General features: G+C 58.5%; 41 protein-coding genes, 4 tRNA genes, 2 pseudogenes and 1 riboswitch (1 of these 48 only partly in view). Of the genes and pseudogenes, 30 read left to right on the forward strand and 17 right to left on the reverse strand.

Annotation, left to right across the window (positions count from 1 at the left end):
• The 8 genes from gcvP to arcD (PSUM_RS27030) all read right to left on the reverse strand — a co-directional run.
• A protein-coding gene (gcvP, locus tag PSUM_RS26995; protein WP_083349677.1) for an aminomethyl-transferring glycine dehydrogenase crosses the window boundary here: on the reverse strand, nt 1-1,153 show its 5' end (the start). It extends 1,697 nt beyond the left edge of the window; 1,153 of the gene's 2,850 nt are visible here — the first part of the coding sequence; it begins with the start codon at nt 1,151-1,153; its stop codon lies beyond the left edge, outside the window.
• 10 nt (nt 1,154-1,163) lie between these two features.
• Nucleotides 1,164-1,547, reverse strand: coding sequence for a glycine cleavage system protein GcvH (gene gcvH / locus PSUM_RS27000; RefSeq protein WP_083349676.1), 384 nt, complete (start codon nt 1,545-1,547; stop codon nt 1,164-1,166).
• 335 nt (nt 1,548-1,882) lie between these two features.
• On the reverse strand, nt 1,883-3,391 hold the full coding sequence (locus PSUM_RS27005; RefSeq protein WP_020800261.1) for a sigma-54-dependent transcriptional regulator: 1,509 nt from the start codon (nt 3,389-3,391) through the stop codon (nt 1,883-1,885).
• A gap of 225 nt (nt 3,392-3,616) precedes the next feature.
• Entirely contained in the window at nt 3,617-3,979 is a 363-nt protein-coding gene (locus PSUM_RS27010) for a DUF5064 family protein (RefSeq protein WP_020800262.1), read from the reverse strand.
• A 12-nt stretch (nt 3,980-3,991) separates the two neighbouring features.
• Nucleotides 3,992-4,921: a carbamate kinase gene (arcC, locus tag PSUM_RS27015; RefSeq protein WP_020800263.1), complete on the reverse strand. Its 930-nt coding sequence runs from the start codon at nt 4,919-4,921 to the stop codon at nt 3,992-3,994.
• Nucleotides 4,922-5,066: 145 nt separating this feature from the next.
• Nucleotides 5,067-6,077: an ornithine carbamoyltransferase gene (locus PSUM_RS27020; protein ID WP_020800264.1), complete on the reverse strand. Its 1,011-nt coding sequence runs from the start codon at nt 6,075-6,077 to the stop codon at nt 5,067-5,069.
• Between the two features lie 69 nt (nt 6,078-6,146).
• Nucleotides 6,147-7,403 (reverse strand): arginine deiminase, encoded by a 1,257-nt coding sequence (arcA, locus tag PSUM_RS27025; protein WP_020800265.1) that lies wholly within the window; start codon nt 7,401-7,403, stop codon nt 6,147-6,149.
• Between the two features lie 33 nt (nt 7,404-7,436).
• Entirely contained in the window at nt 7,437-8,864 is a 1,428-nt protein-coding gene (gene arcD, locus PSUM_RS27030) for an arginine-ornithine antiporter (RefSeq protein WP_020800266.1), read from the reverse strand.
• Between the two features lie 442 nt (nt 8,865-9,306).
• Between arcD (PSUM_RS27030) and arcD (PSUM_RS27035) the strand changes: the two genes are divergently transcribed.
• The 4 genes from arcD (PSUM_RS27035) (at nt 9,307) to PSUM_RS27050 (ending at nt 13,829) form a co-directional block, all read left to right on the forward strand.
• Complete coding sequence (gene arcD, locus PSUM_RS27035) at nt 9,307-10,734, forward strand: arginine-ornithine antiporter (protein WP_020800267.1); 1,428 nt, start codon at nt 9,307-9,309, stop codon at nt 10,732-10,734.
• A complete protein-coding gene (locus tag PSUM_RS27040; protein ID WP_083349675.1) occupies nt 10,731-11,594 on the forward strand; it encodes a DNA-3-methyladenine glycosylase family protein in 864 nt (287 codons plus the stop codon). Before arcD (PSUM_RS27035) ends, PSUM_RS27040 begins: the two co-directional genes overlap by 4 nt.
• Nucleotides 11,595-12,036: 442 nt before the next feature.
• Entirely contained in the window at nt 12,037-13,449 is a 1,413-nt protein-coding gene (locus tag PSUM_RS27045; protein WP_083349674.1) for a PAAR domain-containing protein, read from the forward strand.
• Entirely contained in the window at nt 13,446-13,829 is a 384-nt protein-coding gene (locus PSUM_RS27050; protein ID WP_083349673.1) for a hypothetical protein, read from the forward strand. The genes PSUM_RS27045 and PSUM_RS27050 overlap by 4 nt, the downstream gene beginning before the upstream one ends.
• Nucleotides 13,830-14,918: 1,089 nt before the next feature.
• Here PSUM_RS27050 and PSUM_RS27060 read toward each other — a convergent pair.
• Entirely contained in the window at nt 14,919-15,713 is a 795-nt protein-coding gene (locus PSUM_RS27060; protein ID WP_231989889.1) for a hypothetical protein, read from the reverse strand.
• Nucleotides 15,714-15,883: 170 nt separating this feature from the next.
• Between PSUM_RS27060 and PSUM_RS31895 the strand changes: the two genes are divergently transcribed.
• Nucleotides 15,884-16,081: a hypothetical protein gene (locus PSUM_RS31895; RefSeq protein ID WP_162276360.1), complete on the forward strand. Its 198-nt coding sequence runs from the start codon at nt 15,884-15,886 to the stop codon at nt 16,079-16,081.
• Here PSUM_RS31895 and PSUM_RS31595 read toward each other — a convergent pair.
• Nucleotides 16,057-16,143 (reverse strand): annotated as a pseudogene (locus PSUM_RS31595) (XRE family transcriptional regulator); the annotation flags it as partial. The gene PSUM_RS31895 and the pseudogene PSUM_RS31595 sit on opposite strands and share 25 nt — an antisense overlap.
• 99 nt (nt 16,144-16,242) lie before the next feature.
• Here PSUM_RS31595 and PSUM_RS27065 point away from each other — a divergent pair.
• Nucleotides 16,243-16,605 carry a hypothetical protein gene (locus tag PSUM_RS27065; RefSeq protein WP_083350187.1) on the forward strand — a complete coding sequence of 121 codons (363 nt, stop codon included), beginning with the start codon at nt 16,243-16,245 and terminating at the stop codon, nt 16,603-16,605.
• 36 nt (nt 16,606-16,641) lie between these two features.
• Nucleotides 16,642-17,346, forward strand: coding sequence for a DUF6933 domain-containing protein (locus tag PSUM_RS27070; RefSeq protein ID WP_083349672.1), 705 nt, complete (start codon nt 16,642-16,644; stop codon nt 17,344-17,346).
• A gap of 60 nt (nt 17,347-17,406) precedes the next feature.
• Here PSUM_RS27070 and PSUM_RS27075 read toward each other — a convergent pair whose 3' ends face one another.
• The 3 genes from PSUM_RS27075 to PSUM_RS27085 all read right to left on the reverse strand — a co-directional run bounded on the left by PSUM_RS27075 (nt 17,407) and on the right by PSUM_RS27085 (nt 20,404).
• Complete coding sequence (locus PSUM_RS27075; protein WP_083349671.1) at nt 17,407-18,120, reverse strand: HNH endonuclease; 714 nt, start codon at nt 18,118-18,120, stop codon at nt 17,407-17,409.
• 229 nt (nt 18,121-18,349) lie between these two features.
• The gene (locus PSUM_RS27080) at nt 18,350-19,597 is read right to left on the reverse strand and encodes a ribonucleotide-diphosphate reductase subunit beta (RefSeq protein WP_020800276.1); all 1,248 of its coding nucleotides are present in this window, start codon (nt 19,595-19,597) and stop codon (nt 18,350-18,352) included.
• A gap of 543 nt (nt 19,598-20,140) precedes the next feature.
• The gene (locus tag PSUM_RS27085) at nt 20,141-20,404 is read right to left on the reverse strand and encodes a DUF2790 domain-containing protein (protein WP_008058016.1); all 264 of its coding nucleotides are present in this window, start codon (nt 20,402-20,404) and stop codon (nt 20,141-20,143) included.
• Nucleotides 20,405-21,334: 930 nt separating this feature from the next.
• Between PSUM_RS27085 and acs the strand changes: the two genes are divergently transcribed.
• The 14 genes from acs to astE all read left to right on the forward strand — a co-directional run bounded on the left by acs (nt 21,335) and on the right by astE (nt 37,484).
• A complete protein-coding gene (gene acs / locus PSUM_RS27095; protein WP_033040724.1) occupies nt 21,335-23,290 on the forward strand; it encodes an acetate--CoA ligase in 1,956 nt (651 codons plus the stop codon).
• Nucleotides 23,291-23,959: 669 nt separating this feature from the next.
• Nucleotides 23,960-24,736 (forward strand): ABC transporter substrate-binding protein, encoded by a 777-nt coding sequence (locus PSUM_RS27105; RefSeq protein ID WP_020800770.1) that lies wholly within the window; start codon nt 23,960-23,962, stop codon nt 24,734-24,736.
• Nucleotides 24,737-24,828: 92 nt separating this feature from the next.
• Nucleotides 24,829-25,518, forward strand: coding sequence for an ABC transporter permease (locus PSUM_RS27110; protein ID WP_008058010.1), 690 nt, complete (start codon nt 24,829-24,831; stop codon nt 25,516-25,518).
• Nucleotides 25,515-26,213: an ABC transporter permease gene (locus tag PSUM_RS27115; protein WP_020800771.1), complete on the forward strand. Its 699-nt coding sequence runs from the start codon at nt 25,515-25,517 to the stop codon at nt 26,211-26,213. The genes PSUM_RS27110 and PSUM_RS27115 overlap by 4 nt, the downstream gene beginning before the upstream one ends.
• A gap of 1 nt (nt 26,214) precedes the next feature.
• Nucleotides 26,215-27,327, forward strand: coding sequence for a M14 family metallopeptidase (locus PSUM_RS27120; RefSeq protein ID WP_020800772.1), 1,113 nt, complete (start codon nt 26,215-26,217; stop codon nt 27,325-27,327).
• 27 nt (nt 27,328-27,354) lie between these two features.
• Complete coding sequence (locus PSUM_RS27125) at nt 27,355-28,119, forward strand: ABC transporter ATP-binding protein (protein WP_007971015.1); 765 nt, start codon at nt 27,355-27,357, stop codon at nt 28,117-28,119.
• Between the two features lie 203 nt (nt 28,120-28,322).
• Nucleotides 28,323-29,303: a transcriptional regulator ArgR gene (gene argR / locus PSUM_RS27130; protein ID WP_033043292.1), complete on the forward strand. Its 981-nt coding sequence runs from the start codon at nt 28,323-28,325 to the stop codon at nt 29,301-29,303.
• Between the two features lie 320 nt (nt 29,304-29,623).
• Nucleotides 29,624-30,844 (forward strand): aspartate aminotransferase family protein, encoded by a 1,221-nt coding sequence (locus PSUM_RS27135; RefSeq protein ID WP_020800774.1) that lies wholly within the window; start codon nt 29,624-29,626, stop codon nt 30,842-30,844.
• A 192-nt stretch (nt 30,845-31,036) separates the two neighbouring features.
• The gene (gene aruF, locus PSUM_RS27140; protein ID WP_020800776.1) at nt 31,037-32,056 is read left to right on the forward strand and encodes an arginine/ornithine succinyltransferase subunit alpha; all 1,020 of its coding nucleotides are present in this window, start codon (nt 31,037-31,039) and stop codon (nt 32,054-32,056) included.
• Between the two features lie 74 nt (nt 32,057-32,130).
• On the forward strand, nt 32,131-33,156 hold the full coding sequence (gene astA, locus PSUM_RS27145) for an arginine N-succinyltransferase (RefSeq protein ID WP_020800777.1): 1,026 nt from the start codon (nt 32,131-32,133) through the stop codon (nt 33,154-33,156).
• The gene (gene astD, locus PSUM_RS27150; RefSeq protein ID WP_169840449.1) at nt 33,153-34,622 is read left to right on the forward strand and encodes a succinylglutamate-semialdehyde dehydrogenase; all 1,470 of its coding nucleotides are present in this window, start codon (nt 33,153-33,155) and stop codon (nt 34,620-34,622) included. Before astA ends, astD begins: the two co-directional genes overlap by 4 nt.
• Before the next feature lie 139 nt (nt 34,623-34,761).
• The gene (gene astB / locus PSUM_RS27155) at nt 34,762-36,108 is read left to right on the forward strand and encodes an N-succinylarginine dihydrolase (RefSeq protein ID WP_020800779.1); all 1,347 of its coding nucleotides are present in this window, start codon (nt 34,762-34,764) and stop codon (nt 36,106-36,108) included.
• 62 nt (nt 36,109-36,170) lie between these two features.
• Nucleotides 36,171-36,461, forward strand: a complete 291-nt coding sequence (locus tag PSUM_RS27160; protein ID WP_008057983.1) for a hypothetical protein — start codon at nt 36,171-36,173, stop codon at nt 36,459-36,461.
• Nucleotides 36,462-36,473: 12 nt separating this feature from the next.
• On the forward strand, nt 36,474-37,484 hold the full coding sequence (gene astE / locus PSUM_RS27165; RefSeq protein WP_020800780.1) for a succinylglutamate desuccinylase: 1,011 nt from the start codon (nt 36,474-36,476) through the stop codon (nt 37,482-37,484).
• Between the two features lie 127 nt (nt 37,485-37,611).
• Here astE and PSUM_RS27170 read toward each other — a convergent pair whose 3' ends face one another.
• A complete protein-coding gene (locus PSUM_RS27170) occupies nt 37,612-38,124 on the reverse strand; it encodes a 6,7-dimethyl-8-ribityllumazine synthase (protein WP_020800781.1) in 513 nt (170 codons plus the stop codon).
• A gap of 98 nt (nt 38,125-38,222) precedes the next feature.
• Nucleotides 38,223-38,394, reverse strand: a riboswitch (FMN riboswitch).
• A gap of 196 nt (nt 38,395-38,590) precedes the next feature.
• On the opposite strand from PSUM_RS27170, the gene ltaE reads away from it, so the two are divergent.
• From ltaE to PSUM_RS27205, 7 genes are all read left to right on the forward strand, one after another.
• Complete coding sequence (ltaE, locus tag PSUM_RS27175; protein ID WP_020800782.1) at nt 38,591-39,595, forward strand: low-specificity L-threonine aldolase; 1,005 nt, start codon at nt 38,591-38,593, stop codon at nt 39,593-39,595.
• A 146-nt stretch (nt 39,596-39,741) separates the two neighbouring features.
• Nucleotides 39,742-42,363 carry an alanine--tRNA ligase gene (alaS, locus tag PSUM_RS27180; protein WP_020800783.1) on the forward strand — a complete coding sequence of 874 codons (2,622 nt, stop codon included), beginning with the start codon at nt 39,742-39,744 and terminating at the stop codon, nt 42,361-42,363.
• Nucleotides 42,364-42,454: 91 nt separating this feature from the next.
• Nucleotides 42,455-43,696, forward strand: a complete 1,242-nt coding sequence (locus tag PSUM_RS27185; protein ID WP_008057978.1) for an aspartate kinase — start codon at nt 42,455-42,457, stop codon at nt 43,694-43,696.
• A gap of 188 nt (nt 43,697-43,884) precedes the next feature.
• Nucleotides 43,885-44,073: a carbon storage regulator CsrA gene (gene csrA / locus PSUM_RS27190; protein WP_002554426.1), complete on the forward strand. Its 189-nt coding sequence runs from the start codon at nt 43,885-43,887 to the stop codon at nt 44,071-44,073.
• Between the two features lie 62 nt (nt 44,074-44,135).
• Nucleotides 44,136-44,226 (forward strand) — tRNA-Ser (locus tag PSUM_RS27195).
• 107 nt (nt 44,227-44,333) lie between these two features.
• Nucleotides 44,334-44,410, forward strand: a tRNA-Arg gene (locus tag PSUM_RS27200).
• Between the two features lie 71 nt (nt 44,411-44,481).
• Nucleotides 44,482-44,558 (forward strand) — tRNA-Arg (locus PSUM_RS27205).
• A 20-nt stretch (nt 44,559-44,578) separates the two neighbouring features.
• Here the strand turns inward: PSUM_RS27205 and PSUM_RS27210 are convergent.
• Nucleotides 44,579-45,094 (reverse strand): cell envelope protein SmpA, encoded by a 516-nt coding sequence (locus tag PSUM_RS27210; RefSeq protein ID WP_083349668.1) that lies wholly within the window; start codon nt 45,092-45,094, stop codon nt 44,579-44,581.
• A gap of 321 nt (nt 45,095-45,415) precedes the next feature.
• Here PSUM_RS27210 and mgtE point away from each other — a divergent pair, with 321 nt between their 5' ends.
• Nucleotides 45,416-46,858 (forward strand): magnesium transporter, encoded by a 1,443-nt coding sequence (gene mgtE, locus PSUM_RS27215; protein ID WP_020800785.1) that lies wholly within the window; start codon nt 45,416-45,418, stop codon nt 46,856-46,858.
• A gap of 100 nt (nt 46,859-46,958) precedes the next feature.
• Here the strand turns inward: mgtE and PSUM_RS27220 are convergent, their stop codons facing one another.
• Nucleotides 46,959-47,285, reverse strand: a complete 327-nt coding sequence (locus PSUM_RS27220; RefSeq protein ID WP_008066583.1) for an Arc family DNA-binding protein — start codon at nt 47,283-47,285, stop codon at nt 46,959-46,961.
• A gap of 581 nt (nt 47,286-47,866) precedes the next feature.
• Between PSUM_RS27220 and PSUM_RS27225 the strand changes: the two genes are divergently transcribed.
• A tRNA-Arg gene (locus PSUM_RS27225) sits at nt 47,867-47,943 on the forward strand.
• A gap of 343 nt (nt 47,944-48,286) precedes the next feature.
• Here the strand turns inward: PSUM_RS27225 and PSUM_RS31950 are convergent.
• Nucleotides 48,287-48,507: pseudogene (locus PSUM_RS31950) on the reverse strand (hypothetical protein); the annotation flags it as partial.

The raw sequence follows: 48,507 nt of genomic DNA on the forward strand, positions 1-48,507 counted from the left end.
AGAAGTGTTCTTGCTCGACGTTCAGACCGATCGCTTTCAGGCCTTGGGCCAGGATCGCGGTCAACTGGTGCACACGCTGGGCGATCTGCGTCAGGCCCTGCGGACCGTGGTACACGGCGTACATGCTGGCGATGTTGGCCAGCAGCACTTGCGCGGTGCAGATGTTGGAGGTGGCCTTCTCGCGGCGGATGTGCTGCTCGCGGGTCTGCATCGCCAGGCGCAGGGCCGGCTTGCCGAAACGGTCCACCGAGACGCCGACCAGACGGCCGGGCATGTCGCGCTTGAACGCATCCTTGGTGGAGAAGTACGCCGCGTGCGGGCCACCGAAGCCCAGCGGCACGCCGAAGCGTTGCGCGCTGCCAATGGCCACGTCGGCACCGAATTCGCCCGGCGGGGTCAGCAGGGTCAGGGCCAGCAGGTCGGCGGCCACCGCCACCAGGGCGTTGGCGGCGTGCAGGCGCTCGGTCAGTTCGCGGTAGTCGAACACGTCACCGTTGCTCGCCGGGTACTGCAGCAGGGCGCCGAAGAACGGCGACACGTCGCTCAGTTCGCGCTCGTCACCGACCACCACCTCGATGCCCAGCGGTTCGGCACGGGTGCGCAGCACGTCGAGGGTCTGCGGGTGGCAATGCACGGAGGCGAAGAACTGGTGGCTGCCCTTGTTCTTGCTCAGGCGCTTGCAGAAGGTCATGGCTTCGGCGGCCGCGGTGGCTTCGTCGAGCAGGGAGGCGTTGGCGATCGGCAGGCCGGTGAGGTCGCTGATCAGGGTCTGGAAGTTCAGCAGGGCTTCGAGGCGGCCCTGGGAAATTTCTGGCTGGTACGGGGTGTAGGCGGTGTACCAGGCCGGGTTTTCCAGGAGGTTGCGCAGGATCGGCGACGGCGTGTGGGTGCCGTAGTAGCCCTGGCCGATGAAGGTCTTGAACAGTTGGTTCTTGCCGGCGATGCCTTTGATCATCGCCAGGGCGTCGGCTTCGCTCAGGCCGTCTTCCAGGCCGAGCACGCTGGTGCCCTTGATGCTGTCGGGAATGACGCTGGCGCTCAGGGCTTCGAGGGAGTCGAAGCCGAGGGTGTTGAGCATGGCTTGCTCGTCACCGGCGCGGGGGCCGATGTGGCGGGCGATGAATTCATTGGCGGTGCTGAGATTGATAGTCATGGCAGGCTCCTCAGGCTTCGGCTTGGGCTTTGATCAGGCGGTCGTAAGCGTCCTGATCCAGCAGTTGGCCGACAGCGGTAGCGTCAGCGGGCTGGAAACGGAAGAACCAGCCTTCGCCCAGCGGATCTTCGTTGACCAGCTCAGGGCTGGCGTCCAGCGCCGGGTTCACTTCCAGCACTTCTCCGTCCAGTGGCATGTACACGCCGCTGGCGGCTTTTACCGATTCCACGGTGGCTGCTTCAGCGCCTTTGTCGTAGGACTGCAACTCTGGCAGTTGTACGAAAACCACGTCGCCCAGAGCGTTCTGCGCGAAAGCGGTGATGCCGACTGTGACAGTGCCGTCAGCTTCGGTGCGCAGCCATTCGTGATCTTCAGTAAAACGCAACTCGCTCATGGAAACTCCTAAGGGGGCCAGACTCGTCTGGTGGACGCGATTGAATGCTTGGGCAATGCCCTGGTTTATGGGGGCTTACTAAGCAAAAAGGCGGCCAATGTTGTTTTATTGTTATAAATCAACAAGTTAAGATTATATTGGGTCAAGCTGAGTTCGCAGGCTGTAGCGAAATCGCTACGGCCGCAGCAGGAGAAAAAAGCTGAAGTGGATCAAAGCCTTGCGCAGGGCTGGTTGCAGAGGGGTGTAGCGAAATCGTTCCGCTGTAGCGCTTTCAGTACAGGTGAAGGTCGCTTTTGAATCGATCGTTCCCACGCTCCGCGTGGGAACGATCAATTTCAAGGCTGTTTGGGGATGCCGTACTTGCGCAATCGATGAGCGATGGCGGTATGAGACGTTTGCAGGCGGCTGGCCAGTTGGCGGGTCGAGGGGTAGCTGACGTAGAGCTTTTCCAGCAGGGTTTTCTCGAACTCATCCATGGCCTGCTCCAGGCTGTCGATATCCTGATCGCTCTGGCGTGCCACCGAGGTGCCAGCGATGTCGAGGTCGCCAATGTCCACCAGGCTGCTTTCACAAATGGCCGCTGCACGGAAAATCACGTTTTGCAGTTGCCGCACGTTGCCCGGCCAGCGGTTGCCGAGCAGCGCCGGGTAAGTGCCCGGCGCCAGGCGACAGACCGGGCGCTGGATCTGTGCGCAAGCCTGCTGCATGAAATAGCGGGCCAGGAGCAGGATGTCCTGGCCGCGTTCGCGCAGGGGCGGGACTTCGACATTGAGTACGTTGAGGCGGTAAAACAGGTCTTCGCGGAACAAGCCTTCGCTGACCATTTTCTCCAGGTCGCGGTGGGTCGCGCTGAGGATTCGCACGTTGACCTTGACCTCGCGATCGCCACCCACCCGACGGAAGCTGCCATCGTTGAGGAATCGCAGCAGCTTGGCCTGCAAGTACGGTGACATTTCGCCGATTTCGTCGAGAAACACCGTGCCCTGGTTGGCCAGTTCCATCAGCCCCGGCTTGCCGCCCCGTTGTGCCCCGGTAAAGGCGCCGGGGGCGTAGCCGAACAGTTCGCTTTCGGCGAGGTTCTCCGGCAGTGCCGCGCAATTCAATGCCAGGAACGGTGCGTTGTGGCGGGCGCTGATGGCATGGCAAGCCCGCGCCACCAGTTCTTTGCCGGTGCCGGTTTCGCCCTGGATCAACAGCGGCGCATCGAGTGCCGCCACCCGCTGCGCGCGAACCTTGAGCGTGCGAATGACCGGCGATTCGCCCAGCAACGCATCGAAGCCTTCAGCGTGATCATGGTGCAATGCCGACAGGCGCTCACCGATGCGATTGGGTTGATACAGGGTCAACAGGGCGCCAGCGTCGGTGATCGGCGTGGCGTCGAGCAACAAGGTCTGGCCGTTGACGGTGATCTCTCGCAACGGCAGGCGAAAACCGTGTTCGAGCAACGCATCGAGCAGCGCCGGATCGGCAAACAGGTCGGCGACACTTTCTCCGGCCGGCTCGCGACCGTACAGGGCAATCAACGCCGGGTTGGCCAGCAGCACCTTGCCAGCGCTGTCCAGCGCCAGCACCGGGTCGGTCATCGCCGCGAGCAGCGCATCGAGCTGCAGGTGCCGACGTTGCCCGGGAAGAATGTCGACCACGGTCATGGCTTGTACGCCCCGCACGCTCAACAGCGCATCACGCAACTCTTCCAGCACTTCGGGGCTCAGGGTCGGCGCGTCGATGTAGACGTTGGGCGGAACCATTTCCACCGCATCCAGGTTGAGGTTTCGTCCACCGAGCAAGGCCAGGACTTCCTGGGTAATGCCGACGCGATCGATGAAGCTGACGTGGATACGCATGGTGCAGTTTTGGGTTCTGGCGTGCGGAGGGTGGCAAGTATGCCTTGGGGCGGGCTAATGGTGAAATCCTGCGTGGACTTCAATGCCGGGGGTTAGACCCTTGTGGGAGCGAGCCTGCTCGCGAAGGCGTCGTGTCAGTCAACGAGGATGGCGACTGATACAGCGCTTTCGCGAGCAAGCCCACTCCCACAGTGGTTTGGGTTGAGCACAGAACGTGTGTTCGGGTTACTCGAAGTGTTCGGGGTTTACCGGATCACCGGATTTCATATTCAACTGCTGCCGGATGTCTTCGAACATCAAGTCGTAGTGCTTGTGGATCGAGCCGATCTGGCTGTGTGCCTTCGGAATCCCGTACTTCTCGGCAATTCTCGTCACATCCCTGGCGAAGTTGTAGGCCTCCTCCTTGGGCAGGAAGAAGGGCTCTGACATGTCCTTGCCTTGAATGTTGCCATGCATGGTGAACAGGATGCCTTTTTCACCTTTGTCATTGGTGCTGACTTCATAGTCGAGGTGCACGTTGTAACTGACATCGTCCGGTGTCAGCGCATGACGCTCGATGTGCAAGTGACCTGGCTCAAACTGTGCCATGGACTTCTCTCCTTACAAGTAAGTAATGCCAGGTGTCGCTGTGCTGATGCGTGTGCCAGCCTTGCCCTGGACGATCGCCTCGATGTCCGCCAGAGAGCCGATCACCGCGACTTTTCCAGTATGGCGTGCGAACTCGCAGGCTGCCTGCACCTTCGGTCCCATGGAGCCAGCGGCGAAGCCGAGCTTTTCCATTTCGTCGGGGTGCGCCTGGGCGATGGCTTTCTGCGTCGGTTTACCGAAATCGATAAAGGCGGCGTTGACGTCGGTGGCGATCACCAACAGATCGGCTTCCAGCTGTTCGGCCAACAGCGCCGAGCACAGGTCTTTGTCGATCACAGCTTCCACGCCCTCAAGTTTGCCGGGTGCGGTGTACATGGTGGGGATGCCGCCACCGCCGGCACAGATCACGATGCTGCCTTTTTCCAGCAGCCATTTGATCGGGCGGATTTCGAAGATGCGCTTGGGTTTGGGGCTGGCGACCACGCGGCGGAATTTGTCGCCGTCGGGGGCGATGGCCCAGCCTTTTTCGGCAGCCAGTTTTTCTGCCTCGGCCTTGCCGTACACCGGGCCAATGGGTTTGCTGGGTTTCTGGAAGGCCGGGTCGTTGGCATCGACTTCGACCTGGGTCAGCAAGGTGGCGAAGGGCACCTCGAAGTCCAGCAGGTTGCCCAGCTCCTGTTCGATGATGTAGCCGATCATGCCCTCGGTTTCGGCGCCGAGGACGTCCAGCGGGTAAGGTGACACCGAGGTGTAGGCGGCCGCTTGCAGCGATAGCAGGCCGACTTGCGGGCCATTGCCGTGGGCGATGACCAGTTGGTTGCCGGGATGGATCTTGGCGATCTGCTCGGTGGCGATCCGGATATTGGCGCGCTGGTTGTCCGCGGTCATGGGTTCACCCCGGCGGAGCAGGGCGTTACCGCCCAGAGCAACGACGATACGCATGGTGCATGTCCTTTCAGTTTGATCGTTCCCACGGTCCCCGTGGGAATGCATCCCGTGACGCTCCGCGTCACATCGGACGCGGAGCGTCCGTGGCGGCATTCCCACGCAGAGCGTGGGAACGATCGGATGGAGGGGGCTTCAGTCCTTACAGATCCGCCAGTGTCGACACCAGAATCGCCTTGATCGTGTGCATGCGGTTCTCCGCTTGCTCGAAAGCGATGCAGGCCGGCGACTCGAACACGTCATCGGTCACTTCGATGCCGTTCTTCAGGTGCGGGTACTGCTCGGCAATCTGCTTGCCGACCTTGGTATCGCTGTTGTGGAAGGCCGGCAGGCAGTGCATGAACTTGGTGCGCGGGTTGCCGGTGGCTTTCATCAGCTCGGCATTCACCTGATACGGCAGCAATTGCTGGATGCGTTCGGCCCAGGCTTCAACCGGCTCGCCCATAGAGACCCAGACGTCGGTGTGGATGAAGTCCACGCCCTTGACCGCCGCTTTCGGGTCTTCGGTGAGAGTGATGCGCGCGCCGCTTTCCTCTCCGTATTTTTTGCAGCGAGCCACCAGGTCGTCCGCCGGCCACAGGGCTTTCGGCGCGCAGATGCGCACGTCCATGCCCAGCTTGGCGCCGATCAGCAGCAGCGAGTTGCCCATGTTGTTACGCGCATCCCCAAGGTAGGCATAGCTGATTTCGTGGATCGGCTTGTCGGCGTGTTCACGCATGGTCAGCACGTCGGCGATCATTTGTGTCGGGTGATATTCATCGGTCAGGCCGTTGAATACAGGCACGCCGGCAAACTTGGCCAGCTCCTCGACGATTTCCTGTTTGAAGCCACGGTACTCGATGGCGTCATACATGCGCCCGAGCACGCGGGCGGTGTCCTTCATGCTTTCCTTGTGGCCGATCTGCGAGGAGTTCGGGTCGATGTAGGTGACATTGGCACCCTGGTCATAGGCGGCGACTTCGAACGCACAGCGGGTGCGGGTCGAGGTTTTCTCGAAGATCAGCGCGATGTTGTTGCCCTTGAGGTGTTGCTGTTCGGTGCCGGTGTATTTGGCCCGCTTGAGATCGCGGGACAGGTCGAGCAGGTAGCGCAATTCGCGAGGGGTGTGGTGTTCCAGGCTCAGCAGATTGCGGTTATGGATATTGAACGCCATTTTGGATCTCCTAAGGTGTCGGTTATCCCGTTGGCCCGCGCTCGGTCGGTGCGGGCCAAGGCTGATAGGTTAGTAGTCGATCGGATCGCGGATGATCGGGCAGGTCATGCAATGGCCGCCGCCGCGACCGCGTCCCAGTTCGCCTGCGCTGATGGTGATGACTTCCACACCGGCCTTGCGCAGCAGGGTGTTGGTGTAGGTGTTGCGGTCGTAGCCGATGACCACACCGGGCTCCACGGCGACCACGTTGTTGCCGTCGTCCCATTGCTCGCGTTCGGCGGCGAAACTGTTGCCGCCGGTTTCGACGACGCGCAGGGCCTTGAGGTTGAGGGCCTTGGCCACGGTGTCGAGGAAGTTGGTTTCTTCGCGGCGGATATCGATGCCGCCCGGCTTGCTTTCATCGGGGCGCAGGGTGAAGGCGACAATCTGGTTCACCACTTCCGGGAAAATGGTCACCACATCGCGGTCACAGAAGCTGAACACGGTGTCCAGGTGCATCGCCGCGCGGGATTTAGGCAGGCCGGCGACGATGACTTTTTCCACGGCCTTGTGCTTGAACAGACTGACAGCCAGTTGGCCGATGGCTTGGCGGGACGAGCGTTCGCCCATGCCGATCAGGACCACGCCGTTGCCGATCGGCATCACATCGCCGCCTTCCAGCGTGGAACTGCCATGGTCCTTGTCCGGGTCGCCGTACCAGATCTGGAATTCAGCGTTGGTGAATTGCGGATGGAATTTGTAGATGGCGGTGGTCAACAGCGTTTCCTGGCGACGTGCCGGCCAGTACATCGGGTTGAGCGTGACGCCACCGTAGATCCAGCACGTGGTATCGCGGGTGAACTGGGTGTTGGGTAGCGGCGGCAGGATGAAGCTTGAGTGGCCGAGGAATTCGCGGAACATCTGGATGGTCTTGCCGCCGAAACTGTCCGGCAGGTCATCGGCCGAGACACCACCGATCAGGAATTCGGCGATCTTGCGCGGTTCCAGGCTGCGCAGCCACGAGCCGGTTTCATTGATCAGGCCCAGGCCCACCGAATCGGCGGTGATCTTGCGCTCGAGAATCCAGTCCAGCGCTTCGGGGATGGCGACGATGTCGGTCAGCAGGTTGTGCATCTCCAGTACATCGACATTTCGTTCACGCATTTTGGTGACGAAATCGAAATGGTCGCGCTTGGCCTGTGCCACCCACAGCACATCATCGAACAGCAGTTCGTCGCAGTTGTTCGGGGTCAGGCGCTGATGGGCGAGCCCTGGGGAGCAAACCATGACTTTGCGCAGTTTGCCGGCTTCGGAATGGACGCCGTACTTAACTTTTTCCGTGGTCATTTCAGTGAACCTCCAGATGGCAAATCAGTCGTGTTACAGGGTCAGGAAGCCGTCGTAGAGACCGTAGGCCGCCACCAGGGCGCCGACGACCACCGCGGCGAAAATCAGCTTCTCGACGTTGGTGAAAACCGGTTTCTTGAGTTCCAGCTTGGCCTTGGCGAACAGGATCACGCCGGGCGCATAGAGCAGGGCCGAGAGCAGCAGGTATTTCATGCCGCCGGCGTACAGCAGCCAGACCGCATAGATCAGGGCCACGGCACCAATGAACAGGTCCTTCTGACGCTCGCTCGCCGCGCCTTCGTAAGTTTCGCCGCGCACGGCCAACAACAGGGCGTACGCCGCCGACCACAGGTAAGGCACCAGGATCATCGAAGTGGCGAGGTAGATCAGCGACAGGTAGGTGCTGGCCGAAAACAACGTGATGACCAGGAATATCTGGACCATGGCATTGGTCAGCCACAGGGCGTTGACCGGTACCTGGTTGGCGTTTTCCTTGCGCAGGAACGCCGGCATGGTGTGATCCTTGGCTGCGGCGAACATGATCTCCGCACACAGCAGCACCCACGACAGCAGGGCTCCGAGCAACGAGATGATCAGGCCGACGCTGATCAACACCGCCCCCCAAGGACCCACCACGTGTTCCAGCACGGCGGCCATCGACGGGTTCTGCAGCTTGGCCAGTTCCGGTTGGGTCAGGATGCCCAGCGACAGCACGTTCACCAGTACCAAAATCAGCAGCACGGTGATAAACCCGATCACCGTGGCCTTACCCACATCACTGCGTTTTTCCGCCCGGGCCGAGAAAATGCTCGCGCCCTCGATGCCGATGAACACCCACACGGTGACCAGCATCATGTTGCGCACCTGGTTCATGACGCTGCCAAGGTCCGGATTCTTCAGGCCCCAGATGTCGGCGGTGAAGATCTCCAGTTTGAAGGCGAAAATCGTAATCAGCACAAACAGTATCAGCGGTACGATCTTGGCGATCGTGGTCACCAGGTTGATGAATGCCGCTTCCTTGATTCCCCGCAGTACCAGCCAATGCACGGCCCACAGCAACACGGACGCACCGACCACGGCGGCGACGGTATTGCCCTCGCCGAACACCGGGAAGAAGTAACCCAGGGTGCTGAATAACAGGACGAAGTAACCAACGTTGCCCAGCCAGGCACTGATCCAGTAACCCCAGGCCGAAGAGAAACCCATGTAGTCGCCGAAACCGGCCTTGGCGTAGGCGTAGACCCCGCCATCCAGGTCGGGCTTGCGATTGGCCAAGGTCTGGAAGACAAAGGCCAGGGTGAGCATGCCGACGGCGGTGATCGCCCAGCCAATCAGAATGGCGCCGACATCGGCACTGGCCGCCATGTTTTGCGGCAGGGAAAAGATGCCGCCACCGATCATCGAACCGACGACCAGGGCAATCAGCGCGCCGAGTTTCAGTTTTCCGGGAGTTTCAGACATTGCATGACTCCATTGCAGGAGAAGAGAGGCAACAGACTAGGTCCGCCCGCCATTGAGCGGACTGACTCAGATCAGTGCAGGTCGACATTCCATTGTGAATAACCAAAAGATCGCTCATACAAAGCTAATGCCTGTAATGCTTGTCCCAGAGGCTTCGTTGAATTTTTGTTGAAACTTTTTCGCATTCCTTGCGCCTTATGAAGCTAGCCCTTTTTTACCAATCCGCAAATTTTCGCGGAGGGTTCTCAGAACGGAATTGGCTTATCAAAAAAGTTGTATAAAGCAAAAAAATATATCGATGCCTATTGGGTTTTATCTGGCACTTGGATGGGCGTTTGTTGGCGTTATCCAATAAACGTCATTACGCTTCATCCATTTAGTTAACGCAGGTTATGTGACGATCTTGCGGCAATGGCCGCCCCTGGCAACTGGAGACGCCGCCATGTCGCAATCGACGCAAAAGCTTCGCCTGAGCGCACTGATCGCCCTGGTCGTCGGATCGATGATTGGCGGCGGGATCTTTTCCCTGCCGCAGAACATGGCGGCCAAGGCCGATGCGGGGGCGATCCTGATCGGCTGGGCCATTACGGCCGTCGGCATGCTGACCCTGGCCTTCGTCTTCCAGACCCTGGCCAATCGCAAGCCGGAACTGGACTCGGGGGTGTACGCCTACGCCAAGGCCGGTTTCGGCGACTATATGGGCTTCTCTTCGGCCTGGGGTTATTGGATCAGCGCCTGGCTGGGCAACGTCGGCTACTTCGTGCTGCTGTTCAGCACCCTGGGGTTTTTCTTTCCGGTGTTCGGCGAAGGCAACACCCCGACCGCCATCGCCTGTGCGTCTTTGCTGCTGTGGACGGTGCATTTCATAGTGATGCGCGGGATCAAGGAAGCCGCTTTCATCAACCTGTTGACGACCGTGGCCAAGATCGTGCCGCTGATCATGTTCATCGTGATCGCCGCCGTGGCGTTCAAGGCGGACATCTTCACCCGGGACATCTGGGGCCGCAGCAACCCGAGTTTCGGTAGCGTGATGGACCAGGTGCGCAACATGATGCTGGTCACCGTGTTCGTGTTCATCGGCATCGAGGGCGCCAGTGTCTACTCGGCGCGGGCGGAGAAGCGCGCGGATGTGGGCCGGGCCACGGTCATCGGTTTTCTCGGGGTGCTGGCGCTGCTGGTATTGGTCAACGTGCTTTCGCTGGGGATCCTCAGTCAGCCGGAACTGGCCACCTTGCAGAACCCGTCGCTGGCCTCGGTGCTTGAGCATATTGTCGGCCCGTGGGGCGCGTTGCTGATCAGTATCGGCCTGGGGATCTCACTGCTGGGCGCGTTGCTGTCCTGGGCATTGCTGTGTGCGGAGATCCTGTTCGCCACCGCGAAGGACAAGACCATGCCGGCATTCCTGACCAAGGAAAACGCCAACCATGTGCCGGTCAATGCGCTGTGGCTGACCAACATGATGATTCAGCTGTTTCTGCTGATCACCCTGTTTTCCGCCGGCACCTACACCAGCCTGATCTACCTCGCTTCATCGATGATCCTGGTGCCCTATCTGTGGTCGGCGGCTTATGCGGTGCTGCTGAGCGGTCGCGGTGAAACCTATGAACACGCCTCCGCCGAACGCACCAAGGACCTGCTGATCGGCGGCATCGCCCTGAGTTATGCGGTGTGGTTGCTATATGCCGGCGGCGTGAAGTACCTGCTGCTCTCGGCCTTGCTCTACGCGCCCGGCGTGATCCTGTTCGCCAAGGCCAGGCATGAACAGGGCAAACCGCTGTTCACCACCCTCGAGAAGGGCATATTTACCTGTGTCATCAGCGCTGCCGGACTGGCGGCGTATGCGCTGTACAGCGGAGTGCTCAGCCTGTGAAGTTACTGCTGGCGTTCCAGCCGCCCTACGATTGGCCGGCGATGTTGGGTTTTCTGTCGGCGCGGGCGATCACTGGAATGGAAGAAGTGATCGGCGACGTCTACTCACGCAGCATCGGCTTGAACGGGGTCCACGGCACGCTCGCTATCGGGCCTGCGACGGCGGACTCACTGGAACTGACGCTGGACTTTCCCGACGCCAGCGCAGTGCCCGAGATTGTCGCCAGGCTGCGGCGGATGTTTGATCTGGATGCCGACCTGATCAGCATGCAACAGCATCTGTCGGCTGACCCACTGCTGGCACGACTAATTACAGACCGCCCAGGGCTGCGCGTACCGGGGACGTGGGACGGACTGGAACTGGCGATCCGCGCGGTGTTGGGGCAGCAGATTACCGTGGGCGCGGCTATCAAACTGGCCGGGAAGCTGGTGGCGCAATACGGCACACCCTTGAGCTCGCCGCGCGGTGGCCTGACCCATGTGTTTCCCGAAGCGGCGGTGCTGGCGGCGGCGGACCTTGCGACATTGGGGATGCCGAAAAGCCGAGGCCGTACGCTGTCTGGCGTGGCCCAGGCGGTGATCGATGATCCCCTGTTGTTTGAACCCGGTCGGCACGGCGGGGTGGCGCGGTTGCTGGCGTTGTATGGCATCGGCGACTGGACGGCGCAGTACATTGCGTTGCGGCAGTTGCGGGAAATGGATGGGTTGCCGAATGGGGATGTGGGGTTGATCAATGCGTTGGCGGCATTGGAGGGTGGGGCGGTGACGGCTCGGCAGTTGTTGGAGAGGGCTGAGGGATGGCGGCCGTATCGGGGGTATGCGGCGCAGTTGTTGTGGACCTCTCTGAGTCGCGCGGATTGAGCGAGCTGTCGGCCCAAATCCCAATCACCCTAAATGCCGAAGATGCACCAAAACCTCACTCACACACTGGGGCCGAACAATGCCCGACAGCCCACCGCAACCCCTGTGGGAGCGGGCTTGCCCGCGAAAGCGCCAGCCCATCCAACACACATGCTGAATCAGCCAGGATGGTTTGCAACCGAGGAGATGATGGGACAAAGGATGTTCTGTTTTGAATGTCCATTTTTTGAATTTTTACGAACCCGGCACGAATGGGTATTTTCTCATCTCCATTTTTGTCGCCTTTTTCTGCATGGCTTGTGGGATCTTTCCTGATTTTCTAGACCGTCTTGAGTTTCCCCTCTGTCCACGTACTTTCCGTTAAGCCACTCACCCCGAGTCGGCTTATCGATCGTTAACAGTGGTGCGCTATCTGGGGCGCCAGCAGAGAGGGAAATCAACAATGGGACAAGGACATTTCATTCGCCTGGGTGACAAGACCACTTGCGGTGGCCAGGTTTTGGAGGCCGACACACGGGTCATGATGTTTGGCATCGCCCATGCCCGTGAAGGCGACCAGGTTTCCTGCGGCAAGAACGACGAAACCTACACCATCGTGGGAGGCGTCTCCTACATCAACAGTCATGGCAGGATCGTGGCGGGCTCGCTGGACAGCTTCAGCACTTGCCCGTGCAGAGCCAGGTTGATCCCCTCGGTGTTTACCGCCACTTATGAGTCGCGTAGCAGTGCTGCGCCCCAGACCACAAGGGCCGCGCCCCAACCGACCACACCTCTCGCCGGCAATCCGGCAGCGCCACGCTCAGCCGGTTTCGCGTCTGCGTCGAGCACTCCCAAGCCAGTGCCCCTGGGCGGTGCGGCAGCCCAGGAACCAGGCTTCTACATCGTGCCCAAGAGCACCACCCGCGAACAGCTCGAAGCCTCCTTGTTCACCCTGCGTGACCCGGCGGTGATGGGCAAATTCAAGCTGCTCAACCCTAACCTGCGCGACGTCAAAGCCGGCGAGATGATCGTGCTGAGCGACCCCAGCAACTACCAGTGCACCCGTGAAGAAGCCCTGCTCATGGATGTGGCAGCCAAGACCAACCAGATCATTGAAACGCTTAGCCCTGAAGAAGCGGATTTCATGGTGCAACACCGTGATGTCATCCAGGCTTTCCTGACCTATGGCTCGAACGCTATTGGTATTGGCGCGAGCGTTTTCAAGAACAACCTGGACAATGTAGGCAATGCCTTGAGGGATATTGAAGCGTTGCAAACGAATACGCTGCAAAGAGATGGGCATCTGCGCTCGCCAACGTTCTTTGCAGAGCGCCAGCGTCTGCTCGCACAACTGAACAGCCATATGACGGCACTGACCCGCAAGGGCATTGGATTCCCTGACCATATCAACTTGAAAAAAATGTTGGGTATTTCCAGCCAAAGCTTGGTCCACCACTGGACCAATGCCAGTCCCGGGGGGCAAATACCGGGTCATGCCACCCATCTTGAAGGTGTGGCGAAGGCTTCTAAATACGTCAAATACGGTGGTTGGTTGGGTACTGCCGTCGGCGGTGGAGCATCGGCCATGAAGGTGCAGGATGTGTGTGCGGCTGGAAATACCGAGGCTTGCGAACGAGTCAGGTTTACTGAAACAGGGGCCTTTGCCGGGGGTATCGGCGGTGGTGTAGCTGCAGGCGCGATATTGTCGGCCCCCGTTGTCGGTGCACTCTGCATTGGGTTGGGGGTGCCTACAGGCGGGCTAGGTACATTGGCATGCAGTATCGTCGTGGTTGGCGTCGGTTCTTATGCAGGCGGCGTATATGGCGGAAAGGGCGGTGAGATAATCGGGGAGGTTATATACGAGTATGCGAGATGACGACGGCCGAATTAATTGTAGGTGGTTTCTGTGGGGTGGTGCTCCTTGGTATCTATATTTGGATTGGGATTGCACTATACCTTGGGTACACAAAGGGTGAAGAGTTATCGGCGTACTTCAAAAACAGCTCGTCGCTGATTACTGTCGATACGCACAAGCATACAGGACCTTTTGGGAAACTTCAGTTGATCGGCGGTATTGCCAGTGTTGTCACGTTCCCTCGATTTTTTGTGAAGCGTGGTCTGGTCAGTGCTGAAGATATAGAAAGATTTCCACATCCATGCAGGCGAAAATTAATTGTTTTGCAATGGAGTGTAATAGGGTTGCTCGCCACTTTGGTATTTTTAGTATCATTATGGGAGTCAGGAGTGCTCAAGTGATGTGGCTGTGGATTTATGTTGTGTGTGCTCGGTAGCTGGCTGTTTTAAGGCTAGCCAGTTCCCGAGAACCAAACTGCAAGCTCTGAAACTTAGGTGTTTTGATGTGTAGTGGTTAGATGATGCTTAAGACGGGAAAAAGCTGGCGAAATAATTTACGAGGCCCTGAAATGAGCGTGAGTGTCGCGCACAAGATATTTCTGTGTATCAACATTATTGGTTTTCGACATGTAGTGGGGGCGTTGTTTGCTATGCCGCGTTGGTAGGGGGTGGTGCATGGAGGGGGCAGAAAGTGGTGGAATAGCGAACGAATACGTAGGTGAGAAAATATTTGGAATAAAACAGCAATGACCAGCATCGACACTTGGTCTCCGTGGATTGCAATAATTGTTGCCGGCGGCCCAATTCTGCTGGGTGCTGTGAACACCGCTTACTGCTTGTACCTTAGCCACCGTCATCTGGATGCCATGATGGAATCCTTGAAAAATAGTCGCTTCATTTACATTTGGGGGCCAGGATGGCGGAGCTAGGGCTGGTTTGGCGGGTTTGTGCTGGTCTCTACAATTGCCGGCATGGTGGTGTGGCCGAAAGATTACATCCGCTATGGCAAAGTGGCCTCTGAGGATATCGAGAACTTTCCACCTCACCTGAAACGTCTTCTGGTCATTTATGTAGTGGGTGTGATCGTCACTCTAACTGGGATGACGATTACCTACCTTTTGGTGACGTTCAAGTAATTGACGGGCAAATACTCCAATCTAAAGACAGCCGTTGACTATTCCAGCCACAACCTGCCCATTGCTGGAGCAAGGCCGGTGCGCCGGGGCACAGACAGTAGTACGTCCCCTTGTGAGTACGTTGGTTTACTTCTACGGATCTCGCAGGAGCGACGCCGGGCTTCTGGCTTTGGCGTATTGTTATGAGCAAACTTTCACGGCGGACACCTGCTTTCAAGCAGTAGTAATCGAGTGATCGTGATAGTGGAGGATGCGAAGGTGATCGTACATAGGAGCGAGCTTGCTCGCGATGCACTCAAGGACACCGCGTTTTGCCAGTAACAGACCATCTTCTACAGCTCGCCGCATCCGTATTCTAAGCAATTATTCCAAGGAGATTTCCGCAGAGCAAGAACACGCCAAAACCAACGATCGAATAGGCTAGCATCCGATTGGGAATAGTGAGTAATCGTCGTAGGGAGAGGGGAAAGCGAGCGAGTTCATCCATTGCAAATGGATCACACTTCGATAAAAAATCAACGTCTAACAAAAGCATGGTCGATAGGTGTGACAAGCGACAATAGCGGCCATACAGGCTGTTACCCATCACTCGTCGGTTGCGATCGACGAAGTAGGAGTTCTCGAGGAGCGACTCAAGCTCATCCAGTTTGAAAAAACTGATGCAGACCCGTGCGAGGCAAGCCAGCAGCGCCAGGATAAAACACGTTATCAATATGGCGACGCAGAGCATTTTTGGGTCGGTCATCGGTTTCGAAGCGGTAGCGCGCAGCCACTCGAATCCGTACCAAAGTAGGAGTAGGACTGCTCCAGTCAGCGCGATCCGCATGATGTATCCCGGTACTTTCAACCATTTCTTCAAGTGTTCCGGTAAAATTTCAGCCTCCATGAATACATACGGGTCCAGCATCGTGAAAAGTGCGTAATGGCCAGTTAATTCTCCTATCAGCTTTACCCTTTTCATCCTTCCCCGTGGAGTATTTCCCACTGTTTTTCGATTGATACCTACAAGATGCGAAACAATGAAGTGATTCTCCATCTGATCAAGCCGAAAATAGGCAACAAATAAAAACACTGCCTCACTGAGTAATGCGAGGATAAATACAACTGTCCATGATATGTAGTAAATGAACTCAAGATGGGATGCGATCAAAGGTAACCCTCAAGTTTGTCTAAGCCAGAATGCTATGACTCCCTAAGCGGCCAGGCATCTGGTCTTGCATAAATAAGCCTGTTGCCAAAGGTGTGGTAGCAGCCCCTAAATTTCACCCGCCCGCAGTGTGGGCAGGCGAGTGAGGACGTCTTTCAGGGGGAGTAGGAATCATGGCGATGACTCTGCCCGATCTGCTGATCGATGTATGTCATCCATTTCTCTATATGCATACGGATCGCTCTGTCAGACCAAAGGCACTGCCAGGGAAGCCCGATCGCCAGCGTCTGAAGCTGCTCAGGGTTCATCTCTATCTGAGTGCCATGTTGGATGCCACTTTCTGCCCCAATCGCTCGGCTTGGGCGCAGTGAGCCGGGGAGAATTGGAAAAGGGCGATACGCTTCAAGGTGATTTTCATCACTCGAGAGGCCATGGTGTTCTCCGGGATGGAGAGTGTTGATCTGAATGCGACAGGAATTTTCAGCAAGAATGAGTTTTACTTCGTCAAAGATCCTTCGCAGGGGTAATGCTCATGTCCATCATCGAAAGCGACTGGAAGAAGTTCAAGGAACTGCGCAAGCTGGCGCTCGATCGTTTCTGCCAGGGTGTGTTGGCCGATGCCAAGACCATCACTGAGCATGGTGCGCTTTCGGCTCAAGCCAGGTATGGGATGCTTTATCGGCTGATGCGCGACCGGGATAAAGACATCGTCCGGACTTTCGATCCTTACAGTCGCTCTAGCGCACTGATGGCTTTGAGAATGATGGTCAGGCACGACTTGCTGACCGATGCAGAGCTGTCGGTCCTCAGCGAAGCGGCGCGGGAAGAGATTGCTGACGTGGTTCGCCAGCCCTATGAGATTGAATGGGCAGATGAGATCGTGCAGCAGGACTGACAACCGCTATCACCCGCCTTCTACCAGAGAACCAGGATGTTGATCTTCAATTGCACCGAAGCCGCCAGCAACTTTTTCAGTCGTGTGCACAAAGGCAAGAAAATCTCCCCGGTGGGTAAACCACCATCGCCCATTATTGAGGACGATGCGCCTGATGCGTCAGCCGAACAGTGGCTGGTCCACGCGATTACCGTTCAACGCAAGCACGTGCTGTTCGTCATCCATGTGCAAACCCGGTACTGCATGATTTTCGCGAACGCGAAAAAAGCCGATGTGGAAGGCTTTGTTGATCGTTTTGCCGAGCGTTGGATAAACGGCCTGGTCCGCCATGCGGGCCAGCACGACATCCTTCAATGGGTCGATGACGAGCCGATGATGGAGCGTTTCCTTGAGAGTTGCCGCGAGCAGGTGTTTTACAAACGCGGGCATCGCGGTGCGCAAAAACACCTCAATGAGATTTCCTGGGTATTCGAGGATTGCGCCGCCGAATGGGGCACGTTGCCCCCGGATGAATTCGCGGCTGGCCGTTTCGACAGTGATATGAATGACACCCTGAGAGGGAGTAAAGGCCACAAGGACTATTACCACCCTGATGAGGAAATGATCGTTCATTGGCTACGCCGCTACGCTGGCCTTGACGAGTCTCGCATTCAAGCCGCCCGTGAGCGGCGCATGGAGGTGAAGCGGGAGATATGGGCGCTGGAGGATCGACTTCGGCAAGCGCTCGAGCCATTGCAGTAATGCAGACATGGACGGAGGGTTGATCCTTGCATCGGCAAGTTACCTCGCTACAGAGTTCGATTACTCGGGAATCAGCCGTGTGACCTTCTTGTAAAGCGAAGCGGTGAATTCCTCACTGTCGCTCGAATGATGACAACGACGATGGCAGTTCGGGCAGAGTGCTACGGCGTTGGTGACTTGATCCGAGCCTTTTTCGGCGAGGGGCTTAACGTGGTGGACTTCCAGATAAGGCAACCCAAGTTTTTGAAACGGAGCAGGTTCGCCACAGCCATCGCAATGACCTTCGGCTTCATTTCGCACCCACGCTCGCACCTCGGGATCACGCACATAGACTGTGCCAGAGCTTGCTGCTCGTTTCGGTTTTTTAATACCTTTTGGCGGCTCCTTGATCTTTTGCTTTTGAAGCGCAGCAGCACGTCGCTCTAGCGTTTGTTCATCAGCTGTCGGAGCGGTGGGGTCGCCGGGCTGAACGCCTCGTTCGGTGAGCGCTGCTCGAATTAACTGCTCAACATTCGAACCAACGTTCTTGGCAGGCTTATACCCCTTGATGAATTCTCGATCCATCTTCATCAGTACCGTAGAGATGTTCTGCATCCGGAATTCGACGGAGCCTTTGGTGCGGGTGGGTAAGGAGGCTTCGCGTAGAGCAAGATTTTCTACAGTCTTTACGAATTTCTGGCCGCTTAGCTCTAGCGCGAGCATTTTTAGATAGGCATCCACCGCGGCCCTGATCTCTGAAACGCTCCAGTCGCTGTCTTTTATCGTTTCGCTCATAGAATCGCCGAGAGTTGAAAACCCTCGGACGATACTGAGTGGCCACTACGGCTGTCTACGAATTTTCCTACAAGAAATAGCGGCGTTTCTTACAGAAGATCCTACCGATGCATTATCTAGCCCATCGAATGGAGTTTTCCTAACCCATAAAAAAGCCCCCGAACAAGTCGAGGGCTTTTAGATGTTCGATTTGCCGATTCAACTCGTCAAATCGCGGCTAGCTCTGGAATCAATCCCAGCTAAGCGCACCACCAGTCTGATACTCAATAACCCGAGTCTCAAAGAAGTTCTTCTCCTTCTTCAAGTCCATGATCTCGCTCATCCAAGGGAACGGGTTAGTCGTCCCTGGGTACTCTTCCTTCAGACCGATCTGCGACAGGCGACGGTTAGCGATGAACTTGAGGTAGTCCTCCATCATCGCCGCGTTCATGCCCAGCACGCCGCGAGGCATGGTGTCGCGGGCGTATTCGATTTCCAGTTGGGTGCCTTGCAGGATCATCTGCGAAGCTTCTTCCTTCATTTCGGCGTCCCACAGGTGTGGGTTTTCGATTTTGATCTGGTTGATCACGTCGATGCCGAAGTTCAGGTGCATGGATTCGTCGCGCAGGATGTACTGGAACTGCTCGGCGACGCCGGTCATTTTGTTGCGGCGGCCCATGGAGAGGATCTGGGTGAAGCCGCAGTAGAAGAAGATGCCTTCCAGGACGCAGTAGTAGGCGATCAGGTTGCGCAGCAGCTCTTTGTCGGTTTCGACGGTGCCGGTTTCGAACTTCGGATCGGAGATCGAACGGGTGTATTTCAGGCCCCAGGTGGCTTTTTTCGCGACCGATGGGATCTCGTGGTACATGTTGAAGATTTCGCCTTCATCCATGGCCAGCGATTCGATGCAGTACTGGTAGGCGTGGGTGTGGATCGCCTCTTCGAAGGCCTGGCGCAGGATGTATTGGCGGCATTCCGGGTTGGTGATCAGGCGGTACACGGCCAGGACCAGGTTGTTGGCAACCAGGGAGTCGGCGGTGGAGAAGAAGCCGAGGTTACGCATCACGATGCGGCGCTCGTCGTCGGTCAGGCCTTCCGGGTTTTTCCAGAGGGCGATGTCGGCGGTCATGTTGACTTCTTGCGGCATCCAGTGGTTTGCGCAGCCGTCCAGGTACTTCTGCCAGGCCCAGTCGTACTTGAAGGGTACGAGCTGGTTGAGGTCGGCACGGCAGTTGATCATGCGCTTTTCATCGACAGCGACACGGGCGGAGGCGCCTTCGAGTTCGGCGAGGCCTTCGGCGACGTCGAGGGAATCCAGGGCAGCCTTGGCGCGGGCGACGGCAGCGGAGTCAGACGCGGTCACGGCGCGAGCTTCCAGGGCGGCGGCACCGCCGGCGCTGTCGAGACGGTCCATGTTGGCTTCGGTGGCGTGGCCGGCGTTGGCGCTCTTGGCTACTACTTCCGTGTCTTCTTTGTCGAATTCGTCCCAGCTCAGCATGACGTGTCGTCTCCTGCGTGAGGGCCAGTGTGCCCGTGTGAAAATTGAAGGGTTGGTTTTTTCACACGGCGGTGCTGGCCGCGTTGGATATCGTTTTTTGCAGCGGTGCTACGCAGGCAAATAAACATAATTTTGTACGGGGTTCCGAGAGCCACTGATGGGCGCAAATCAGCATCGAATGCTGCTGCGGGGCTTCAGACTGGCTTTTCATCCCTGTAAGGGGATATTGCAGGCCCGTTTAAGGCCGCATTATATGGAAATTTTCACGGTCGTGGTGGGGCGAATCCGCGCATGGCACGGTCGAGAGGGCGGGTTTTTCGGTCGGAGCGAGGGTTTACAGGGCTTTGGCGGGTGAAGATTTTTTTTCGTAAAAATGGCGGGGTATCGGTTTTGTTCAAAAAGTAAGCAGAAAGTGGCCTTTTTTACTACATCTTGTGTTTGTGGGCGTTTTTTGACCAGTCCAGACACAACTGAGCCCGACGTTAGCCGGGCTGGAATCGACCTTCAGCACGCGGCTGAGTGGGCCGGATTCGGCGCAGTCAATCAGCCGCTGGAGCAGCCGTTACCCATGACGCTGTAACGCAGGATATGGCGCTGGCCCTTGGAGTCGTCATATTCCATTTTCATCGGGACAACTTCGCATACATTGGGAACTTCGCTCATTGAAATAACTTTGGCGATGTCCAGGTGCATCGAGTAAGTGTAATCCTCGATGGCCGGTTGTTGCTGCGCGACATCAGTCTGGGCCTCGTCTGCCATGGCGGTTGCGCACAGACTGCTGAGGGCCAGTACCAATAAAGCTTTCATTTAATATTTACCTTTCTAAGGGCGAAGGGGGGCACGCAACCTTTTTGAGGTTGCGTGTGGAACTGCACTACTTGGATTTGGGTTAACTGCCTTCGTGGGGGCTGTAACTCGGTTAACTCAGTTTGCCGGGTTGGCGGAGCGAATTTTAGGCGCGGGGGTGGGATTCATATAGGCGTGGTTTTGATAAACACCTTTGACGGTTTTTGTAACAATCCCTGGATAACTTTGATAATGCGTGTTGTCTGGTGCCCCGTGGTGTTCTCGGGTTTTTCGCGAGCGGGCTCGCTCCTACAGGGGATCCAGGTACACCCGTAACAGTCAGGTCGGCTTTAAGGCCGCCTCGGTTTGGCTTTTGATCTGGGTGCTCCGTTAACCACGATGGCCGAACGCAGGCATTGCGCAGTGGGGAAACCGGCAGGACGCCGGTTTAGCCGAGCTGGGCCAGGGACGGCCCATCGCGGCGACCCACGGAGCAATGCCTTCGTTCTGGCATGCCGAGCCTAAGCGAGGCACCGAGTGGTGGGGCAAAGCCTTTTGCTTCCTTTTTGCTGGGCCGGCACTCCGGCGTTTGAAAAAGGGAGTCGCCGTAAGGGCGAAACCATAAGTCGCCGTTACCGCAGCAATGGAAATGCACTCCCACAATAAATCTCACATATAGCTTCCTGTTACGCTTCGCATAACCGCTGCGCACGACTCAATTAATGCGTTGTCAGTGGAACGCAGAGCGTCCCTGGCGGCATTCCCATGCAGAGCGTGGGAACGATCAGTACAGGGGGGAGGGAGAAAGTTGGGACATTTGTTCCAGGCGTGTTTTGCGGTTATCAGGACGTTTTGTGTGGGCTTGTTACTACCATCGTCGAATGGTTCTATAGGCGCCGCCCGGATAAAACAGGGTCATACAAAAACAACTATTCCACCGAGGTAAGAAAGATGAGTGCGGCTTCCCTGTATCCCGTTCGTCCCGAGGTTCTGGCCAACACCCTGACCGACGAGGCGACCTACAAAGCCATGTACCAGCAGTCAGTCGTCAACCCGGACGGCTTCTGGCGCGAGCAAGCCAAGCGCCTCGACTGGATCAAGCCTTTCACCACGGTGAAGCAGACGTCCTTCGACGATCACCATGTCGACATCAAGTGGTTCGCCGACGGCACCCTCAACGTTTCCTACAACTGCCTCGATCGTCACCTGGCCGAACGCGGTGACCAGGTCGCGATCATCTGGGAAGGCGATGACCCTTCCGAAAGCCGCAAAATCACCTACCGCGAACTGCACGAACAAGTCTGCAAGTTCGCCAACGCCCTGCGTGGCCAGGACGTGCACCGCGGCGACGTGGTGACTATCTACATGCCGATGATCCCCGAAGCCGTGGTCGCCATGCTGGCTTGTACCCGGATCGGCGCGATTCACTCGGTGGTGTTCGGCGGTTTTTCGCCGGAGGCCCTGGCCGGTCGCATCATCGACTGCAAATCCAAGGTGGTGATCACCGCCGACGAAGGCATCCGTGCCGGCAAGAAGATCCCGCTCAAGGCCAACGTCGACGACGCCCTGACCAACCCGGAAACCAGCAGCATCCAGAAAGTCATCGTGTGCCAGCGCACCGGTGGCGACATCAAGTGGAACCAGCACCGCGACATCTGGTACGAAGACCTGATGAAAGTGGCGGGCACCGTGTGCGCGCCGAAAGAGATGGGCGCCGAGGAAGCGCTGTTCATCCTCTACACCTCCGGCTCCACCGGCAAGCCCAAGGGCGTGCAGCACACCACCGGCGGCTACCTGTTGTACGCGGCCATGACCCACGAGCGCGTGTTCGACTACCGCCCGGGCGAAATCTACTGGTGCACCGCCGACGTCGGCTGGGTCACCGGCCACACCTACATTGTCTACGGCCCGCTGGCCAACGGCGCGACCACCTTGTTGTTCGAAGGCGTGCCGAACTACCCGGACATCACCCGGGTGGCGAAGATCGTCGACAAGCATAAGGTCAACATCCTCTACACCGCGCCGACCGCGATCCGCGCGATGATGGCGGCGGGCACGGCCGCCGTCGAAGGCGCCGATGGCAGCAGCCTTCGCCTGTTGGGTTCGGTGGGTGAGCCGATCAACCCCGAGGCCTGGGACTGGTATTACAAGAACGTCGGCCAATCCCGTTGCCCGATCGTCGACACCTGGTGGCAGACCGAGACCGGCGCCACCCTGATGAGCCCGCTGCCCGGCGCCCATGCCTTGAAGCCGGGTTCCGCGGCGCGGCCGTTCTTCGGCGTGGTGCCGGCCCTGGTGGACAACCTGGGCAACATCATCGAGGGCGAGGCCGAAGGCAACCTGGTGATTCTCGATTCGTGGCCAGGCCAGGCGCGTACGCTGTATGGCGATCACGACCGTTTCGTCGACACCTACTTCAAGACCTTCCGTGGCATGTACTTCACCGGTGACGGCGCCCGTCGCGATGCCGATGGTTACTACTGGATCACCGGCCGCGTCGACGACGTGCTCAACGTGTCCGGCCACCGCATGGGTACCGCCGAGATCGAAAGCGCGATGGTCGCCCACCCGAAAGTCGCCGAAGCGGCGGTGGTCGGTGTGCCGCACGACATCAAGGGCCAGGGCATTTATGTCTACGTCACCCTGAACGCTGGTGAAGAGACCAGCGAGCAACTGCGCCTGGAGCTGAAGAACTGGGTGCGCAAGGAGATCGGCCCGATTGCCTCGCCGGATGTGATCCAGTGGGCACCGGGGCTGCCGAAGACCCGCTCGGGCAAGATCATGCGGCGCATCCTGCGCAAGATTGCTACCGCTGAGTACGATGGCCTGGGCGATATCTCCACCCTGGCTGATCCGGGTGTGGTGCAGCATTTGATTGATACGCACAAGACGATGAATGTGGCTTAGTAGCCTTCAGCTTCATCTAAGCCCCATCAGGTGTTGAGCCTGGTGGGGCTTTTTGTTGCCTGACAGTTTTGTATCGGTAGTGTTGGCCTCTTCGCGAGCAGGCTCGCTCCCACAGGGGATTGGTGGTGATCAAAAAACTGTGGGAGCGAGCCTGCTCGCGAAGGCGGACTGTCAGGCGCCAAATAAACATGAGCCAATAATTATCGGCTTCCCCTGTAGGAGGTTTCCTACTGTTACCCGCCAGCTTTCAAGTTACTGAATGTGTAACCGCGCTGCGCCGATTCGGGGCATTGGGAAACGCCAAGCCCTGTTGGGGGCCTCCACAAACAATAAGAATCCACGCTGCGCTTGCCGGATTAGAAGGGTTTGCCAATAATAGGCCCGCAACTTGCAATATTGATCGGTTCACTGTCTTTTGCTCTTGCATGATTCTGCAAGGCTGTCAACGTGCCCGGGCGGCTTTCTCGGTGCTTCTGTAATTAGTTGTCGCATTGAAGAAATATCGGCTTCGGGCCTGTCGTTAGAATGCCGATCACTTGCTCGTCGTTGCCTGTGTTGAATTTCAACACCCGCATCCCAGGACGCAGCAACGCTTTCCGGTTCCACTCATTCGCATATTGGGCTATCGCTCACTCTGCCGTTTTAGCCCTTTACCGATGGAGTCCCAAGATGAAGAAACTCGTGCTGCTTGGCGCCCTGGCAATGTCCGCCGTGCTGTCCCTGCCATCCTTCGCCGATGAAAAACCTCTGAAGATCGGTATTGAAGCGGCTTACCCTCCGTTCGCTTCCAAGGCGCCGGACGGCAGCATCGTGGGTTTCGACTACGACATCGGTAACGCCCTGTGCGAAGAGATGAAGGTCAAGTGCGTGTGGGTTGAACAAGAGTTCGACGGTCTGATCCCTGCGCTGAAAGTGCGCAAGATCGACGCGATCCTGTCGTCCATGTCGATCACTGAAGACCGCAAGAAGTCCGTGGACTTCACCAACAAGTACTACAACACCCCGGCGCGCCTGGTCATGAAGGCCGGTACTCAGGTGGGCGACAACCTGGCTGAGCTCAAGGGCAAGAACATCGGCGTGCAACGTGGTTCGATCCACGAGCGTTTCGCCCGTGAAGTGCTGGCCCCGCTGGGTGCCGAAATCAAGCCTTACGGCTCGCAGAACGAAATTTATCTCGACGTGGCCGCCGGCCGCCTCGACGGCACGGTGGCAGACGCTACCCTGTTGAATGACGGCTTCCTGAAAACCGACGCAGGTAAAGGTTTCGCCTTCGTGGGGCCTGCCTTCACTGACGTCAAATACTTCGGCGACGGCGTGGGTATCGCCGTTCGCAAGGGTGACGCGCTGAAAGACAAGATCAACACCGCGATCGCTGCCATTCGCGAGAACGGCAAGTACAAGCAAATCCAGGACAAGTACTTCGATTTCGACATTTACGGTAAGTAAGTACGTCGCAACGACAAGTCCGAAATGGCGCAAGCAACAGGATCTCTGAGGTTTGCGCCATTTTTTCATCCCAACTTTCGAGGACCTGAATCATGTTGAAAGGCTACGGGGCTGTCATCCTCGATGGCGTTTGGCTGACGCTTCAGCTCGCCTTGTCGTCCATGGCCCTGGCCATTGTCCTGGGCCTGATTGGCGTGGCGCTGCGCCTGTCGCCAGTGCGCTGGCTGGCCTGGCTGGGCGACCTGTATTCCACGGTGATTCGCGGCATTCCAGACCTGGTGCTGATCCTGCTGATTTTCTACGGCGGCCAGGACCTGCTCAACCGCGTCGCGCCGATGCTGGGTTATGACGAATACATTGACCTGAACCCCTTGGCCGCCGGTATCGGCACCCTGGGCTTCATCTTTGGTGCATACCTGTCGGAAACCTTCCGTGGTGCGTTCATGGCAATCCCCAAGGGGCAGGCCGAAGCGGGCATGGCCTACGGCATGAGCAGTTTCCAGGTGTTCTTCCGGGTGTTGGTACCGCAGATGATTCGCCTGGCGATTCCCGGTTTCACCAACAACTGGCTGGTGCTGACCAAGGCTACCGCGCTGATTTCGGTGGTGGGCCTGCAAGACATGATGTTCAAGGCCAAGCAGGCGGCAGATGCTACCCGTGAGCCTTTCACCTTCTTCCTCGCAGTGGCGGCGATGTACCTGGTGATCACCAGTGTCTCGTTGCTGGCATTGCGTCACCTCGAGAAGCGCTACTCGGTAGGCGTAAGGGCGGCTGAGCTATGATCTTCGACTACAACGTCATTTGGGAGGCCTTGCCGCTGTACTTCGGCGGCCTGGTGACCACCCTCAAGTTGCTCGCGCTGTCGCTGTTCTTCGGCCTGCTGTGTGCGTTGCCGCTGGGCCTGATGCGCGTCTCGAAAAACGCCGTGGTCAACATGACGGCGTGGCTCTACACCTACGTGATCCGCGGCACGCCGATGCTGGTGCAGCTGTTCTTGATCTATTACGGCCTGGCACAGTTCGAAGCCGTTCGCGAAAGCTTCTTGTGGCCGTGGCTGTCCAGCGCAACGTTCTGCGCGTGCCTGGCGTTCGCGATCAACACCAGCGCCTACACCGCCGAAATCATCGCCGGCAGCCTGCGCGCTACGCCGAACGGCGAGATCGAAGCAGCCAAGGCCATGGGCATGTCGCGGGTCAAGATGTACAAGCGCATCCTGCTGCCGTCGGCCCTGCGCCGTGCGCTGCCGCAGTACAGCAACGAAGTGATCATGATGTTGCAGACCACCAGCCTGGCGTCCATCGTGACCCTGATCGACATTACCGGTGCTGCGCGCACGGTCAACGCCCAGTTCTACCTGCCGTTCGAGGCTTACATCACCGCCGGCGTGTTCTACCTGTGCCTGACCTTCATCCTGGTGAAGTTGTTCAAGATGGCCGAGCGCCGCTGGCTGGGCTACCTGGCCCCGCGGAAGCACTGATATGGAGCGCATCGATCATGCTTTGCCGTGGAGCCACCTCGGTAGCGAACGCCGGATTTCGGTATTCCGCTTCGGTGGTGGCGAGCGCAAGGCTTACATCCAGGCCAGCCTGCACGCCGATGAATTGCCGGGCATGCGCACCGCCTGGGCCCTGAAGAAGCGCCTGGCCGAACTCGAAGCCCAAGGTCTGTTGAACGGTGTGATCGAGTTGGTGCCGGTGGCCAATCCACTGGGCCTCGGCCAGTTGCTTCAGGGCAATCATCAAGGGCGTTTCGAGGCCGGTAGCGGCAAGAATTTCAATCGGGATTTCGTTGAGTTGAGCGCGCCAGTGGCTGCGCAACTTGATGGGCATCTGGGTGACGATCCGCACGCCAATATTCGTTTGATCCGCCAGGCCATGAGTGATCACCTGGCGGCATTGCCTGAGGCGAGCAGTCAGTTGCAAGGCATGCAGCGTGTTCTGCTCAGCCACGCCTGCACCGCCGATGTGGTGCTGGACCTGCATTGCGATGCCGAAGCCGCGCTGCACATGTACGCCTTGCCGCAGCACTGGCCACAGTGGCGCTCGCTGGCGGCGCACCTGGATGTGAAGGTTGGCTTGCTGGCGGAAGATTCCGGCGGCAGCTCCTTCGACGAAGCCTGTTCGCTGCCGTGGCTGCGCCTGTCGCGTCTGTTCCCGGATGCGCAGATTCCGCTGGCGTGCCTGGCGACTACCATTGAATTGGGTGGTCAGGCCGACACCGGTCGCGCGCAATCCGAGGCTCACGCCGAAGGCATCCTGGCGTTCCTCGCCGAGCAAGGCCTGATCAGTGGCGAGTGGCCGAACGCGGCGCACGAACCTTGCGAAGGCCTGCCGTTCGAAGGCACCGAACTGCTGTTCGCCCCGCATCCGGGTGTGGTGAGTTTCCTGCGCAAACCCGGTGAATGGGTTGAGGCGGGCGATGAAATTTTCGAAGTGATCGATCCGCTGGCGGATCGGGTCAGCACGGTGTGTGCTGGTACGTCCGGGGTGCTGTTTGCCATTGAACGGCTGCGTTACGCCCAACCCGGTTTCTGGCTGGCCAAGGTGGCGGGGCGCGAAGCGCTGCGTCACGGGCGCTTGCTCAACGACTGACTGACTGTTTTTGTGAGAACCGACCGCATGTACAAGCTTGAAGTCCAAGACCTGCATAAACGCTATGGCAGTCACGAAGTGCTCAAGGGCGTGTCCCTGAAAGCGGCGGCCGGCGATGTGATCAGCATCATCGGCTCCAGTGGCTCCGGCAAGAGTACCTTCCTGCGCTGCATCAACCTGCTGGAACAGCCGCACGCCGGCAAGATCCTGCTCAACAACGAAGAGCTGAAGCTGGTGGCGAACAAGGACGGCGCGCTGAAGGCCGCCGACCCGAAACAGCTGCAACGCATGCGTTCGCGCCTGTCGATGGTGTTCCAGCATTTCAACCTGTGGTCGCACATGACCGCGCTGGAAAACATCATGGAAGCGCCGGTTCACGTGCTCGGTGTGTCCAAGGCCGAAGCTCGCGAAAAAGCCGAGCACTACCTGAACAAAGTGGGCGTCGCTCATCGTAAAGATGCTTACCCGGGCCATATGTCCGGCGGCGAACAGCAGCGTGTGGCGATCGCCCGTGCGCTGGCGATGGAACCTGAGGTGATGCTGTTCGACGAACCGACTTCGGCCCTCGACCCGGAACTGGTCGGTGACGTGCTGAAGGTCATGCAGGCCCTGGCCCAGGAAGGCCGGACCATGGTCGTGGTGACCCACGAAATGGGCTTCGCCCGTGAAGTGTCGAACCAGCTGGTGTTCCTGCACAAAGGCGTTGTTGAAGAAAGCGGCAACCCGCGTGAGGTGCTGGTCAATCCACAGTCCGAACGTTTGCAACAGTTCCTTTCGGGTAGCCTGAAGTAATCAAGACTCTCGTTGTGCACCTCGTAGGAGCTGCCGAAGGCTGCGATCTTTTGATGTTGATTGTTCACGTCAAAAGATCGCAGCCTCGTTTCACTCGACAGCTCCTACAGGGGATCTGTGCGGGCTTTTGAGATTTGTGTTCATTTACGGGCTAGCATTGGCCCATGCCTTCATCACTGTTCTTCGCTTCGGATCGCTCGCCCATGACTGCCCATCGAATAGGTTTCCTGATATGGCCCAGCACAAAAGCACTGACGCTGGCGCTGGCTGAGGAGGCCTTGCGGGTTGCCCAGCGTGTGCATCCCGACGTGGTTTATGAGCTGTCGTTCCTGCAGGCCGAACCGCAGGGCGAAGGTCAGTGGCAATTGCCCGGTGAACCCTGGGCCGGCAAGCTCGAAAACTTCCAGAAACTGTTCCTGCTCGCCGATGAGCCGCCGACCAGTCTCGCGCCGGCCCTGAGCAGTGCGCTCAAGCAGTTGGTGCGTGCCGGTTGTGTGATCGGCGGGCTGTCGGCCGGTGTTTATCCGTTGGCGCAACTGGGCTTGCTCGACGGCTACCGCGCTGCGGTGCACTGGCGCTGGCAGGACGACTTCGCCGAACGTTTTCCGAAAGTCATCGCCACCAGTCATCTGTTCGATTGGGATCGCGATCGTCTGACCGCCTGTGGCGGCATGTCGGTGCTCGACTTGCTGTTGGCGGTACTGGCTCGCGATCACGGCGCCGAACTGGCCGGCGCGGTGTCGGAAGAATTGGTGGTCGAGCGTATTCGCGAAGGCGGTGAGCGCCAACGCATCCCATTGCAGAACCGCCTGGGCTCCAGTCATCCAAAGCTCACCCAGGCGGTGCTGCTGATGGAAGCGAACATTGAAGAGCCGCTGACCACAGACGAAATCGCCCAGCATGTGTGCGTGTCCCGTCGACAACTGGAACGGATCTTCAAGCAATACCTCAACCGCGTGCCGAGCCAGTACTACCTGGAACTTCGCCTGAACAAGGCGCGGCAGATGTTGATGCAAACCAGCAAGTCGATCATCCAGATCGGCCTGTCCTGTGGTTTCTCTTCGGGCCCGCACTTCTCCAGCGCCTACCGCAATTTCTTCGGCGCCACGCCGCGCGAAGATCGTAACCAGCGGCGCAGCAGCAGCCCGTTCGAATTGTCGTCGGTTCCGTCGGAACGCGGCTAATCCCAGCGCCCGTGCGCCATCCCTTGTAGGAGCTGCCGCAGGCTGCGATCTTTTGATCTTGAAACCAAAATCAAAAGATCGCAGCCTGCGGCAGCTCCTACAGGGGCATCGGTTTCCCGCAGAACTGCCTATAAACGCACGCGACAGTTTAAACTGCGCCTTTGCGACCCTATATGTCGCATTGCCGTAAACCACGGGAAAACCGGGGTTTGCGCTATAAGAAGTTGTCGCTTGGCGGCAAGGCCGGGCTGAAAACTGTCCTTACAATCCTCACCAAGCTCGCCAGTTTCAGGCGAGTGTATTCTCTTCAGGAGACTCCGATGTCCGTTGAGCACGCTGCGGTAGAACGCGCCGATTTCGATCAGGTAATGGTTCCCAACTATGCGCCAGCCGCCTTCATTCCCGTGCGTGGCGCCGGTTCCCGCGTTTGGGACCAGTCCGGTCGCGAGCTGGTCGACTTCGCCGGCGGGATCGCCGTCAACGTATTGGGCCACGCACATCCGGCGCTGGTCGGTGCCTTGACCGAGCAGGCCAACAAGCTGTGGCACGTGTCCAACGTGTTCACCAATGAGCCGGCCCTGCGCCTGGCCCATAAGCTGGTCGATGCCACCTTTGCCGAGCGTGCTTTCTTCTGCAACTCTGGCGCCGAAGCCAACGAAGCGGCCTTCAAGCTGGCCCGTCGTGTCGGTTTCGACCGCTTCGGCAGCGAGAAGTACGAGATCATCGCCGCGCTCAACAGCTTCCACGGCCGTACCCTGTTCACCGTGAACGTCGGTGGCCAGTCGAAGTACTCCGATGGCTTCGGTCCGAAAATCACCGGTATCACCCATGTGCCGTACAACGACCTGGCCGCGCTGAAAGCTGCCATTTCCGACAAGACCTGCGCCGTGGTACTGGAGCCGATCCAGGGTGAGAGCGGTGTGATCCCGGCGGAACTCGAATACCTGCAAGGTGCCCGCGAACTCTGCACCGCGCACAACGCGCTGTTGATCTTCGACGAAGTGCAAACCGGCATGGGCCGTACCGGCCATCTGTTTGCCTATCAGCATTACGGCGTGATTCCGGACATCCTGACCAGCGCCAAGAGCCTGGGCGGCGGTTTCCCGATCGCGGCAATGCTGACCACCGAAGACCTGGCCAAGCATCTGGTTGTCGGCACCCACGGCACCACCTACGGCGGCAACCCGCTGGCGTGCGCAGTCGCCGAAGCCGTGATCGATGTGATCAACACACCCCAAGTGCTGGCCGGCGTCAATGCCAAGCACGACAAGTTCAAGGCACGCCTTGAGCAGATCGGCGAGAAGTACGGTCTGTTCACCCAGGTTCGTGGCCTGGGGCTGTTGATCGGTTGCGTACTGAGCGATGCCTGGAAAGGCAAGGCCAAGGACATTTTCAACGCCGCTGAAAAAGAAGGCCTGATGGTGCTGCAAGCCGGCCCGGACGTGGTGCGTTTCGCGCCAAGCCTGGTGGTCGAAGACGCGGACATCGACGAAGGTCTGGACCGTTTCGAACGTGCCGCGGCAAAACTGACGCAAGCCTGATAGATCCTTCGACGCCTGCAAGTCAGGCGTCGAACCCAATTTTTATGCCGGGCCCGTTTTTTATGTGGGAGCGAGCCTGCTCGCGAAGGTGTTTCAGTCGACATCAATGTTGCTGACATACCTTCGCGAGCAGGCTCGCTCCCACAAGGGTCCGGCTTATTTTCCTCAAGAGTATGAGAAAGGAGTGACACCATGCTGGTGATGCGCCCCGCGCAAATGGCTGATCTGGGCGAGGTACAGCGTCTGGCTGCGGACAGCCCGATTGGTGTCACTTCCTTGCCGGATGACGTTGAACGCCTGAGCGACAAGATCGCCGCGAGCGAAGCCTCGTTCGCTGCCGAAGTCAGCTTCAACGGTGAAGAGAGCTATTTCTTCGTGCTTGAAGACACGGCCACCGGCAAGTTGGTGGGCTGTTCGGCGATTGTCGCCTCGGCGGGTTATTCCGAGCCGTTCTACAGTTTCCGTAATGAAACCTTCGTGCACGCCTCCCGCGAGCTGAAGATTCATAACAAGATCCACGTGCTCTCGCAGTGCCACGACCTCACGGGCAACAGCCTGTTGACCAGTTTCTACGTGCAGCGTGAGCTGGTGGGTTCACCGTGGGCCGAGCTCAACTCACGTGGCCGCTTGCTGTTCGTGGCCAGCCACCCGGAGCGCTTCGCCGATTCAGTGGTGACCGAGATTGTCGGCTACAGCGACGAAAATGGCGATTCGCCGTTCTGGGATGCCATCGGCCGCAACTTCTTCGATCTCAACTACGCCGAAGCCGAACGTCTGTGCGGCCTGAAGAGCCGGACCTTCCTCGCCGAACTGATGCCGCACTACCCGATCTACGTCCCGTTGCTGCCGGACTCTGCTCAGGAAGCCATGGGCCAGGTGCACCCTAGGGCGCAGATCACCTTCGACATCCTGATGCGCGAAGGCTTCGAAACCGATCACTACATCGACATCTTCGATGGCGGCCCGACCTTGCATGCCCGTGTCTCGGGGATCCGTTCGATCGCCCAGAGCCGTGTGGTGCCGGTGAAAATCGGTGAGCCGGTCAAGGGTGCCGGTCGACAATACCTGGTGGCCAATGCCCAGTTGCAGGATTACCGCGCAATCATGCTCGAGCTCGATTACGCGCCGGGTAAGCCCGTGACCCTGGATCTGGAAGCGGCCGAAACCCTGGGTGTCGGTGAAGGTGCGAGCGTGCGCCTGGTGGCGGTTTAACGCCTGCTTGAAAAAAATGCCTGAAAAGCAGCGAGTTTCACGGGTGGCGCAAGCGGCCCGTTTGAGGAGATAGCATGATCGTTCGTCCCGTACGCAGCAGCGATTTACCCGCTCTGATCGACCTGGCCCGCAGCACCGGCACCGGCCTGACCACCTTGCCGGCCAACGAAGAGCGTCTGGCCCACCGGGTCGGTTGGGCCGAGAAGACCTTCCGTGGCGAAGCCGGGCGAGCCGATGCGGACTACCTGTTCGTGCTCGAAGACGACAATGGCCGCGTGGTGGGCATTTCCGCCATCGCTGGCGCCGTGGGCCTGCGTGAGCCCTGGTACAACTTCCGGGTCGGCCTGACGGTCAGTGCTTCGCAAGAGCTGAACATCTACCGTGAAATCCCGACGCTGTTCCTGGCCAACGACCTGACCGGCAATTCCGAGCTGTGCTCGCTGTTCCTGCATGCCGATTACCGCAGTGGCCTCAATGGCCGCATGCTGTCCAAGGCGCGGATGCTGTTCATCGCCGAGTTCCCGCAACTGTTTGGCAACAAGATCATTGCCGAGATGCGCGGGGTTTCCGATGAAGCCGGGCGTTCACCGTTCTGGGAAAGCCTGGGTCGGCACTTCTTCAAGATGGAATTCAGTCAGGCTGACTATCTGACCGGCGTGGGCAACAAGGCCTTCATTGCCGAGCTGATGCCGAAGTTTCCGCTGTACACCTGCTTCCTGTCGCCCGATGCGCGTAACGTGATTGGCCAGGTGCACCCGGACACCGAGCCGGCGCTGGCCATGCTCAAGAGCGAAGGTTTCAGCTACCAGGGCTACGTCGACATTTTCGACGCGGGCCCGGCCATCGAGTGCGAAACCGGCAAGATCCGCGCCGTGCGCGACAGCCAGGCGCTGGTGCTGGCTATCGGCACGCCGGGTGACGACGCCACGCCGTTCATCATTCACAACCGCAAGCGCGAAGACTGCCGCATCACTGCCGCTCCGGCACGTCTGGCCGCCGGCACGCTGGTGGTCGACCCGCTGACCGCCAAACGTCTTCAACTCAACGCAGGCGATCAAGTGCGCGCCGTGGCGTTGTCTGCTGCTCGGGAGTCGAAATAATGAAATCGCTATACATCGCAGGTGAATGGCTGGCAGGTCAGGGCGAAGCCTTTGAGTCGCTGAACCCGGTGACCCAGCAAGTCCTTTGGTCTGGCAACGGTGCCACCGCGGATCAGGTCGAATCGGCGGTACAGGCTGCGCGTCAGGCGTTCCCGGGCTGGGCCCGTCGCCCCCTGCAAGAACGTATTTCGGTGTTGGAAGCCTTTGCCGCAGCGCTGAAAAATCACGCGGACGAACTGGCGCATGCCATCGGTGAGGAAACCGGCAAGCCCCTGTGGGAAGCCGCCACCGAAGTCACCAGCATGGTCAACAAGATTGCGATCTCGGTGCAGAGCTACCGTGAGCGCACTGGCGAGAAGAGCGGCCCGCTGGGCGACGCCACCGCCGTGCTGCGCCACAAACCGCACGGTGTGGTGGCGGTGTTCGGGCCCTACAATTTCCCTGGGCACTTGCCGAACGGGCACATCGTGCCGGCCTTGCTGGCCGGTAACTGTGTGCTGTTCAAGCCAAGTGAGCTGACGCCGAAAGTCGCCGAACTGACGGTCAAGTGCTGGATCGAGGCCGGTTTGCCGGCGGGCGTGCTGAACCTGCTGCAGGGCGCTCGCGAAACCGGTATCGCCCTGGCGGCGAACCCGGGCATCGACGGCCTGTTCTTCACGGGTTCCAGCCGTACCGGCAATCACCTGCACCAGCAATTTGCCGGTCGTCCGGACAAGATCCTTGCCCTGGAGATGGGGGGTAACAATCCGCTGTTGGTGGATCAGGTCGCCGATCTCGATGCCGCTGTCTACACCATTATCCAGTCGGCGTTCATCTCCGCCGGCCAGCGCTGCACCTGTGCCCGCCGCTTGCTGGTGCCGCAGGGCGCCTGGGGCGACACATTGCTGGCGCGCCTGGTGGCGGTCAGCTCGACGATTGAAGTCGGCGCGTTCGATCAGCAACCGGCGCCTTTCATGGGCTCGGTGATTTCCCTCGGCGCGGCTAAAGCGTTGATGGATGCCCAGGAGCATTTGCTGGCCAACGGCGCCGTGGCGCTGCTGGAAATGACTCAGCCGCAAGCGCAGTCCGCCTTGCTGACCCCGGGCATTCTGGACGTCACGGCAGTCGCTGAGCGCCCGGACGAAGAGCTGTTCGGCCCGTTGCTGCAAGTGATCCGCTACGCTGATTTTGAAGCGGCGATCGTTGAAGCCAACGACACCGAATACGGCCTGGCCGCCGGGCTGTTGTCGGATTCCGAAGCGCGCTACCAGCAGTTCTGGCTGGAAAGCCGCGCCGGTATCGTCAACTGGAACAAGCAATTGACCGGCGCGGCCAGCAGCGCGCCATTCGGTGGCGTCGGCGCCTCGGGCAACCACCGCGCCAGCGCCTACTATGCGGCGGATTACTGCGCATACCCGGTGGCCTCACTGGAAACCCCGAGCCTGGTGTTGCCGGCGGCCCTCACGCCTGGCGTGAAAATGGCGTGATGCCATTCGCGAGCAGGCTCGCTCCCACATTGGAATGTATGTCCCTGTGGGAGCGAGCCTGCTCGCGAAGGTCGCCACGCGGTCTTACTCAATTGTTACCAGAAGCCTATAACAAACAGATTCTCGTGGAGCCTCGCTGATGAAATCCTATGAAGTCAATTTTGACGGTCTAGTGGGGCCGACCCATAACTACGGCGGCCTGTCCTACGGTAACGTCGCGTCCCAGAGCAACAGCCAGCAGTCTTCCAATCCGAAGGAAGCGGCGCTGCAAGGCCTGGCGAAGATGAAAGCGCTGATGGACATGGGCTTTCAACAGGGCGTGCTGGCGCCACAGGAACGTCCGGACGTGGCTGCCCTGCGTCGCCTCGGTTTCAGTGGCACCGACGCTCAAGTCATCGAGCGCGCCGCCAAGGAAGCCATGCCATTGCTGGTCGCCAGCTGCTCGGCTTCAAGCATGTGGGTGGCCAACGCGGCCACCGTCAGCCCGAGCGCCGACACCGCGGATGGCCGCGTGCATTTCACCGCCGCCAACCTCAACTGCAAGTACCACCGCAGCATCGAGCACCCAACCACCAGTCGCGTGTTGGGCGCCATGTTCGCCGACCAGAAGCACTTCGCCCACCACGCCGCGCTGCCGGCCGTGGCGCAGTTCGGTGACGAAGGCGCAGCCAACCACACGCGTTTCTGCCGTGAATACGGCGAAGCCGGTGTCGAATTCTTCGTGTTCGGTCGCAGTGCTTTCGACACCCGCTACCCGGCACCGCAGAAATACCCGGCGCGCCAGACTCTCGAAGCGTCGCAGGCAGTCGCTCGCCTGCACGGCCTGAGCGATGACGGCGTGGTCTACGCCCAGCAGAACCCGTCGGTGATCGACCAGGGCGTGTTCCACAATGACGTGATCGCGGTCGGTAACGGTGAAGTGCTGTTCTATCACGAGGACGCTTTCCTCGAGACCGAGAAAATGCTCGCCGAACTGCAGAGCAAACTCGCCAAGGTCGGTGGGAAATTTCAATCGATCTGTGTACCGCGTTCCGCGGTAACCGTCGAAGACGCGGTGCGTTCCTACCTGTTCAATAGCCAGTTGCTGTCGCGTCCTGACGGTTCCATGCTGTTGATCGTGCCGGAAGAATGCCGTGGCAACGAGCGCGTATGGCAATACCTGCAGGGTTTGACCAGCTCCGGCGGCCAGATCAGCGAAGTGAAAGTCTTCGATCTCAAGCAGAGCATGCAGAACGGCGGTGGGCCTGCCTGCCTGAGGTTGCGTGTTGCGCTCAACGAAACCGAGCTGGCGGCCGTCAACCCAGGCGTTATCATGACGGCACCGTTGTACGGCACCCTGACCGAATGGGTCGAGAAGCACTACCGCGACCGCATGACCGAAAACGATCTGGCGGACCCGCAATTGCTGCTCGAGTGCCGGACGGCACTGGATGAACTGACGCAAATCCTTAAACTGGGCGCGGTTTATCCATTCCAGATCAATTGATCGGCGGCGCGTTGTCATGCACGACGGCGCGCCGCTTCATCTCCACTGAGAGCGTAAAAGACATGAGCGACAAACTGCAGCTGATCCTTGAAGACACCGACGGCACGCAACTGGAAACGTCCTGCACCCGCGTCGCGGTCATGTGGCAAGGCAAAGAGCTGTGGATCCAGCACGATGGTCGTGGCCAATTGCTGATCGGCGTGGACGTCGAAGAAGGCGATGCTGAATACGCCAACCTGCTGTTGCGCCCATTGGCGACTAATCTGGTAAGTCTGCAACTGGAGATGGAACCGGCTGACCTCGGCGACGACGAGGAACACGTTCACGGCCCGGATTGCAATCACGACCATTAAGGAAACCGCTCTATGCTCGCCCTCGGCAAACTGCTTGAACTGACCCTCGCCGGCCGCGAACCGGCGGAGAAGACTCAACTGACTGTCGAAGGCGTGCGCATGCGCTGGTTGAGCGAAGGTGCGCTGGAAGTGCGACCGCCGCAAGCCCGTGATAATGGCCTGGACCTGCTTTTATCGGCCGGTATCCACGGCAACGAAACAGCGCCGATCGAACTGCTCGATCGCCTGTTGCATGACATCGCCCGCGGCGACCTGAAGCCGCGTGCCCGCATTCTGTTCCTGTTCGGTAACCCTGAAGCCATTCGCAAGGGCGAGCGTTTCGTCGAGCAGGACGTCAATCGGCTGTTCAATGGCCGTCACGAACAAAGCAGTGGCTCCGAAGCGCTGCGCGCCTGTGAGCTGGAGCGTCTGGCGGCCAGTTTCTTCAGCCTGCCGGATCGTCAGCGACTGCACTATGATTTGCACACGGCGATTCGCGGCTCGAAAATCGAACAGTTCGCCTTGTACCCCTGGAAGGAAGATCGCCAGCATTCACGCCAGGAACTGGCCCGGCTTCGCGCCGCAGGCATGGAGGCGGTGCTGTTGCAGAACAAGCCGTCCATCGTCTTCAGTTCCTATACCTACGACAAGCTCGGAGCCGAGTCCTTTACCCTCGAACTGGGCAAGGCGCGACCGTTCGGGCAGAACGACGGGGTGAACGTTTCCTTGCTGGAAAACCGTCTCAAACAGATCATCGAAGGCACCGAGCCGGAGTTGGCGGAAGAGGCGTTGGACGGTTTGCAGCTGTTCAGCGTGGCACGGGAAATCATCAAGCACAGCGACAACTTCCGCCTGAACCTGCCAGTGGATATCGAGAACTTTTCGGAGCTGGAAGTGGGTTACTTGCTGGCGGAAGACATCGCCAATACCCGCTGGATCATCGAGGAGGAGGGCGCCCGGATCATCTTCCCGAACCCCAAGGTGAAGAATGGCCTGCGTGCCGGCATCCTGATCGTGCCGACCACCGACGAAAACCTCGCCTAAGGACAACACAAAACCACTGTGGGAGCGAGCCTGCTCGCGATTTATCCGAGAGCGCCGCGGGGAGCCAGACTTCCCGCGTAATCGTTGACGACCATCGCGAGCAGGCTCGCTCCCACAGGTTCAGTGTTTAGACAGCTACGGCGCGCGGTTCAGTGCGACGCAGGCTACGGATCTTCATCAGCGTATCCGCGCACGTCTTCGCTGCTTCCTGACCCTTATGCACGAAATGCTCGAAGAAGAACTTATGATGCAGTTCTTCACCCGCATGAAAGTGGTGCGGGGTCAGCGATACCGAGAATACTGGCACTTCCGTTTCCAGTTGCACCTGCATCAGGCCGCTGACGACCGACTGGGCGACGAACTCGTGACGGTAGATCCCGCCGTCAACCACCAGGGCTGCCGCGACGATGCCGGCATAACGGCCGGTCTTGGCCAGCAACTTGGCGTGCAGGGGCATTTCAAAGGCGCCGCCGACTTCGAAGAAGTCGATGTCGGACTCCTGATAACCCTGGGCAATCATTTCAGCGACGAAGCCTTTACGGCTCTGGTCGACAATGTCCTTGTGCCAGCAGGCCTGGATGAACGCAACGCGTTCGCCATGGTGGTGTTTGCTTTTGCTGTCGATTGCGGTGGGTTGCATGTTCTGATTCCTGTTTGTGTGAAAAACAGGGCTTATGAATCGAATGGGATTTAAGGGTACGCACACTCGCATGAGTGCGGACGGCCCTTTGGCGCCAATCCCGTTCTCTCTTCATCCGGACTATGACCGTCGGCCCCGGGATCACACCGGGTCTGCTGACCTTGTCGCCATGCACGGCAAAGGCCGTGTCTGTCACCAAGCGCTCGCGGGCTATGCGTGTTGCACGCAATTACCGCCGGTGGGGAGTTGCACCCCGCCCTGAGAACGTTTTGCCGCCAGATTGTTAGGCGGCGAAGCTTTTTTATCACATATTTCTCATCTGTGCATGGCTGCTATCCGATGATTGTTATCGACTTTTTCGTCGAAACAGCAAGTCGATTGCTGCCCAAGGGTTGAATATTGGTGGGTATGGCCGCAGTACTTCCCGTCTGAAAGGGATTTCCCCCTGCTAACCGAGGCCAGATTCATGAGCGTTATCGATCTTCGCAGCGACACCGTCACCCAACCCACCCCTGGCATGCTCGAGGCGATGGCCACCGCCGTCACCGGTGACGACGTGTATGGCGAAGACCCGACGGTCAATCGACTGGAAGCCGAGCTGGCAAATCGCCTGGGTTTTGCTGCCGCACTGTTTGTCCCGACGGGCACCATGAGCAACCTGCTGGGCTTGATGGCCCATTGCGAGCGCGGTGACGAATACATCGTCGGCCAGCAGGCTCACACCTATAAGTACGAAGGTGGCGGGGCGGCGGTACTTGGCTCGATCCAGCCACAGCCGCTGGAAGTGCAGGCCGATGGCTCGCTGGACCTTGCGCAGGTCGCGGCAGCGATCAAGCCGGACGACTTCCATTTTGCCCGCACCCGTTTGCTGGCGCTGGAAAATACCATGCAGGGCAAGGTCCTGCCCCTCGAATACCTGGCACGGGCGCGCAGCTTTACCCGCGAACACGGGTTGCAACTGCATCTGGACGGTGCGCGGCTCTACAACGCGGCGGTCAAGCTGGGTGTCGATGCGCGGGAAATCACCCGGCATTTCGATTCCGTCTCGGTGTGCCTGTCAAAAGGCCTGGGCGCACCGGTGGGTTCGGTGTTGTGCGGTTCGGCAGAGCTGATCGGCAAGGCACGGCGCCTGCGCAAGATGGTCGGCGGCGGCATGCGCCAGGCCGGGATCCTGGCGGCGGCGGGCCTGTACGCGCTGGACCACAACGTCCAGCGCCTGGCCGACGACCACGCCAACGCCCAATTGCTGGCGCAAGGCCTGCGTGCAGCAGGTTTCGAGGTCGAGCCGGTGCAGACCAACATGGTTTACGTCGCCATGGGCGACAGGGCCGAAGCACTCAAGTCATTCGCCGCCGAGCGCGGGATCAAGCTCAGTGCTGCCGCTCGTCTGCGCATGGTCACGCACATGGACGTCAGCGCTACGCAAATCGAGCAGGTCGTCGCGACATTCGTCGACTTTTCCAGTAAGTGATAGCGTTAGCGCTCCAATTGACCGTTTCTATCGTATAAACACGCTGTACCCCGCGCGCAGGGCCGATATAATGCGGCCCTTTGCCGTCGCTTCGTCTGTTGACGTTTCGAACAGGCCTTTGGCCGCAGCCTCCGTGGAAGAACCTAATGAAAAGCGCAGAAATCCGTGAAGCCTTCCTTCGCTTCTTCGAAGAGCAAGGCCACACCCGTGTAGCCTCCAGCTCTTTGATTCCGGGCAACGACCCAACCCTGCTGTTCACCAACGCGGGGATGAACCAGTTCAAGGACTGCTTCCTGGGCCAGGAAAAGCGCGCGTACACCCGCGCCGTCAGTAGCCAGAAATGCGTGCGCGCCGGCGGCAAGCACAACGATCTGGAAAACGTCGGTTATACCGCTCGTCACCACACCTTCTTCGAAATGCTGGGTAACTTCAGCTTCGGTGACTACTTCAAGCGTGACGCCATCACTTACGCCTGGAACTTCCTGACTTCCGACAAATGGCTGAACCTGCCGAAGGAAAAGCTCTGGGTCACTGTCTACGCCAGCGATGACGAGGCGTATGACATCTGGACCAAGGAAATCGGGGTTCCGGCCGAGCGCATGGTTCGCATCGGCGACAACAAGGGCGCGCCTTACGCCTCCGACAACTTCTGGACCATGGGCGATACCGGCCCGTGCGGCCCTTGCACCGAGATTTTCTACGATCACGGCGCCGACATCTGGGGTGGCCCACCGGGCTCGCCGGAAGAAGACGGCGACCGCTACATCGAAATCTGGAACAACGTGTTCATGCAGTTCAACCGCACCGCCGACGGCGTGTTGCACCCGCTGCCAGCGCCGTCGGTGGACACCGGCATGGGCCTGGAGCGGATCAGTGCCGTGCTGCAGCATGTTCACTCGAACTATGAAATCGACCTGTTCCAGAGCCTGCTGAGCGCTTCGGCCAAGGCCATCGGTTGCACCAACGATGCCCAGGCTTCGCTGAAAGTCGTGGCTGACCACATTCGTTCCTGCGGCTTCCTGATCGCCGACGGCGTGCTGCCGTCCAACGAAGGCCGCGGTTATGTGCTGCGCCGCATCATTCGCCGCGCTTGCCGTCATGGCAACAAACTGGGCGCCAAGGGCAGCTTCTTCTACCAGATCGTCGCGGCCCTGGTCGCCGAGATGGGCGAAGCTTTCCCTGAATTGAAATCCCAGCAGTCGCATATCGAGCGCGTGCTCAAGGCCGAAGAAGAACAATTCGCCAAGACCCTGGAACAGGGCCTGAAGATCCTCGAGCAGGACCTGGCCGAATTGAAGGGCGACGTGGTGCCAGGCGACGTAGTGTTCAAACTCTACGACACCTACGGTTTCCCGATGGACCTGACTGGCGACATCGCTCGCGAGCGCAACCTGACCATCGACGAAGCAGGCTTCGAGCGCGAGATGGAAGCCCAGCGCGTCCGTGCCCGTTCGGCCAGCTCCTTCGGCATGGACTACAACAGCCTGGTCAAGGTCGATGTGGACACCGAGTTCACCGGCTACACCGCCCACAGCGGTTCGGCAAAAATCGTTGCTCTCTATAAAGACGGGCAATCGGTCGACGTGTTGAATGAAGGCGACGAGGGCGTGGTTATTCTGAACCAGACGCCGTTCTACGCCGAATCCGGCGGGCAGATCGGTGATTGCGGCTTCCTCCAGGCTGGCGCTGCACGTTTCGACGTGCGCGACACCACCAAGACCGGCGGCGCGTTCCTGCACCACGGTGTGCTGGACTCGGGTAGCCTGATCGTCGGTGCTCCGGTCGAGACTCACGTCGATGCCGAAGTGCGTCACGCGACGTCGCTGAACCACTCGGCGACTCACTTGCTGCACGCCGCATTGCGTCAGGTGCTGGGCGATCACGTTCAGCAGAAAGGCTCGTTGGTCGACAGTCAGCGCCTGCGCTTCGACTTCAGCCACTTCGAAGCCATCAAGCCTGAGCAGCTCAAAGCGCTGGAAGACATCGTCAACGCCGAGATTCGCAAGAACTCCGAAGTTGAAACCGAAGAAACCGATATCGAAACCGCCAAGCAGAAAGGCGCCATGGCGCTGTTCGGCGAGAAATACGGCGACAACGTGCGCGTGCTGAGCATGGGCGATTTCTCCGTCGAGCTGTGCGGTGGTATCCACGCCAACCGTACCGGCGACATCGGCCTGCTGAAAATCATCAGCGAAGGCGGTGTGGCTGCTGGCGTGCGCCGTATCGAAGCAGTGACAGGCGCTGCGGCACTGGCTTACCTGAACGCTGCGGAAGAGCAACTCAAGGAAGCGGCCAGCCTGGTCAAGGGCAGCCGCGACAACCTGATCGACAAGCTGTCGGCTGTGCTGGAGCGCAACCGTCTGCTGGAGAAGCAACTCGAGCAGTTGCAAGCCAAGGCCGCCAGTGCGGCGGGTGACGACCTGTCGGCGCAAGCCTTGGACGTCAAGGGCGTGAAAGTGCTGGCCGTGCGTCTGGACGGGCAGGATGGCAAGGCGCTGCTGGCGCTGGTCGATCAACTGAAAAACAAACTCGGCCGCGCAGTGATCCTGCTCGGCAGTGTCCATGAGGAAAAGGTCGTTCTGGTTGCAGGCGTAACCAAAGACCTGACTGGCCAACTCAAAGCCGGTGATTTGATGAAACAGGCCGCTGCGGCAGTGGGCGGGAAGGGCGGTGGTCGTCCAGACATGGCGCAAGGCGGTGGTACCGACGCTGGCGCCCTGGATGCGGCACTGGCGCTGACCGTACCGTTTGTAGAGCAGGGTTTATAAGGCAGTGTCTGCGGTCCGCAGTCTAGTGGCGGGCCGCAACGCTGTTTGAGTGTTTATTTGGGCGCCCTTCATGGGCAGAGGCGGCTTTGAAATGGCTTTGATCGTACAGAAATTTGGAGGCACCTCGGTCGGCACCGTCGAGAGAATCGAGCAGGTTGCCGACAAGGTTAAGAAATTCCGTGATGCCGGCGATGACCTGGTGGTTGTGCTGTCTGCAATGAGCGGCGAAACCAACCGTCTGATCGATCTGGCCAAGCAAATCAGTGGCGGCGATCAACCGGTTCCTCGCGAGCTGGACGTGATCGTCTCCACCGGTGAGCAGGTGACGATTGCCCTGTTGGCCATGGCGTTGATGAAGCGCGGTGTACCAGCGGTGTCCTACACCGGCAACCAGGTACGGATCCTGACGGATAGCGCACACAACAAAGCGCGTATCCTGCAGATCGACGACCAGAAGATTCGTGGTGACCTTAAGGCCGGTCGCGTGGTGGTTGTCGCCGGTTTCCAGGGCGTCGACGAGCACGGCAATATCACCACCCTCGGTCGTGGCGGTTCCGACACCACCGGCGTGGCCCTGGCAGCGGCCCTGAAGGCTGACGAATGCCAGATCTACACCGACGTCGATGGCGTCTACACCACAGACCCGCGCGTGGTGTCCGTGGCCCAGCGCCTGGACAAGATCACCTTCGAAGAGATGCTGGAAATGGCCAGCCTCGGTTCCAAGGTTCTGCAGATCCGCGCGGTGGAATTCGCCGGCAAGTACAACGTCCCGCTGCGCGTATTGCACAGCTTCAAGGAGGGTCCGGGCACCCTCATTACTATTGATGAAGAGGAAACCATGGAACAGCCGATCATTTCCGGTATCGCTTTCAACCGCGATGAAGCCAAGCTGACCATCCGTGGCGTGCCAGACATCCCAGGCGTTGCCTTCAAGATTCTCGGCCCTATCAGCGCCGCGAACATCGAAGTCGACATGATCGTGCAGAACGTCGCGCACGATAACACCACCGACTTTACCTTCACCGTGCACCGCAACGACTACCAGGCGGCGCAAACCGTGCTGGAGAAAACCGCTGGCGAGCTGGGTGCACGTGAAGTCATCGGCGACACCAAGATCGCCAAGGTGTCGATCGTCGGCGTTGGCATGCGCTCCCACGCAGGCGTCGCCAGCCGCATGTTCGAAGCGCTGGCCAAGGAAACCATCAACATCCAGATGATCTCGACTTCGGAAATCAAGGTTTCCGTGGTGATCGAAGAGAAGTACCTGGAACTGGCTGTGCGCGCCTTGCACACGGCTTTCGAACTGGACGCACCGGTCCGCCAGGGCGAGTGATGCGTTTGCCAGAGGGCGCGGTCTGACCGCGCCCTTTGTTTTTTTGCACGGCGCGACCCCAATGCTGTTCTTTTGCTCGCGCTGGTCAATACTCAGGCATGTAGGCCTTCGACCACTTTGGTTGTAGGTCGAGTGCCTTTTTTTTGCAGACTGTTGTCCCTGAAAATGTAATGCGTGAGGAGAAAGGTATGCTGATTCTGACTCGTCGGTGCGCAGAAAGCCTGATTATTGGTGATGGCGAAATCACCGTGACCGTGCTCGGCGTCAAAGGAAATCAAGTGCGCATCGGTGTCAACGCCCCGAAAGAGGTTGCGGTCCACCGTGAGGAAATTTACCTGCGTATAAAGAAAGAGAAGGACGAAGAACCAAGCCATTAATTTTTATCGTTTTTTATGTTTGCAAACGGGGAAAAGGTTGGTTAAGATACGCCCCGTGTTGCGGAGAGCTGGCCGAGTGGCCGAAGGCGCTCCCCTGCTAAGGGAGTACACCTCAAAAGGGTGTCGGGGGTTCGAATCCCCCGTTCTCCGCCATTATTTGCGTAGTACGTTGTAATCTGGCTTCTTCGGTAAGTTGTTGAAATTACTAGAAAAAGTGCTTGACATAGAGATTAGACGGCCTATAATGCGCGGCAACAAATGCACTCGTAGCTCAGCTGGATAGAGTACTCGGCTACGAACCGAGCGGTCACAGGTTCGAATCCTGTCGAGTGCACCATTTAAGAGTTGTTTGCAGTGATGTGAATAACTTGGCTTCAACCAGTTGTGATCTGGTCTAAAAACACAAATGCACTCGTAGCTCAGCTGGATAGAGTACTCGGCTACGAACCGAGCGGTCACAGGTTCGAATCCTGTCGAGTGCACCATACAAACAAAAAGCCCGCCTTTAAAGCGGGCTTTTTGCCGTCTGGGATTTGGCTTTTCCCTTCGTACATCCTCTTTCGTCGAACTCGATGCTGGCGCTGCGACCTCGCTTGGCTTGGTAGTGGTAGCGGGTGCTTGAGTTTCGAATGCTGATCTTGTCTGGCTTGCCCAGAGCGCTTTCGACATCCTTTTGGGTCATGCCGGCGATCACGCGCTGATTGATGATTGCTTCGCGGCGCTCGCTGGCGCTGATCAGGTTTGCACATTTGTCTACTGCCCGACCGACAACCAACGGATCGCGGTGATCGATTTTCAGGTTCGATGTTTGCCGCTGCTGTTGCGGCGCAAGTGGGATATTCGTGCCAGGCCGGTAAGGGTTCACCTTCTGGTAGGAAAGGCTTTCGTCGATGGCGCAGCTCATCGTGGTAAAGGTGATGCGCCCGTCAGGCGCCTCGCAGCGGTTAATCGTTGCGCCAGGTGCGTCGAGCGGCAGGTAGAGCAGGGTGGCGAGCCCCAGGCTGGATAATCTCGATGGCATTGCGCGTCCTCCGTGACGGCTACCGATCAAGGCTAGCGCCTGCATTTTCCATCGCTAGTGTGTTTTCTTTTCGAGATGAGTCGTCGCACTTTCAAGTGTCAGGCGCGCACTCAGGATTGTTTCGCAAGCGCTTGTTTCAGCCGCGATTTTTTAACGTTTTAAGCCGTCAGTCGGTGTATGATTGCGCCCGTCAGCCCCGCCGGGGCTTTTGGATTACCTCCATGGACTTACCCAGTAGTTACTCAATACCCCGATTTTCCAATCATGAATTGACTGATTGATCCTTCCGGCGCACCCCGCTGCTGGGAGTGGAGTTCGCCTATGTCTGAAGTAGAAGTAAAGAAAACGCAGGAAAGCTTGCAGGACCGTCTGGCTCAAGTTGTTGAGCTGTTGCAGCGTCAGCGAGTAGTTGAAGACCTGACTCATCGCCAGGAAGGTCCGAATCAGGATCGCGTCGAAAACCTGGTTCACCGGCAAAATCTCGTTGAGCTGCAACGCAAGCTCGATGACCTGCACTCCGCCGACGTCGCCTATATTCTTGAAGCCCTGCCACTGGATGACCGCCTGACACTCTGGCAGTTGGTCAAGGCTGATCGCGACGGCGACATCCTGCTCGAAGTATCCGATTCGGTTCGTGAAACCCTGATCGCCGACATGGACGATCACGAGCTCCTGGCTGCGGCCAAGGACATGGATGCCGACGAACTGGCCGACCTGGCCTCCGAGCTGCCTCGAGATGTCGTCCATGAGCTGATGGAGACCCTCGATGCCCAGCAGCGCGAGCGTGTGCGCTCGGCGTTGTCCTATGACGAGGACCAGGTCGGTGCGTTGATGGACTTCGAGATGGTCACCATCCGTGAGGATGTCAGTCTCGAAGTGGTCCTGCGCTACCTGCGACGCCTGAAGGAGCTGCCAGGCCATACCGACAAATTGTTCGTGGTTGACTACGACGGCGTGCTCAAGGGTGTGCTGCCGATCAAGCGCCTGCTGGTCAACGATCCGGATAAGCAGGTTTCCGAGGTCATGGCCAGCGATCCGGTGAGTTTCCATCCGGATGAAGAAGCCTACGATGCTGCCCAGGCGTTTGAGCGTTACGACTTGATTTCGGCCCCCGTCGTTGACAAGAACGGCAAATTGATCGGCCGTCTGACCATTGATGAAATGGTCGACCTGATTCGTGAGGAGAGCGAAAACGAAGTTCTCAACATGGCAGGTCTGCGTGAAGAAGAGGATATTTTCGCGTCGGTCTGGAAGTCCCTGCGTAACCGTTGGGCCTGGCTGGCAGTGAACCTGATTACCGCATTTGTGGCTTCCCGGGTAATTGGCCTGTTCGAAGGCTCCATCGAGAAGCTGGTGGCGCTGGCTGCATTGATGCCGATCGTTGCGGGTATCGGAGGTAACTCCGGCAACCAGACCATCACCATGATCGTTCGGGCCATGGCGCTGGACCAGGTGAGTACAGGTAACACTTCGCGTCTGATGCGCAAGGAGTTGGCGGTTGCCTTGATCAATGGCGTGATTTGGGGGGGAGTCATTGGCGTAGTTGCCTACCTGCTTTATGGCAGCTGGTCGCTCGGCGTGGTAATGACCGCTGCCATGACCCTCAATCTGTTGCTGGCGGCGTTGATGGGGGTCTTGATCCCGATGACGCTGGCGCGACTTGGGCGTGATCCTGCCATGGGGGCGAGTGTGATGATTACCGCCATGACCGATAGTGGTGGTTTCTTTATCTTCCTGGGGCTGGCAACGATTTTCCTACTCTGAGGTGCTTGTTCCAAAGCCCGCCCTACGGCGGGCTTTTTTTTGCCAAATTTCAGGCAAAAAAAAGCCAGCGATCAGGCTGGCTCGAACTTGCGGGGATGAATCAGGAGGCGTCTGCAGTCATTTCGGCATCATGGGCGATCAGTGAAACAAGCGCATTTTGCTGGCGGTGAGAGAGTTGGCGGAAGCGCTGAAGCAATTCGCGCTCGTGCAATGACAGCTCCGGGCTGTCCAGCCGCATGCTCAGCTCTTCGCCCAGTGCGCCTTCCTGAATGAGACTCTGCTCCAGGCGCGCAATGATCTCGGAGTTCATGCTGCGGTGATGATTGCGAGCCACCTCGGCAATGCGTTCACGCATTCCGTCTGGCAGACGTACGACGAACTTGTCAGCCGTACGGCTGGAATAAATTGCCTGTTTCAATGGGCGCATATATTTAACCGGTTAGTTCAGGGGAGCGGTTCTCGGGATTGGCCGCAGGATGTCAGATAGGACAAGCGCTCTGGCCAAATGTTCAACCTGAATTGGTAGAGGCACGCATCATGCCTCAAAATCGCCAGTTCATTGGCGTCAATTCTGTGACAAATATTGAGCTGGCTAAAGGCGTTATGCCAGCACCAATTGTCAGAAATGCGGACTGGTTTTGAAAAAAACACCGGGTCCGTGTCTCTGGCCGCGTCCTTTGCCCCCGTAACTCCTAAAAAAGCCGAGGGGCATCCCATGCGGATTCGATCACTGTTCCTTATCTGTACAGGATAGTGGCAAATGGCCGATTTACTAGTGTTAGTCGTATGATGAGATTCATTTGGGATGGGTGGCAGGTCGATTTTCCCTGGGGTGGGCTTCGTTGGCGGCGCGGGCACTGGTTCGCTTCTGCTTCGCTCGTTAAAACTTCAAGCCCTTGCGTGACATCTGCCTACACTTAAAAAGCCTACGCATGACATGACAAAGGCAGGTTCGCCCGTTAACATGCTCGCCGTCTATCGCTACGCGTCTCTTCGCGGGCATCTTGTGTCTCAGTAGCTCAATTGGATAGAGCATCCCCCTCCTAAGGGGAAGGTTGGCAGTTCGAACCTGCCCTGGGACACCATTCAATCAAGTCTTCAGCTGTTCATAATTCCCGCTCCAGGCCTTTATGGGTTCACGGCGGATGCAAATGGATTGCTCGAGGCATAAAAAGGCCCTGCTCAGATGCGTATCTGGCAGGGCTTTTTCATTTATGTGGCAAGCACCTGGGCATCCTTTCCGGTTTGGGCTCTTCTATATAGAGGAAGAGGCGACTATTTCTGCATCAAGTACCTTTTTGCCAGGAAACCAAATCAATGCTTGACGGCAGATTCTGGAAGCCTATAATTCGCCCCACTTCCGGCGCAGTCGAAACGGAAAACTCCTTGGTAAACAATGAGTTACGCAGTTTTCGGCAGCGGGTTGCTTCAGTTCATCGAAGTGCCAAGGACGTTGAAAAAGAGGTGTTGACAGCAGCGTGTAACGCTGTAGAATTCGCCTCCCGCTGATGAGAGATCTGAGGCGCAAGTGGTTGAAGTTGTTAAGGATTCCTTGAAAACTTCTGAAAAATACCACTTGACAGCAAATGAGGCTGCTGTAGAATGCGCGCCTCGGTTGAGACGAAAGATCTTAACCAACCGCTCTTTAA

The organism is Pseudomonas umsongensis (assembly GCF_002236105.1).
Classification (GTDB): Bacteria; Pseudomonadota; Gammaproteobacteria; order Pseudomonadales; family Pseudomonadaceae; genus Aquipseudomonas; species Aquipseudomonas umsongensis.

What these genes read in the sequence shown, in the direction of transcription:
- PSUM_RS27220 (WP_008066583.1), bottom strand. Translation starts at nt 47,285, where the DNA reads ATGCGCCCATTGAAACAGGCAATTTATTCCAGCCGTACGGCTGACAAG.
- PSUM_RS27085 (WP_008058016.1), bottom strand. Translation starts at nt 20,404, where the DNA reads ATGAAAGCTTTATTGGTACTGGCCCTCAGCAGTCTGTGCGCAACCGCC.
- PSUM_RS27210 (WP_083349668.1), bottom strand. Translation starts at nt 45,094, where the DNA reads ATGCCATCGAGATTATCCAGCCTGGGGCTCGCCACCCTGCTCTACCTG.
- PSUM_RS27005 (WP_020800261.1), bottom strand. Translation starts at nt 3,391, where the DNA reads ATGCGTATCCACGTCAGCTTCATCGATCGCGTCGGCATTACCCAGGAA.
- arcD (WP_020800267.1), top strand. Translation starts at nt 9,307, where the DNA reads ATGTCGCAATCGACGCAAAAGCTTCGCCTGAGCGCACTGATCGCCCTG.
- PSUM_RS27105 (WP_020800770.1), top strand. Translation starts at nt 23,960, where the DNA reads ATGAAGAAACTCGTGCTGCTTGGCGCCCTGGCAATGTCCGCCGTGCTG.
- PSUM_RS27045 (WP_083349674.1), top strand. Translation starts at nt 12,037, where the DNA reads ATGGGACAAGGACATTTCATTCGCCTGGGTGACAAGACCACTTGCGGT.
- aruF (WP_020800776.1), top strand. Translation starts at nt 31,037, where the DNA reads ATGCTGGTGATGCGCCCCGCGCAAATGGCTGATCTGGGCGAGGTACAG.
- PSUM_RS27125 (WP_007971015.1), top strand. Translation starts at nt 27,355, where the DNA reads ATGTACAAGCTTGAAGTCCAAGACCTGCATAAACGCTATGGCAGTCAC.
- mgtE (WP_020800785.1), top strand. Translation starts at nt 45,416, where the DNA reads ATGTCTGAAGTAGAAGTAAAGAAAACGCAGGAAAGCTTGCAGGACCGT.
- PSUM_RS27065 (WP_083350187.1), top strand. Translation starts at nt 16,243, where the DNA reads ATGTCCATCATCGAAAGCGACTGGAAGAAGTTCAAGGAACTGCGCAAG.
- PSUM_RS27160 (WP_008057983.1), top strand. Translation starts at nt 36,171, where the DNA reads ATGAGCGACAAACTGCAGCTGATCCTTGAAGACACCGACGGCACGCAA.
- PSUM_RS27110 (WP_008058010.1), top strand. Translation starts at nt 24,829, where the DNA reads ATGTTGAAAGGCTACGGGGCTGTCATCCTCGATGGCGTTTGGCTGACG.
- acs (WP_033040724.1), top strand. Translation starts at nt 21,335, where the DNA reads ATGAGTGCGGCTTCCCTGTATCCCGTTCGTCCCGAGGTTCTGGCCAAC.
- argR (WP_033043292.1), top strand. Translation starts at nt 28,323, where the DNA reads ATGACTGCCCATCGAATAGGTTTCCTGATATGGCCCAGCACAAAAGCA.
- PSUM_RS27070 (WP_083349672.1), top strand. Translation starts at nt 16,642, where the DNA reads ATGTTGATCTTCAATTGCACCGAAGCCGCCAGCAACTTTTTCAGTCGT.
- arcC (WP_020800263.1), bottom strand. Translation starts at nt 4,921, where the DNA reads ATGCGTATCGTCGTTGCTCTGGGCGGTAACGCCCTGCTCCGCCGGGGT.
- PSUM_RS27010 (WP_020800262.1), bottom strand. Translation starts at nt 3,979, where the DNA reads ATGGCACAGTTTGAGCCAGGTCACTTGCACATCGAGCGTCATGCGCTG.
- PSUM_RS27075 (WP_083349671.1), bottom strand. Translation starts at nt 18,120, where the DNA reads ATGAGCGAAACGATAAAAGACAGCGACTGGAGCGTTTCAGAGATCAGG.
- csrA (WP_002554426.1), top strand. Translation starts at nt 43,885, where the DNA reads ATGCTGATTCTGACTCGTCGGTGCGCAGAAAGCCTGATTATTGGTGAT.
- gcvH (WP_083349676.1), bottom strand. Translation starts at nt 1,547, where the DNA reads ATGAGCGAGTTGCGTTTTACTGAAGATCACGAATGGCTGCGCACCGAA.
- PSUM_RS27170 (WP_020800781.1), bottom strand. Translation starts at nt 38,124, where the DNA reads ATGCAACCCACCGCAATCGACAGCAAAAGCAAACACCACCATGGCGAA.
- arcD (WP_020800266.1), bottom strand. Translation starts at nt 8,864, where the DNA reads ATGTCTGAAACTCCCGGAAAACTGAAACTCGGCGCGCTGATTGCCCTG.
- arcA (WP_020800265.1), bottom strand. Translation starts at nt 7,403, where the DNA reads ATGACCACGGAAAAAGTTAAGTACGGCGTCCATTCCGAAGCCGGCAAA.
- PSUM_RS31895 (WP_162276360.1), top strand. Translation starts at nt 15,884, where the DNA reads ATGGCGATGACTCTGCCCGATCTGCTGATCGATGTATGTCATCCATTT.
- alaS (WP_020800783.1), top strand. Translation starts at nt 39,742, where the DNA reads ATGAAAAGCGCAGAAATCCGTGAAGCCTTCCTTCGCTTCTTCGAAGAG.
- PSUM_RS27115 (WP_020800771.1), top strand. Translation starts at nt 25,515, where the DNA reads ATGATCTTCGACTACAACGTCATTTGGGAGGCCTTGCCGCTGTACTTC.
- PSUM_RS27185 (WP_008057978.1), top strand. Translation starts at nt 42,455, where the DNA reads ATGGCTTTGATCGTACAGAAATTTGGAGGCACCTCGGTCGGCACCGTC.
- PSUM_RS27050 (WP_083349673.1), top strand. Translation starts at nt 13,446, where the DNA reads ATGACGACGGCCGAATTAATTGTAGGTGGTTTCTGTGGGGTGGTGCTC.
- PSUM_RS27120 (WP_020800772.1), top strand. Translation starts at nt 26,215, where the DNA reads ATGGAGCGCATCGATCATGCTTTGCCGTGGAGCCACCTCGGTAGCGAA.
- astA (WP_020800777.1), top strand. Translation starts at nt 32,131, where the DNA reads ATGATCGTTCGTCCCGTACGCAGCAGCGATTTACCCGCTCTGATCGAC.
- PSUM_RS27080 (WP_020800276.1), bottom strand. Translation starts at nt 19,597, where the DNA reads ATGCTGAGCTGGGACGAATTCGACAAAGAAGACACGGAAGTAGTAGCC.
- ltaE (WP_020800782.1), top strand. Translation starts at nt 38,591, where the DNA reads ATGAGCGTTATCGATCTTCGCAGCGACACCGTCACCCAACCCACCCCT.
- PSUM_RS27135 (WP_020800774.1), top strand. Translation starts at nt 29,624, where the DNA reads ATGTCCGTTGAGCACGCTGCGGTAGAACGCGCCGATTTCGATCAGGTA.
- PSUM_RS27020 (WP_020800264.1), bottom strand. Translation starts at nt 6,077, where the DNA reads ATGGCGTTCAATATCCATAACCGCAATCTGCTGAGCCTGGAACACCAC.
- astB (WP_020800779.1), top strand. Translation starts at nt 34,762, where the DNA reads ATGAAATCCTATGAAGTCAATTTTGACGGTCTAGTGGGGCCGACCCAT.
- astE (WP_020800780.1), top strand. Translation starts at nt 36,474, where the DNA reads ATGCTCGCCCTCGGCAAACTGCTTGAACTGACCCTCGCCGGCCGCGAA.